The sequence below is a fragment of the Collinsella sp. AM28-11LB genome, from assembly GCF_003469895.1.
Lineage (GTDB): Bacteria > Actinomycetota > Coriobacteriia > Coriobacteriales > Coriobacteriaceae > Collinsella.
The window spans coordinates 113,616-158,438 of sequence record NZ_QSKJ01000007.1; the positions used below are offsets into that span (position 1 = coordinate 113,616).

Sequence of the window (44,823 nt, forward strand, 5' to 3'; positions counted from 1 at the left end):
TCGAGCGGGGCTAGTTGGGCATTGACGACCGACTCGTCGACGTCGGCACACGAGGCGACCCAACGGTCCAGGATAAGGTTGAGCGCACCGCCCTCGGGGCGCGTTTTAGTCGATATATTGCGGATGAGCTCGCGGTAGGTGGCAAGGCCCTGTCCCTGACCGCCCTGGAGACGGCGCTCAGGGGATAGATCGGCATCGGCGACGACGAACCCCTCGCCCATGGCGTGCGTGCGGATGGTTTGGAGTAAAAAGCTCTTGCCGGCGCCGTAGCGACCGACCAGAAAGCGGAAGCTCGCGCCACCGTCGGCGATGAGGCTCAGATCGGTGAGCAGGGCGCGGATCTCGACCTCGCGTCCTACGGTGATGTAGGGAAGGCCGATGCGCGGGACCACGCCGCCCTTGAGCGAGTTGAGAATGACGGCGGCGACGCGCTTGGGCACGCGGGGTGCTGCGGATGCGGTATCACTCATGGTCTAGGTATCCTCTCACGTCTGCTTCGTAGTCCTCAATAATCTGCGGTCCTGCCGCGCTAAATTCAATTACGGTGTCGCCCACCAGATCAAAGAGCGTCTCGTTGATGGTATCGACGAGCATGTCCTCGCTCTGCTCCGATTGCGCTACCGCCGATTCCGCCTGTACTGCATTGTGCTCGAGCAGCGCGCGGAGATAGGCGTCTGCAGCAGGCGCGAGTTCGTTCGTGGCGTCAACGGGCGCAGCAGCTGTGAACGCGGGCGTCGGCACAAGAAGCGGCGCCACAACACCAAACTGTTCGGTGGAAATGGTTGGCCCGTCGGCCTCGTCCTGCCGAATGGGTGCCGCGACCGCCTCGACCGTCGCGTCTGCCACGGGCTCGGCTTTCGACCGTTCGGAGCCTGCCGTATCGACCTCTGCGAGCATACCGTCCTCGCGCTCCTCGTCGATCAAAAGCGCCTCGCGCGTTTGCGCGGCGGCGCTCCGAATGTGCCCCAGCTGACTCAGATCGATATCGATCTTGACGGGCTGGTGTGCGGCGTCCCATGAAAGCCATGCCACAATCTCGTCATCGATAATCTTGGCCAGATATTTGGGGACCTTTTCTTCCTTAAGGGGATGGGCGGGGTCCAGCGCCAGGCGCAGGCGTTGGTCGCAGGCGCGCATCATTTCACCGAGCTTGCTGCTCTTTTGCCTACTACCGTGGATACGCATGCATTCCCAAAAGCCGTTTTGGCAACGGTAGATATGGATAGGATCTAGGCGATATTCGCAGTCCTCGTGGCGCTCGGGCGCAAAGAATACGGCCGAGGCAAACATGGTGTAGGGCATGGCCGTCTCCTCCCCAAATAAACTCGCCACGATGCCGGTCTTTCGGTGCGTGTCATAGTAGCGCGCCATGCGGACATACACGGCGCACGCCACGTGGCGCAGATCGCGGTGGTGGCTGCGGTCGAGCCGCGAGTTACTTAGGTTATACGTGGAGAGGGCATTGATAGCGGCCATGAGTCGCTCCTCGCGCACCTCATCGGGCGGAAGGGGGAGCGTGGGCTCGGAGGTTTTGCGACGCTTGGGGGGCTGGCCGGACGGTGCCGGTGCTGGTACAAGGTCTCGTGCCGCGCGCCGCAGCTCGATAAGGGCGTTATCGAACATGACGGTTTTAGAGTCACGAAGCAGCTTGGGGTCGAGCCTGTGAAACACGGCGTAGTCCTGCAGCCACACGCGCGCAAACCGGTCGATGCCGGGCTCGAAGGCGCGATAGACATCCCAAAAAGCCTCGATCTTGTTAAAACCATCGAGCGGGTCATCTACGCCAATGCCGCAAATCAACTCATAGAGATACAGAAAGGCAAACGAGGTCGATGTCTCCTCAATATTCCCGCGGCGCACTTGGGCGCGCCAGGTAAAGTAGCCGCGCAACTGCCGGTCGCTCATGGCGTTGTAGGTGGGAAAGTACGACTTAAAGGTGCCGTTGTAGGGACAGTCGTCCTCAAAGTCGGCCATCAGCAGGCCTTGGCGGTAGAAAAGCTCGGCTTCCGAAAGCCAACGGCCCGCCCCGCCCTTTGGGTCTTCTTGCCAACGCGATATCTCACGCATCTTGCGGTATTGGTCGGGGAGGAAGTTCTGCATCTGTCGGCCGGTCTTGAGAATCGGCTCGTCTGCGTAGATTTCGTTTGAGAAGCGGGCGGACTGATGGGTCCGGGCCTCGGCCATAATGCGCTCGATGAGCATCTTGATGTCCTGGTCGGCCACCGCTCCTCCTCTCGAACACAGCTACGGTGACCTCATATCATAGCACAGCATCAAACAGATGTTCGAGATACCGCTGCGTAGATAGATTTAGAACAGGAGGGCGTAGATGACGGCGATGATGACGGAGGGAAGCATATTGGCAGTGCGGAAGGTCTGAGGACGGATGAGGTTGACGCCGACGCAGAAGATGAGCATGGAGCCTACGAGCGAAAGGCTGTCGAGGGCTGCCGTGGTCATGATGGGGGAGAGTGCACCGGCAAACAGCGTGATCGTCCCCTGGAACACGGCGACGGGCAGGGCGGAAAAGATGCAGCCGCGGCCAAGTGAGGCCGTCATGGTGCAGACGATGATGCAGTCCAGTGCGCCTTTGAGGGCAAGCGTTGACCAGTCGCCGAGCAGGCCGTCCTGGATCGATCCCACAATGGCCATGGCGCCGATACACACGGTGAGTGAAGTCGAGACAAAAGCGTTGGTGAACTCGTTATCGCCCTCGCTGCCGGTTTTGCGCTTGAGCCATTCGCCAAGGTTCTCAATGGCGGCCTCCAAGTTGACGGCCTCGCCGATGAGCGAGCCGAGGGCGAACGAGACAATGAGCATGGTGGTACCAGTGGTCGCCAGCGCCTTCCCATCGATAAGGAGCATCTTTTGCATGGTGCCGCCAAGGCCGATAAACAGGACGCACAGCCCCGACGCTTTCATGAGCGTGTCTTGGATACGCGGTGTGATAAAGCGACCGCCCGCTAATCCCAAAAGACCGCCCGCAACTAAAAGGACAACGTTGATGATTGTTCCCAAGCCCGGCATGAGCCCTCCTGTATTGATGCCAACGTGGCAATCGTAGCAGAATAGAATGCGAGGCACATCGCGACTCATCTAATACGTTATATAAGTGGTATTAGGAATGATGCGCAGTATTTAAGCCTCAGGTGGTTGTCGGGACATAGGGATAGTAGTCAAAGCGCAGTGTCATAAGCCGCTGTGGGGATTCAATAGCCGCGGCGATGATATTGGCATCGCGGGCACGATCAAACCCTTCGAGTTCGATCTGATACGAGACGTCTTGCATAATGTCCAGACGTCGCCAGGCTAGGAGTGTGTCGCCATCGAATTCCAAGGTCTTGCCTCCGTCTGGGGCAACGGCGTATAGGCGCAGTTTAGCGGTGGTTGCAGGGTCGACAACCGTGACCTTTTTAATTTCGTTTCGAGTATTCTTGGCGCCCAACAAGGTGAGCAGTGTTGGGGCCACGACCTCGCCCGATGGCAAAAAGACGACTTCGATGGATTCAGGAAATGCGATGATGGCCGACTTGCGGACGGGCTGATTGGCGGCGGCAACTTCGATGTTCGCAGCGTCGATGACCTCCGTGTGGTCGAGCGCGGCAAGCACGCAGCAGTTACCTTCATCGATCTCTTGAGGATCAGTAAGCCCCAGACTGTCCGCGAGCTCGGGATCGTTTTGATCGGTAGCGGGCTCATTCGGTGCTTCGAAAGAAGCTGGGACGCTGTTTGTCGGCGACGGCGTGTCGCCCGCACCCGCTTCCTTGTCCGCGCTCTCTTCTTGTATGGTTGCGTTGATGGGTTCGTCGTTTGAGGAGAGCGTCTTGGCGTCAAGCGCGGAGGGGAGAATTCCGATGGCTCCGGATCCGTTCCACTCCATTTCGAGAAGCGCCGGGTCGGCAAGAATGCGTTGCCTGCTTTGCGCGTGGGCATCGATTTCAATAGGGCCTGCTTCTATCCCTCGTGTAAGGCTGAGTGATCCGGCTGGCTTCTCGAAATGAGCATCTGTGTCTTTGGTGCTGACGGCGTAGAACAGCAGGGACGCTTCTCCCGCCGCGATGGCATCGGTGCCGGCTTTGGTCAGCCGCAACGATGCCGTGAATGAGAGGGTGGGCTGCGTGTCGTCTGCATTCGCGGCGGCGCAGCCCAGACATATGCCGCCTCCTTTCTCGAAAAACGCACCGTCGAAGGCGACCTTCGCTCCGTTCGCCGAGTCATCGACCGAAGCGATGTCGATGCGCAGCTCTAAATTGCATGGATCGCCATCTGCATCGAGCACAACCGAGCGCCACGTGCAGACGGCGCACCCCGCCTGGGAGCCGTTTGCCTTGTTCGAACGATTGATATCCACGACTATCGAGCCGTCCGTATTACGGCGAAGGCATCCCGAGGTTGAGATTGCAGCCTGTGCGAACGAAAAACGCTTGCACGCAATGGCGCTCGACGGATTTGGTGCGGAGCTTAGGGCTGCCGGTAAGAAGTCCGCCATGACGGGGGTCGCCCAGGCGGCGACAGGCGTTCCGGTTGCGAGCGCGCCGCAGAGTGCGACGACGGGCAAAAGGTTCTTCGATGCCATGGGGTCTCCTTAGCTAATTTAGTGCGGCCTGTCCGTGTTTTGTTTCTGGCTGCGTTTGATGTGCAGACCGAGGCCGACGGTCCCCGCGCCTGCTGCTGTGGCGCCTGCTGCCAAGAGCCATCGTCTGTCGCCTGTCTGCGCCAACGGTTCCTCGCGGTCGCCACGGTCGAGCTCCGAGAGGTCGACCGTCACTTGCGTGGCGGCCTGTGCCTGTTCTTGCTGGGCAAAGGCCATGGCTGGCTCAAATGCTAGGATGCTGACGGCGGCGGCCAGGGCGACGGCCTTATGCCGTGTGCGCACCGGGCTCGACCGTCCAGGTGATCGTTGCAACCTGATCGCCTTCGCCGGTTACGCGGAAGATGTCGCGCGTGACGCGGGCGACGTTTCCGCTTGTCTTGAGCTTAATTTTGTCCGTGCCACCGGCAATGCCCTGGTAACCCATGTCGAAGGCTGCATTCTTGGAAAGATCGAGGCCCGTCTCCTGCATTGCGGTGCTAGCGTTCTGGAGTGCGCCGTCGGGGCCGACCTTAAAGTCGATGGAGTTCTGCGCGGTTCCGGCCTTGGCGTCGGCGGCAATGGTCCAGGTGTTCATGGCGTCGATCTTCATGTTGGTGACATGGATGCCGTAGGCCGAATGATTGTCGATGGTGGTCGCGTCTTCTGAGGGGCCCTGAAGCGTGCCGTCGGGCTTGGCGACGAAGGGAATAACCGTCGGAACTTTGAACTCAACGTTGTCGATCTCGGTCCTGACCATTACCTTCGTGGTTCCAACGCGCCCGGCTGCCATAGCTGGCGTCGGGGCGGCGCCCATTGCGAGCGCGAGCGCGAGCCCTGCGCCCACGACGAGCGCTCTGGCTCCGTTCATGTTCCTGGTGATGTCCATGGTCGTTCCTTTCTATTCGCCGCGGGCCGTCCCCGCGATGATTGGACAAATGCCGGTGAATTGCGTGCGGTGCCGCGTCGGCCGGAAAGCTAGTTCTCGGCTTGCTCAACCCGTACCTTGACACGTGTCGGATTGCCGTGGCTGTCGAGGGTCTTTGCATCGAGTGCCTGGATCTCGATGTATGCTTCGCCTTCTTTGATGTTGCCGGCGGGGCATGTCTCGATTGTCTTGCCGGTCTCGACCACACCGGATTCGTACATGGTCTCGTCGTTTTGGATGACGCGGAATCGCTGGGGAAATTTATTGTCTTGGACGTTTTGCACGTTGATGCGCAGCTTGCCGTTCTCCTGCAGCTGAGCGACCGGCGCGACCGAGATCGTCATCATGTTGTCGCGGACGATGGCATCGAGCTCATCTTGGATTTCTTGGCGCGATTTACCCTCTGCCGTCGTGACTGAGGCACCCGCTTCGGGCACGGGTTGCGACTGCCAAGCGTATAGCCCTACGGCGATGAGGGCGCAGACGATAGCCAGGCAGACAACGACGAGTTTCTTGCGACGTCCCAGTCCTGCGAGGCGGGGCGGCTTCTTCGCACTCATGCGGCATCCTTGGTGGTGTAGACACGTGCGAATGTGGACGGGTCCGCTCCAAAGAGCATGTGAAGCATCAGGCGGCGCGAGTAGATGAGCTCGTCGAAGTCGTGAGGGAGCTCGATGTCGTGGATACGCGCGATGTGGTGGGCGAGCGCCGAGAACGACTCGGGGTCGCAGATAACATCGGTGGTGACATGGTAGACCGCCGTATCGGGGAACGCCTCTTCGTCGAAAGGCAGGAGATAGGGATCGTCGTCGACCTCGATGGCGACGCCGTACTGGGGCCAGTAATATGCCATGGGAACCTCCCTGCTCTTGGGCCAAAACTTCTATCGGTTTTGGCTGTCGACGCCGACCCTATCAGTCGCAACTTGACCAATTTCTGACCAAATGCTTGACGGATTGGTGTCTCCGCAGGTAAAAGGCAGCAAAAATTACTTCAACTTTTTTCGAGCGACAATCGAGCGATCGGCGACGGCGTGGCCATATGTGTTAAAAGCATCGTCTGTCGAGGAAGACTTGCCGTTCGCCGAATTGCACGAACGTAAAAAACGCCAATTATGGAGACGGTCTCGAACACGTCGACGAAACGATGCGGTAACATCTCCCTGCAAACACTGTAGTTAGCTAAAGGGGGAGTTCGCGTGTCTGCAACCATCAAACTCTTCACCGACGAGTTCGAAGAGTATGGCCGCGATGAGTCTCGCACATCGGGCGAGGCCTCAAGCATCTCGTTTCCGACAACGGAGAACGAGGTCCGCGCCATTTTGAAAAAGCTCCATGCCGAGCGTGTCTCGGTGACGGTTCAGGGCGCCCGGACCGGTCTTGCCGCCGGCGCTGTGCCTCATGGCGGTCACATTCTCAATACTTCCCGCATGAATCGCTACTTGTGCCTTCGCCGCGATGAACAAGGCCGCTTTCTGCTGCGCGTGGAGCCGGGCGTTGTGCTTTCGGAACTGCGCAAGCAGCTGGGCAAGAAGGTACTGCCGGCCGATGGCTGGGACCAGGCATCGCTTAAGGCCTACGATGAGTTTCAAGAGGCCCGCGAGCAGTTCTTTCCCACCGATCCCACCGAGGCATCTGCCTGTCTGGGCGGCATGGCGGCATGCAACGCCTCCGGCGCCCGCAGCTACGCTTACGGCCCCATGCGCCCGCATATCACGGGACTCCACGTCGCGCTGGCTGATGGCGATTTGCTTGAGCTTCAGCGCGGCGAGGCTTTTGCCCAGGGCCGCCACCTGTCGCTCGTGACGGCAGAGGGCCACACACTCGAGCTCGATCTTCCTGGCTACACCATGCCCAAGACCAAAAATGCCTCGGGTTATTTTGTTGCGGACGATATGGACGCCATCGACCTCTTTATCGGCGCTTGCGGCACGCTCGGCGTTATCACCGAGCTCGAGATTGCCCTGCAAGCGGCACCTGCGGTCGTTTGGGGTGTGAGCTGCTTTTTCGATAGCGAAGACAAGGCCGTGTCCTTTACCGATTCCGTGCGCCCTGTCCTGTCCCATGCGGTTGCCATCGAGTACTTCGATGCTAGCGCCCTGGATATTCTGCGTCGCCAGCGCGAGCAGTCGACGGCGTTTGCCTCGCTGCCGGTGCTCGACAAAGAGGCCAAGGTCTGTGTCTACGTGGAGCTCGACTGCGATGACGAGGCCCAGGCGACCGAGGAGCTGTACCACCTGGGGTGGGTGCTGGAGCTTGCGGGCGGCCGCGACGATGCGACATGGGTCGCGCGCACCGAGGTTGATCGCGAGTGCCAGCGGTTCTTCCGCCATGCGGTCCCCGAGAGCGTCAACATGCTTATCGACGAGCGCCGCCGCATGGATCCTACCATCACCAAGCTGGGCTCGGACATGTCGGTGCCCAATGCACGCTTGGCCGATGTCATCGCTCTTTATCGTCGCACGTTGGCCGAAAGTGGGCTTGAATCTGCCGCCTGGGGTCACATCGGTAACAACCATCTGCATGTGAACATCCTGCCGCGCGATGCGCAAGACTACCGTCGCGGTGGAGAACTCTTTGCCCAGTGGGCTTCCGAGGTCACGGCCATGGGCGGTGCCGTTTCTGCCGAGCACGGCGTCGGCAAGATCAAGGCGGGCTTCTTGGAGACGATGTACGGCCACGAGGCCATGGTCGAGTCGGCGCGTCTCAAACTCCAGCTCGATCCTGCCGGCCAGCTGGGTCGCGGCAACCTGTTTGCGGAGAAGTTCTTGGATGGACTCGTCCAGAAGGGGGGCGCGTGAAGATGAGTGATTTCCATATGGTGGTGTGCGTCAAGGCGGTGCCCGGAAGCACCGAGGTCAAGATGGACCCCAAAACCAATACTATCGTGCGTGATGGCAAGCAGGCGGTCATTAACCCGTTCGATGCAAGCGCTCTGGAATGCGCGCTGGCGCTGAAGGACGACTTTATCGGCTTTGGCATGGACGTGCGTGTGACGGTGGTGTCGATGGGCATCCCCGCGACCGAATCGCTGCTGCGCGACTGCATCGCCCGCGGTGCCGACGACGCGCTGCTGCTGACCGACCGAGCCTTTGCGGGTGCCGATACCCTAGCCACCACCTATGCCCTCAAATGCGGTATCGAGGCACTCGATGAGGACTTTGACCTGCTCATCTGCGGCAAGATGGCAGTGGACGGCGATACGGCCCAGATCGGCCCCGAGCTGGCCGGCGCCTTTGAGATCCCCTGCGTGACCGACGTGAGCTGTGTGCAGAGCGCGGGATTTACGACGTGTGGCTCGCTGGCGCTCGTCCACGGCTGCGATGCCGGCGAGGAGACGGTGTACCTGGAGATGCCGTGTGCGATGACGACCGCCAAGGAGATTGGCCAGCTGCGCATGCCGAGTATTGCCGGTATTCGCGCGGCCGAGGATGCAGACGTGCGCGTGGCTAGCGCTGCCGACGTAAACGCCGATCCCTCGCGTTGCGGCCTTGCCGGATCACCGACGCAGGTCGTGCGTTCGTTTGTGCCCGACCGTGACCAAACGTGCGAGGCCGTTGAGGGAACGGCGTCCGAGCAGGCGGTAAAACTTGCCAAGATTATCGAGGAGATGGCATAGATGAGCGGACTGATAATCGATAGCGAGGCCTGCGTTGGCTGTGGCCGCTGCGTTCGCGCCTGCGCCTCGGGTGGCATTGTGGTGGAGGGCGAGCGCCCCAACCGTTGCGCCCGCGTAACCGACGGCTGCATCCTGTGCGGCGGGTGCGTCGACGCCTGCCCCGTCAGCGCTATCTCGATTGAGCGCGACGAGGCCGCTGGCGCGGTGGACCTTGATGCATATCGAGACATTTGGGTCTTCGTGCAGACTGACGAACACGACGCCGTGGCTCCTGTGGCCTACGAGCTCATGGGTAAGGGCCGCGAGCTTGCCGATGCTCGCGGCTGCCGTCTGGTCGCACTGGTCGGTATGGGCCCCGAGGGTTCTCTCGGTGACCTGGAGCATCTGGTTTACGCCGGTGCAGACGAGGTCCTGGTCTGTCGCGACGAGCGTCTGCGCCAGAACGACGCGGAGGTTTACGCCCGCCTGATCTGCGATTTGGTGGCAGAGCGCAAGCCCGAGGCCATTCTGTACGGTGCGACCGCCTTTGGCCGCGAGCTGGCGCCTGGCGTTGCCGTGCGTTTGCAGACGGGCCTTACGGCCGACTGCACCGTGCTTTCGATGGATGCGGAGACGGGCTTGCTGCAGCAGACGCGCCCGGCGTTTGGCGGCAACTTGATGGCCACCATCATTTGCCCCAACCACCGTCCGCAGATGGCAACGGTGCGCCCCGGCATCTTTAAGGCTCCCGACTTCGACTACGGCCGTTCCGGCACGATTGCCCAGGTGATGCTTGCGGAGGACGTTAAGGCCCGTGTCGAGATCTCGATTCCCGCCGAGGAGTGGGGACAGCAGGCCTCAATTGCCGATGCCGAGCGTCTGGTCGTGGTGGGCCGCGGCATTGGCTCCAAGAAAAACCTACCGCTGATGCGAAAGCTTGCCGAGGCTCTGGGTGCCGAGCTTGGCTGCACGCGCCCCGTGGTGGAGGCCGGCTGGCTGGAGTATCGCCATCAAATTGGCCAGACGGGTGTATCGGTCTCGCCCAAGCTCCTCGTGAGCATCGGCGTCTCGGGTGCTATCCAGCATCTCGCCGGCATCGGTGGGGCGGAGTGCATTATCGCCATCAATGAGGACCCGGATGCCCCCATCTTTGGCGCCGCCCAGTACAAGGTTGTTGGAAACGCCGTCGAGGTCGTTGAGGAGTTGCTGGCTCAGCTCGAGTGCTAAGCGCTTGCCAGCCAGCGGCGCAGCTCGTCCTTAAGGCGGCTCCAGGTTGCCTGCGTGGTGGGGTCGATAAAGGGTCGCGTAATGCCAAAGGGCGCGTCGAGCAGGCGATAGATATCGCCTTGCTCGCGCGCCAGCGCACGGCTTGTCGGATAGACGAGCTCAAACATAAAGCAGATGAGTCCCACCAGGTAGTCTGCGGGCTCGTTGCGTTCATCGCGTGCGACGCAGCGGTGCTCGTCAAAGGCGGCAAGCGTCGGTGCCGAGAAGCGACTGGCTACAAACGCGTCCTCATCCACTTTGAGGATAGTGTCGACGGTGCTGTCGGCGATGGTGCGCATAATGTCGATCTTGTCGCCATCGCGCACGATATCGCAGAAGCTCCGCGTGCGCTCGTCGAGCTGCGCGGGTAGACGGAAATCACTGTGATAGGTAATGCTCGCTCGGATGAGCTCATCTTCTGCCGGGTCATCGATAAAGTCGCGGATGCTCGTTACGGCGGGTGCATCGGCGGGATTCTCGCCAAAGAGGACCTCGATGCCCAGCGCTGCATGGCTCATGCTCTCGGCGTCCTTAAAGGTGTCCCAGCGCCGCAGCTGTTCAAAACGACCCATATCGTGCAGCAGTCCGCACAGCCACGCCAGGTCAATGTCCTGCGGTGACCAACCCTGTTTACGTGCCACGGCATCGCATGCCTCGGCAACATGGTACGTATGCTCGATTTTGAGTGCGATACGTGGATTGGCGGCATCGTAGGCATCGGTATAGGTCTTAAAGGCCGCAGCTGCCCGCACACGATCGATAGCTGTCATAATGACTTCCTAAAAAGTTGTGTCTTTCTGTATATTTCGATCCGGTGGCAATTGTAGGTGATGTCGGTTGCTGCCGGGCGATGATTCTGCCGTGTCGTTGAATGCGGCTCGGACAGCTTGTCGGGACGAGGAACGTTATGGTGCTCAAGATCTTAAAAACCGTCTGGCCGGTGATGCTTACCTATGTTGCGATAGGTGCGCCGTGCGGAATGATTATGGCGCAGGCGGGGATGGAACCATGGATGGTTTTTGCCCTGAGCAGCACGTTTGTGACGGGCTGCGGACAGTTTATGGTCTGCAACCTGTGGCTGGCGGGCGTGCCTGCGGCATCGATCGTCGCTAGCGTCGCCGCAATCTCCTCGCGCTTTGCACTTTACTCGGCATCGATCGCACCGCATCTGGCGGGCGCCTCGAAGCGTCAGACGCTGGCCGTTGCCGCGACGCTCACCGAGGAGGCATATGGCATCTCGCTTGCCAAGTTGATTGAGGGGCAAGATTGGGGTCCGCGCGAGTCCTTTGCGCTCAACGTGATTCTCATCGCAACATGGGGCGTCTCGTGCACAATGGGCGCCGTTGTCGGTGCCGTTGTCGATGTCCCCACCGCTCTTGCAAGTTTTGTCTGCACATCGCTCTTTATCTGCCTGCTCTTTTCGCAGCGACTGTCGCGTGGCAATGCCGTAGCTGCCGTTTTGGCTGCGGCATCCGTCGCCGTATGCAAGTTCTTGGGGTGGACGAATGTTGCCGTGCCGGTAAGCGTACTCGTCGGCGTTGCCGCGGCGCTCGTGTGCGATGCCCTCGCCGAAGGAAGGGGTGCTCGCGATGCCCGTTAACGAGTTTTTGGTCCTGTGGCTTTCGTCGTGGGCGGCCATCGCGTTTTTCCGCATTGCCCCGGCGTTTGCTTTGCGTGGGAGAACGCTTTCACCCCGCGTTACCGAGGCCTTGGGCTATATTCCGCCCGCTGCCTTTGCGGCGCTAGTCGCTAACGACCTGATAAGCCCCGGCGCTTTCGATGCCGGCTTGTGGCAGGGCTTGATTCCCTGGATCGCATCTGCCGGCGTCGTGGCGGTGGCAATCAAGACAAAGTCGATGCTGTGGTGCTGCGTCTCGGGCATCGTGCTCTATATCGTTTTGAGCCTCGTATAAGAGCAGGGCGCGTTTACCGTCTCGACTTTGCGAATCGAATTTCTCACCGAGCCTGTCTGCTTCTTCTGGTACCATGGTCAAACTTTACTGTAGCAAAGTATGACGTGGGCTTTTGTGTCCCGTCAACGGAAATGGGGGTTTCATGGCACAGGAAGCGACCGCCAACGAGCAAAAGAAATTCAAAGTACCGCGAATCCCGGGCGACATCATGATCTACCCGATGATCGTCGGCCTTTTGCTCAATACCTTCTGCCCGCAGGTCTTCGAGATCGGTGGCTTCTTTACCGCCGCCTGTCGCGGCGGTTCCAATACCATCGTCGCCGCGATCCTGCTCTTCGTGGGTGCCGGCATCAGCTTTAAGTCCACGCCGGGCGCTATCAAGACCGGCGTCGTCGTACTGATCCCTAAGCTTGTGGTGGCAGCCGCGCTGGGCCTGGGCGTTGCGTATTTCTTTAACGACAACTTTTTGGGCCTGAGCTCGGTCTCCATTATCGGCGGCATCACCTTCTGCAACATGGCGCTCTATACGGGCATCATGGGCGAGTTTGGCGATGAGTCCGAGCAGGGCGCCGTGGGCATCCTGTTCTTTACGGCCGGCCCTGCCGTCACCATGATCATCCTGGGCGTTTCTGGTCTTGCTAACATCCCGCTGGGCACCATCGTCGGCTCCATCCTGCCGCTTGTCATCGGTATGGTTTTGGGCAACCTCTTCCCGTTCATAAAGAACCTGCTGGTTCCCGGCACCAATCCCGCGATTGCCGTCATCGGATTTCAACTCGGCGCGTCCATGAGCCTGTCGAGCTTTGTCACCGGCGGCATTTCCGGCATCTTGCTGGGCCTTGTCACGCTGTTTGTCGTCGGCCCCATCACCTTTGCGTTCGAGCGCCTGTGCGGCGGTAACGGCAAGGCCGCCGTGGCTTGCTCCACCATCGCCGGCACGGCTATGACCACGCCGGTTGCTCTTGCCGAGGTGGCGCCGCGCTATGCCGAGCTTGCTTCCACCGCGTACGCCCAGATCGCCACCGCCGTTATCATCACGGCGATCATGGCTCCGATTCTTACTGGCTGGGTCGACAAGAAGTTCTGTCAGGGCAAGGAGGATCTGTCGCCCGCCGGTGTCGAGGCCATCGAGGAAGCCGTCGCGACCGACATCTATGGCGAGTAGCAATCATCATTCATCAATGATGCCGGCGCGCAATTCGCGCCGCTCGAGCGTCCGAACGGAAGCTGTCTTGCAGTAATGTTCGGACGCTCTGCTATGACTCCCTTTACCCCTACGGAATAGGGGTGTTTATTTCCCAGGCACGATTCGGGCGATTCTGACCACTTGGATATTGAAGGGATGGCGTCTAGTGGTCAAGGCACTCAAGATTGAGATATTCGTGCTCTGCATGATTGTTCTTATCGGGCTTGCCGTGCGAAGTCGTCGCTCCCTGTTCTCGAGCACCCAGCAGCTCTTGTTTAGCATGCTTGGCTATACCTCTGCGGCGTACGTATTATTCGATATGATCTGGACGCTTTCGGACGGTGCGGATGGCATGTTGGGCATTGCTGCCAACTGGATTTCCAACGCGGTTTCGTTTTCGCTCTTTGCCATCGCGTGCTTCATTTGGTTTATCTATTCCGAGACGGTGCAGGGCTCTCGCCTTTTGACCGCGCGCTATAAGGTGGCGCTCGTAACGTTGCCTACGGTGCTGGTGGTCGTGCTGGCGTTTACGAGCTGCTGGACGCACGCCCTGTTCTATATCGATGCGCAGGGCGTGTATCATCGCTGCTTTGCCTATATGATCCAGCCCATCGTCAGCTACTGCTACGTTATTCATACGTCCCTGCACGCGTTTGTGCAATCGCGCAGGGTCGAGAGTCTACAAAAGAAGGCCATCTATCGAACCTTGGCATTTTTCGCCATTCCGGCCCTGGTGGGCGGCACCTTTCAGGTCGTGTTTTCGGTGCCCGGGCTTTGTGTCGGCATAATGATTAGCATGCTGCTGCTCTACATCGTCTGCCAGGAGCAGCTGATCTCGACCGATCCGTTGACTGGCCTCAACAATCGAAACCGTTTTGAGACCTATATGCTGTCGCTCTTCTCGAATGCGGATCATACGGGCGATGTGTATCTGCTCATGATGGACGCTGATGGCTTTAAGCAGATTAATGATCGCTACGGACATGTGGAGGGTGACCGCGCTCTTCAGCTCATCTCCACCGCGCCCAAAGATGTCTGCTCGGCGTCTGGTGGCTTTATCGCACGTTATGGCGGCGATGAGTTCGTAGTGCTCCAAAAGGCGATAGCAGAGCAGGACATCATGCGCCTGTGCGAGGCAATCAACGACGAGCTCGCGCGTACCGAGGTGCCGTATCTGTTGCGGATGTCTATCGGCTACGCACGGATGGGTGATGGTGTCGATACCTGGTAAGATTTGCTTCGCGCTGCCGATGCGGAGCTCTACCGCGTAAAGCACGAGAAGAAAAAAGCCGGCGTCCAGATACGCTAGAAAAAAGCGACCACGCGAATGTCCGCTGCAGGTGCGGCATATGCAAGGGCCTGGCTTGTTAGGCCTGTTTAGGTTTGTTGACAATGATGATGCCGCCGCAGACCAGGAGCAGGGCCACAATGACGGTAACGGGGCTTGTGCCAGCGCCCTCGCCGAGCAGCAGCGCGCTTAGCGCTACGCCAAAGACCGGGTTCATAAAGCCAAAGACCGAAACGCGGCTGACGGGGTTGACGGCGAGCAGGCGAGACCACAGCGAGTATGCGACGGCGGAAATGAGTGCCATATATATGATGAGCGCGATGGCGGGGACGACTTTGGTGGGGGATAGCGCGCCGCCCATCAAAAGCCCGATGGCGGTAAGGACCAGACCGCCGACTAAAAACTGCCAGCCGGCGAGTAAAACGCCGTCATGCTCGCGCGAGAAAATGCCAATGAGGCAGGTCGACAGGGCGCCCGCAACGGTGGAAGCCAGGATAAAGCCCTCGCCGTCGAGCGCAAAGCCAAAGGTGCCATCCGCGCCCGAAAGGTTGACGAGCGCTACACCGGCAAAGCCCAACACGCAGCCAAGCACCTTGGCTGTATCGAGCTTCTCGGTGTGAAACGCCAGAGCGGCAAAGAGGATTGCGAGGAAGTTGGCGCTGGCCTCAATGATGGAGCTCGACATGGCGCTGGCGCGCGAGAGTCCCAGGTAGAAAAAGAAGTACTGACCGATCGTCTGGAAAAGCGACAAGACAAAGATGGGCTTGATGTCGCGAGCCTGCGGGATGAGTGGGCGGCGCTTCGCCGCGCTCATCCCAACGATGACCAGGGCGCCGGCAAGCGTGAAGCGCAAGCCTGCAAAGAGCAGCTGCGAGGCACTATCGTGTGCGGGGATGCCAAAGAGCTCGTAACCGATCTTGATGCAGGGGAAAGCCGATCCCCAGAGCGCACAGCAGATAAGGCAGCCCAGAATGAGTCCGGGCAGGGTGGCGGCATGCGGCTTGCGGCTTTCCATGATGTCCTTCCTGTATGCGCGAAGCAAAAAAGAACCCGCCACCGGAGGTGCCGGCGGCGGGTGTTGTTACCCGAAGGGATTGTACCCGATGGGAACGTCTTTAGGCGAAGTAGGCTACGCCGCTCTCAAAGATCGGCATGAACTTATCGCCGGGGACATGCTCGGGAACGTTGCGGTACAGGTTGTCGCCGCGACGCTCGGCATGGCCCATCTTGCCCAGGACGCGGCCGTCGGGGCTCGTGATGCCCTCGATGGCGAGTGCGGAGCCGTTGGGGTTGACGGAAAGATCCATGCTGGGCTTGCCGTCCTCGTCCACGTATTGCGTGGCGACCTGACCGTTGGCGATCAGCTGGGCGAGCACCTCGTCATTGGCGACAAAGCGGCCCTCGCCGTGGCTGATGGCGACGGTGTAGGGGTCGTCCAGGCTGCATTGCGACAACCACGGGGACAGGTTGGACGAGATGCGGGTGCGCACCAGACGGCTCTGGTGGCGACCGATGGTGTTGAACGTCAGCGTAGGCGCATCGGGCGTGGCGTCGACGATGTCACCGTAGGGCACCAGGCCGAGCTTGACCAGGGCCTGGAAGCCGTTGCAGATGCCCAGCATCAGGCCGTCGCGGGCCTTGAGCAGGTCGCGAACTGCCTCGGTGACCTCGGGAGCGCGGAAGAACGCCGTGATGAACTTGGCGGAGCCGTCGGGCTCGTCGCCGCCCGAGAAACCGCCGGGGATCATGACGATCTGGCTTGCACGGATGCGACGGGCAAGCTCGTGGGTGCTCTCGGCGACGGCCTCGGGCGTGAGATTGTTGATCACGAAGGTGTCGGCCTCGGCACCGGCGGCACGGAAGGCGCGGGCACTGTCGTACTCGCAGTTGTTGCCGGGGAACACGGGGATGATCACGCGCGGGCGGGCGATTTTGGCGCCGCCGTACACGTGGATATCCTTGGTGCGATAGTCGATGGTCTCGACCTCGGGCTGCTCGTCGGTGCTGCGGTAGGCAAAGACACCCTCGATGCCGCTCTCCCAGGCCTCTTGGAGCTCGGAGAGCTCGATGACCTCGGAGCCGGTGTCGATGACATAGCTCTCGACGGTGGTGCCCAGGGGCTCGACGACAACGCCGTCGGCGACCTCGGGCAACTCGGCATCCTCTGCGAGCTCGACGATAAAGCTGCCGTAGAGCGGGGTGAAGAAGCTCTCCACGTCCACGTCCTCGGCAAGCTCGATGCCGATCTGGTTGCCGACGCACATCTTAAAGAGGCTCTCGGCACCGCAGCCGTAGCCGGGCGTGGAGATGGCCAGGGCGTCGCCGGTGGCGGTGAGCGCCTCGACGGCGTCAAACGCGGCGAGCAGCTGCTGGGCATCGGGGCGGTAGTCTTCGCCATAGGTGGCGGGGGCGATGCGGACGACGCGGTGCGTCAGGCCCTTGAACTCGGGCGATGTGGCGCGGGCGGCGCGACCCACGGCCACGGCGAAGCTGATGAGGGTCGGCGGAACGTTGAGCTCGCCGGCCTCGTCCTCAAACGAGCCGCTCATGGAGTCCTTGCCGCCGATGGCGCCGGCACCCAGATCGACCTGGGCCATAAGAGCACCCAGAACGGCTGCCATGGGCTTGCCCCAGCGCTCGGCCTCGGTGCGCAGGCGCTCGAAGTACTCCTGGAAGGAGAGGTAGGCGCGCTTGTGCTCAAAGCCGGCGGCAACGAGCTTGGCGATGGACTCGACTACGGACAGGTAGGCGCCCGCAAACTGGTCGGCCTCCATCAGGTAGGGGTTGAAGCCCCATGCCATGGCGCTCGCCGTGGTGGTCTCGCCGTCCACGGGGAACTTGGCGACCATGGCAGAGCTCGGGGTGAGCTGCGTCTTGCCGCCAAAGGGCATGAGCACGGTGGCGGCGCCGATGGTGGAGTCGAAGCGCTCGGAAAGACCCTTGTTGGAGGCGACGTTAAGATCGGTGACGAGCGAGGTCATACGCTCGGCAAGCGTGGTGCCGGCCCAGCTGGGCTGCCACACGCTGCGGGCGCAGACGTGGGCGACCTGGTGCTTGGGCGCACCGTTGGAGTTGAGGAACTCGCGGGACAGGTCGACGATGGCGACGCCGTTCCAGGCCATGCGCATGCGCGGCTCGGCGGTAACCTCGGCGATAACGGTCGCTTCCAGGTTCTCCTCGGCGGCGTAGCCCATGAACTCCTCGACGTCACCGTCGGCGACGGCGCAAGCCATGCGCTCCTGGGACTCGGAAATGGCGAGCTCGGTGCCGTCCAGGCCGTCGTACTTCTTGGTCACGGTATCGAGGTCGACATACAGGCCGTCGGCAAGCTCGCCCACGGCGACCGAGACGCCGCCGGCGCCAAAGTCGTTGCAGCGCTTGATCAAGCGACAGGCGTCGCCGCGTCGGAACAGGCGCTGCAGCTTGCGCTCGACCGGGGCGTTGCCCTTCTGGACCTCGGCACCCGAAGTCTCGATGGACTCGGTGTTCTGGGTCTTGGAGGAGCCGGTGGCGCCGCCGATGCCGTCACGGCCGGTGCGGCCGCCCAGCAGGATGATCTTGTCGGTGGGGGCGGGGCACTCGCGACGCACGTGGTTTGCCGGGGTAGCGCCCACGACGGCACCGACCTCCATGCGCTTGGCCACGTAGCCGGGGTGATAGAGTTCGTTGACCTGACCGGTGGCAAGGCCGATCTGGTTGCCGTAGCTGGAGTAGCCGGCGGCGGCGGTGGTCACGAGCTTGCGCTGCGGGAGCTTGCCCTCGAGCGTCTCGGAAACCGGGACGGTGGGGTCGCCGGCGCCGGTGACGCGCATGGCCTGGTACACATAGCTGCGGCCCGAGAGCGGGTCACGGATGGCGCCGCCCACGCAGGTGGCGGCACCGCCGAAGGGCTCGATTTCGGTCGGGTGGTTGTGGGTCTCGTTCTTAAAGAGGAACAGCCAGTCCTGGTCCTCACCATCAACATCGACCTTTACCTTGACGGTGCAGGCGTTGATCTCCTCGGACTCGTCGACATCGGTCATGACGCCGGTCTTCTTGAGATACTTGGCGCCGATGGTGCCCATATCCATGAGGCAGACGGGCTTGGCGTCGCGACCGAGCTCGTGGCGCATTTCCATGTAGCGGTCGAAGGCCTGCTGCACCACGGCGTCGTCGATCGTCACGTCATCCAGGACGGTACCGAAGGTGGTGTGGCGGCAGTGGTCGGACCAATAGGTGTCGATCACGCGGATCTCGGTGATGGTGGGGTCGCGATCTTCATCGCGGAAGTACTGCTGGCAGAAGGCGATGTCCGCCTCGTCCATGGCAAGACCGCGCTCGGAGATAAAGGCGGCAAGACCGGCTTCGTCGAGCTCGCGGAAGCCGTCAAGCACCTCGACGGGCGCAGGCTCGGGGGTCTCCATGTGCAGCGTCTCGGGTAGGTCGAGTGAGGCAATGCGGGCCTCGACGGGGTTCACCACGTAGTGCTTAATGGCATCGATGGCGGCCTCGTCCAGGGCGCCCGAGATCATATAGACCTTGGCGGAGCGCACGGCGGGGCGCTCGCCCTGGCTGATGAGCTGCACGCACTCGCTGGCGGAGTCGGCGCGCTGGTCAAACTGGCCAGGCAGGAATTCGACGGCAAAGACGGCGCCATCGCTTGCGGGGAGCTCGTTGTAGGTCACATCGACCTGGGGCTCGCTAAAGACGGTCGGCACGCAGGAGCGGAACAGCTCCTCATCGATGCCCTCGACGTCGTAGCGGTTGATGATCCTCAGAGCCTCGATGCCCTTGATGCCGAGAATCTCGCTCAGCTCGCCCTTGAGCTGCTGAGCCTCGACGTCGAACCCGGGTTTCTTCTCCACGTAGATACGAGAGACCATTGGTTCCTGCCTTCCTGATCGGTTGGGCGTACGGTGCGGTATGCGGCAGCGGTCGGTTTGCGGGGCAAGCCTCGCGATCGCCTTGAGCCACATACTTTTAAACCTCACTATGATACGACAGCTCGTGGCGCGTTGAGGACGGCGAGGGTGCTACAGTGGAGCGCAAACAAGAGAAAGGCATCACATGGCATTTGTTTCGCTCGCCATCATCGCACTCGTGGCCTTTGCAAGTCCCTTCATCGCCTCGGCGATTCCCGGAAAACCCGTTCCCGAGACGGTCTTTTTGCTCGTGTTTGGCGCGGTGCTGGGACCTCATATGCTCGGCATTATCCATGTGGATGCCGAGGTCTCGCTCGTGTCCGAGCTCGGCCTGGCCTTTTTGTTCCTGCTTGCCGGCTTTGAGATCGATCCCAAGAACATCACGGGCATCGAGGGGCGTTACGGCATGGCGACGTGGGTCGTCACGTTTGGTATAGCCTGGCTTGCCGTGCGCTTTACCCCGTGGTTTTCGGTCAGTCATTTTGATGGCATCGCCGTGACGCTGGCGTTGACCTCGACGGCGCTTGGGGCGCTCATGCCCATCTTGCGCGAGCGGTCGCTTTCTGGGACGCGCGTCGGCGATTCGATTCTTGCCTATGGTACGTGGGGCGAGCTCGGGCCCGTGCTCGCCATGTCGGTGCTGCTGTCTGCCCGTACGGGTGTCGAGACGCTGTTGATCTTGGGGCTGTTCGCCGTGGTGTGCGTGCTGCTTGCCGTGGTCCCCAGCCGCTCCAAGCGTATTGGCAGCCGCTTCTTTGCCTTTATTCAGGAGCGCGCCGATACGACTTCTCAGACGTTCGTGCGCCTCACAGTGCTCATCCTGGTCACGCTCGTGGCGTTTTCCGCTATTTTTAGCCTCGATATCGTACTGGGCGCTTTTGCCGCGGGCTTCGTCCTGCGCTACATCATCCCCGAGGGCAACCATACGCTCGAGCTTAAACTCGATGGCCTTGCCTATGGCTTTTTGATCCCGGTGTTCTTTACCGTTTCGGGCGCCAAGATCGACCTGACGGCTGTAGCATCGCGCCCTGGCCTGCTCGTGGGCTTTATCGTGGCGTTGCTGGTTATCCGTGCCGTGCCCATCGTTGTCTCCATGGGCATCTGCCCTAAGACGCGCGATGTTTCTGCCTACGGTCGCATCACCGTGGCGCTCTACTGTACCACGGCACTGCCGATCATCGTCGCCGTGACGAGCGTCGCCGTCAATGCCGGCGCATTATCGCAAGGCGTCGCTTCGGTTATGGTGGCAGCCGGCGCCATCACGGTGTTCCTGATGCCACTGCTCGCGCAGCTCTTCTACCGCGTGGTCGATGCGGCGCCGGTCGCCGCCGTGGCGGAGGTTGCCGAGCATCCCGCCGATGCGCTCAATATCCTGCGTGCCCATCACGACCTGGCAAGTCTTCTCGCCCGCGAGCACGAGCTATTGACGTCGCATGGACATGGTCGCGTATTCGAAGGCTTGCCTACACTCGACACGATTGCCGAGCGCCTTTCTGATCGGGCGGCGAGCGAACGCATCGATGCGCGCATTGTGGATGCGGCGCATCTGCTTGCCGATAAGACCTATGGCGACGAGATAGATCCGTCCGAGCTCACCCCGCGTGAGCGTCGCCGCCTAGAGCGCGCCAAGCTCGCCGTGCACGAGTACCGCCGTCGCATGCTGGAGCTTTATGCGCACGAAGAAGCCGACGAGGACGACGGCAAGTAGCCGACGCTGATGCGGGGGCGGCATTCCCGTTTGAGGACGGACGCGAAACGGGACACAGTTTCCCTTCAAACAGAAGAAGACGCGCTGTCTGCGGTTGATGTGGACAGCGCGCCTTCTTTGGTTGAGCTATGTTGAGGCCAGGGGCCAAAGCTCGTGGTCCCTTAGGAGCGGGCGGCTCCATCGACGGGGAGCACGGCGCCTGTGACGTAGGCGGACATGTCGCTCGCCAGGAAGACGAAGGCGTTGGCGACATCCTCGGGCTCGCCCATGCGGCCCAGCGGAATGGTGGTGATGATAGGCTTGATGACCTCTTCGGGCAGGTTGGCGACCATATCGGTCTTGGTCACGCCGGGTGCGACGGCATTGACGCGAATGCCCATGGGGGCGAGCTCGCGCGAGAGCGACTGGACCATGCCGTTGACGGCAAACTTGGACGTGGGATAGCCAACGCCGGAGGGCTGACCGTACTTAGCGACCATCGAGCTCGTGGTGGTGATGGTGCCGCCGTGGCCGGCCTCGGTCATGATCTTGGCGGCAGCCTGGTGGCCGTTAAAGACGGCGACGACGTTGAGGTCCATGACCTTGGCAAACTCCTCGGCCGTGTAGTCCAAAAGGGGCGAGCGCTGGGAGATGCCGGCATTGTTGACGACCGTGTCCAAGCCGCCCATATCGGCGGCAGCCTGGGTAAAGGCCTCAGTTACGGCCTCGAGCGAGGTGAGGTCGCAGGAACGGCCCCAAACCTTGGCCTCGGGATAGGCGGCTGCCAGTTTCTCAACGGCTGCGTCGGCAGTCTCCTGGCGCGAGCCAAAGACCGTGACGGCGGCGCCTTCCTCGATAAAACGGCAGGCGATGGCATAGCCGATTCCGCGCGTGCCTCCGGTGATGATTGCTTTCTTGCCCTTGAGCAGCATATCGCTTCCTCTCTTATGTGCATGGATACTTGCAGCACAGCATAGTGGCGGCAAAAAACAGCTGACGCCGCATATCGGTAAACGGTATCCACGGTTGTTGACGAACGGTCAAGTTGCTCAAACGTTAGTCGACCACTTCGTGCAAAAGATGTAACTAAAAGGGGCTCCCATCCAATCGGATGGGAGCCCCTCATGCGTTATTTGATTTGCCGAGAATCGGGCTAGTTGGCCATGACGCCTTCGGTCCAGGCCTCGACGTCCTCGATGCGCAGGACGTTGGCGATCTCGGCCACGCAGTCGACGCTGGCAAGCTCGGCGGCGGCAGCCTGGACGTCCTTCTCGAGCGCGCGGTGCGTCAGGAAGATGACCGAGCAGGTATCGCTGACGCCCGACTTGCCGTCCTCGACCTGGTTGATGAGCGAGATCGAGATGTTGTGCTTGGCAAAGATGTCGACCGTCTCGGACAGGGCGCCCACGCGGTCGGCGACCTTCAGACGCACATAGTACTTGGTCTGGAGCTCGTCCATGGGCTTAAAAGCGAGGTTGTGACCATAGGGCTCAATCTCGGGCAGCGGAGCAACGCCGCGGCTGATTTGCTCGGAGAGCGACAGGATATCGCCCACGACGGCGCTCGCGGTGGGGAAGGAGCCTGCGCCGGCACCGTAGAACATGGTCTCGCCCACGGCGTCGCCTACCACGTAGACAGCGTTCATGGCACCGTTGACCTTGGCGAGCATGTGGTCGGCGGGGATCAGCGTGGGATGCACGCGGACGTCGACGCCGGCGTCGGTGTTGCGGGCGATGCCGAGCAGTTTAATGGTGTAGCCGAGCTCGCGGGCCTGGGCGATGTCCTCGGCGCCGATGGTACGGATACCCTGCTGGTACACATCGTCGGTGGTAACGCGAGTGCCAAAACCGATGGAGGCGAGGATGGCCGTCTTGCTGGCGGCGTCGAAGCCGTCGACATCGGCGGACGGGTCGGCCTCGGCATAGCCCTTGGCCTGCGCGTCGGCAAGCACGTCAGCGTAATCGGCGCCCTCGGCGTCCATGCGCGACAGGATGTAGTTGGTGGTGCCGTTGAGGATGCCGGCGATGGTCAGGATCTTGTTACCCACCAGGTCGTGCTCGAGCGTGCTGACGATGGGGATGCCGCCACCGCAGCTGGCCTCGCACTTAATCTGCACGCCGCACGCGCGCGCCTTCTCGGCAAGTGTCTCGACGTGACGGCCCAGCAGAGCCTTGTTGGCAGAGACGACATGCTTGCCGTGCTCAAAGGCGGTGGTGAAGATCTCAGTTGCGGGATGCTCGCCGCCGATCAGCTCGACGACGATGTCGATGGCGGGGTCGGTGACGACGTCGTGCCAGTCGCTTGTAAAGGCCTCGCGCTCAATGCCGGCTGCCTCGGCCTGCTCCCAAGCAAGCGCGCAGGCGCGGGTCAGCTTAAGGTCGATGCCGTAGGCTGCCAGGTACTCATCGTGGTGGCTCTTGATCAAACGGGCCACGCCGCCGCCGACGGTTCCCAGACCGATCAGACCGACGTTCACGGTGCGCAGGGGTTCGCTCATAGATAGCTCCTTCGTGCATCTTGTGGATGGATTAACCGCTTATAGGTTGAGTGCATTCTAGCGTGAAGTGCGGGCGCGTGCTTGCCAGGCAGCCGGAGCTGCACAAAACGCTACCCCCGAAACGCTGCGGAAATATTGGAAACACACTCGTCACAAACGAACTTCCGTAACAAACTGTCAACGTTTGCACCATAAGGTTTGCCCCGTACCGCAAGACGGCCGCACTACGGCCAGCGAAAAAGGGGGACACCATGTTTAATATCAATAACGCACTGAGCCGCAGGAGTTTCTTGACAGGAGCCGCGGCGCTTGGAAGCACCGTTGCGCTTGCCGGTTGCTCTTCGGGCGGCGCGGACGGTGGGTCGGCCGATGACGGCAAGACCTTCAAGATCGGCGTTATCGGCCCCCTGACCGGCGCCGCGGCTACCTATGGCGTCTCTGCCGAGAAGGGCGCTAAGCTCGCGGCCAAGGATTTCTCGACCAAGGACCTCAAGCTCTCGCTTAAGTCCGAGGACGATGTCGCCGACGGTGAGAAGGCCATCAACGCCTTCAACACCTTGTGCGACTGGGGCATGCAGGCGCTTGTCGGCCCCGTTACCACCGGTGCTGCCGTCGCCGTCTCGGGCGAGATTGCCGACGACATGCTCATGGTCACGCCTTCGGCCTCGTCGCTCGATGTCACCAAGGGAAAGACCACGGTCTTCCAGGTTTGCTTCACCGACCCCACCATGGGCACCAGCGCCGCGAAGTTCTTGGCCCAGAAGTACGCGGACGCCAAGATCGCCCTGTTCTACAACTCCGGCGATACGTACAGCTCGGGCGTTGCCGACGCCTTTGCCGAGCAGGCCAAGGCGTCCAAGCTCGATGTCGTCGATACCGAGACCTTTAAGGACGACTCCTCTACGAGCTTTACCAACCAGCTGACCACGGCCAAGGAGGCCGGTGCCACGCTCATCTTCGCGCCGATCTACTACACCCCGGCCTCGGTCCTGCTCAAGAACGCCAAGGACATGGGATACGAGATGACGCTCATGGGCACCGACGGCATGGACGGTCTGCTCTCTGTCGAGGGCTTCGACACCTCTCTTGCCGAGGGCGTGCTGCTCATGACCCCGTTCTCCGCCGACGACGAGAAGAACGCCGACTTTGTCAAGGCATATAAGGACGAGTACGACGAGACACCTAACCAGTTTGCCGCCGATGCATATGACTGCGTCCATGCGATTGTCGAGGCCATCGACAAGGCTGGCATCGATACGACGGCCGACGGTGCCGACATTGCCGCCGAACTTGCCAAGGCCATGCGTAAGATCAAGATCGATGGCCTGACCGGCGAGCTCACCTGGAACGACGAAGGCCAGGTCGAAAAGCCCGCTACGGCCTATGTGATTCAGGACGGCAAGTACATCGCCGCCTAAGAGCGTATAAAACGCAACCGGTGAGGCTCTTTTATTCAGGGCGAGGATGCTTGTAACAGAATGGAAACATTACTTTTACACAATAAAGTGGCAGATATGCATAAAGCGGCAAAAATACGCAGAAATATGGATAAAAATCTGAGGTAAAAGAAAAGTTGAAATAATCGCCACTTTTCCTAACTAAAGCGTCTACTATTTTGCGAACGCCGAACACGGCGAAGGATGGCCTGTCGGGTAACCGAAACCCGACGAGATTTGAGAGGAGAGCCGCATGTCGAGCCTCACCGGTAAGTCATTGAACCCTGTTATGAATCGCAGGAGCGTTATCGCGAGCGCAGCAGGTCTGGGGGCGATGTCTATTCTAGCTGGCTGCTCCTCCAACGGCGGCGATAGCGGTTCCGCTTCGAGCGACGCCTCGTTTAAGATCGGCACCATCGGCCCGCTGACCGGTGCTGCCGCGTCCTACGGCAAGTCCGTTACCCAGGGCGTCGAGCTTGGCTGCAAGGATTTCTCGACCAAGGAGCTGCCACTTGTCAGCAAGGCCGAGGACGACCAGGCCGACGGCGAGAAGGCCGTCAACGCCTTCAATACCCTGCTCGACTGGGGCATGCAGGCCCTCGTCGGCCCGACCACCACGGGTGCGTCGGTTGCCGTTGCCGCCGAGTGCGGTAACGACCCCAAGACGTTCATGATCACCCCGTCCGCGTCCTCCGAGGACGTTACCGACGGCAAGGATTGCGTCTTCCAGGTTTGCTTCACCGACCCCAACCAGGGCGTCAACGCTGCCAAGTTCCTGGCCCAGAAGTATGCGGACGAGAAGTTCGTTCTGTTCTATAACTCCGGCGACGCCTATTCTTCGGGTATCGCGGATTCCTTTAAGGCTCAGGCCGCTGAGTCCAAGCTCGAGATCGTTGACGAGGAGACCTTTAAGGACGACTCCGCAACGAGCTTTACCAACCAGCTGACCAAGGCCAAGCAGGCCGGCGCCACCATGATCTTCGCGCCGATCTACTACACGCCGGCGTCCGTCCTGCTCAAGAACGCCAAGGACATGGGCTACGACGTCAAGATGATGGGCTGCGACGGCATGGACGGCATCCTGGGCGTGGAGGGCTTCGACACCTCCCTTGCCGAGGGCCTGCTGCTCATGACCCCGTTCTCCGCCGACGACGAGAAGAACGCCGACTTCGTTAACGCCTACAAGGATAAGTACGGCGATACCCCCGACCAGTTTGCCGCCGACGCCTACGACGGCGTGCACGCTGTGGTCGAGGCTCTTAAGGAGGCCGGCTTGGGCGTCGACGCCGACCCCACCGAGGTCGCCGAGAAGCTGCCCGAGGCTATGCTCAAGATCACCGTTGACGGTCTGACCGGCAAGCTTTCCTGGAATGACAAGGGCCAGGTCCAGAAGGACCCCACGGCGTACGTCATCACCGACGGCAAGTACGTACAGGCCTAATAGACCGCCTTACATAGAGCGGTTTTGATCCCAAGCAGGGGAGGTTTTGGCCTTCCCTGCTTGCTTGGTATCTAGGGACGATGTAACGTCCCTGTTTCATACATCAACTGGAAACCTATTCGAAAGGGGGATGTGGAACATGACGGTCTTTATCCAATACCTGGTCAACGGCCTGTCCATGGGCAGCGTCTACGCCATCATCGCGTTGGGCTACACCATGGTCTACGGTATCGCCAAGATGCTGAACTTCGCTCACGGCGACGTCATCATGGTCGGTGCCTATGTCTCGTTCTGCGCCACGTCGTATCTCGGCCTCCCGGGCTGGGCTTCTGTAATTCTCTCTTGTGCGGTCTGCACGGTTCTCGGTGTTCTCATCGAGGGCCTGGCCTATAAGCCGCTGCGCCAGGCAGGCCCGCTGGCCGTTCTGATCACGGCTATCGGCGTGTCCTATTTCTTGCAGAATGCCGCCCAGCTTCTGTGGGGCGCCACGCCCAAGAACTTTACTTCGCTCGTCACCTTCCCGGTGCCGGAGTTCTTGGCCAAGTATAACGTGAGCGCTGTCTCGCTCGTCACCATCGTCGCTTGCCTGATTATCATGGCCGGCCTGGTGTTCTTTACGGGCAAGACCAAGATGGGCAAGGCCATGCGCGCCGTGTCCGAGGACAAGGCCGCCGCTCAGCTCATGGGCATCAATGTCAACCGCACCATCTCGATGACGTTTGCCATCGGCTCTGCCCTTGCCGCCATCGCCGGCGTGCTGCTGTGCTCCTACTCGCCGGTGCTGCAGCCCACGACGGGCGCCATGCCTGGCATCAAAGCCTTCGACGCCGCCGTCTTCGGTGGCATCGGCTCCATCCCCGGCGCCTTTGTCGGCGGCATTCTTATCGGCATCATCGAGGCAATGGCACAGGCCTACATTTCCACGAGCCTTGCCAACTCCATCGTCTTTGGCGTTCTGATCATCGTCCTGCTCGTCAAGCCTGCCGGCCTCTTGGGCAAGTACGTCCCCGAGAAGGTGTAGGTGAGCGTTATGAAGTTCCTTAAAGACAAGCAGACGCGTCACGACTTTGTCACGTACGCCATGTGCATCGTGGCATTCGCCATCGTGTTCTTTATGCAGTCCAACCATATGATCCCGCGCATGATCGCCGGTCAGCTGGTTCCCATCACGGCCTATATCGTCATGGCCATCTCGCTTAACCTCGTCGTCGGCATCGCGGGCGATCTTTCGCTGGGCCATGCGGGCTTTATGAGTGTCGGCGCCTATACGGGTATCGTCACCGCCGTTGCCCTCGAGAGCGCCGTTCCCTCCGATCCGGTGCGTCTTATCATCAGCATCGTGGTCGGCGCTGTCGCTGCTGCCATTATGGGCTTCCTGATCGGTATCCCGGTTCTTCGCCTGAGCGGCGACTACCTGGCCATCGTGACCCTGGCCTTCGGCGAAATCATCAAAGAGATCGTCACCTGCCTTATCGTGGGCGTCGATTCCCGCGGCCTTCACGTGATCTTTAACATCACGGGCAACTCCACGATCGACGACCTTCATCTGCTCGAGGACGGCACCGCCATCATCAAGGGCGCCCAGGGCGCGTCGGGCGTGTCGACCTACTCGACCTTCCTTGCCGGTGCCATCCTGGTCATGATCGCGCTCGTGATCGTGCTCAATCTGGTCCGTAGCCGTACCGGCCGTGCCATCATGGCCGTGCGCGACAACAAGATCGCTGCCGAGTCCGTAGGCATCTCCGTCACCCAGTACCGCATGATCGCCTTCGTGGTTTCTGCCGCCCTCGCCGGTGCTGCAGGCGCCCTGTTCGGCGGTAACTTCTCGCAGCTCTCCGCCACCAAGTTTGACTTCAACACGTCCATCCTCATTCTGGTGTTCGTGGTCTTGGGCGGCCTGGGCAACATGCGCGGTTCTGTCATCGCGGCGGCGCTGCTCACGGTGCTTCCCGAACTGCTCCGTCAGTTCTCGGACTATCGCATGCTCATCTATGCCATCGTTTTGATCCTGGTCATGGTCTTTACCAACAACCCGCAGCTCAAGGCGTTCTTCGGTCGCGTTAAGGACCGCTTTGCTCCCAAGAAGGAGGTGGCAGCCGATGCCCAGTAAGTTTGAGTTCAACAAGGGCAAGATGGTCCCGTATCCTTCTGGCGCCATCGTTCCCGACCGCGACCTGGGCCAGCGCCCGGCGCTCGAGTGCATCCACTTGGGCATTGAGTTTGGCGGCCTTAAGGCGGTCGACGACTTTAGCCTGACCATTGGCAAGACCGAGATCGCCGGTCTGATCGGCCCCAACGGCGCCGGTAAGACCACGGTCTTCAACTTGCTTACCAAGGTGTACCAGCCCACGCACGGCACCATCCTGCTCGACGGCGAGGATACCTCGGGTAAGTCCGTCTACCAGGTCAACCGCATGGGCATCGCCCGTACCTTCCAGAACATCCGCCTGTTCAACACCATGACGGTGGAGGACAACGTTAAGGTCGGCCTGCACAACCAGGAGCGCTACTCCGGTTTTGAGGGCGTGCTGCGCCTGCCGACGTATTGGAAGCATGAGAAGGCCGCCCATGAGCGCGCTATGGAGCTGCTGTCCATTTTTGATATGGAGCACCTTGCAAACGAGCAGGCTGGCTCGCTGCCTTATGGCGCCCAGCGTCGTCTGGAGATCGTTCGCGCGCTTGCTACCAACCCTAAGCTGCTGCTGCTCGACGAGCCTGCCGCCGGCATGAACCCGTCCGAGACCGCGGAGCTCATGGCGAATATCGTCAAGATCCGTGACACCTTCGGCATCGCCATCATGCTCATCGAGCACGATATGTCGCTCGTCATGAACATCTGCGAGGGCATCTGCGTGCTCAACTTTGGTAAGGTCATCGCCAAGGGCACGGCCGAGGAAATCCAGAACAACGACGCCGTTATCGAGGCGTATCTGGGCAAGCAGGATAAGGGGGAGAACTAAATGGCAGAGCCGATGCTTTCCGTCTACAACATCAACGTCTGGTACGGCGCCATCCACGCCATCAAGGACATCTCCTTTAACGTCAACGAGGGCGAGATCGTGGCCCTGATCGGCGCCAACGGCGCCGGCAAGTCCACGACGCTTAAGACCGTCTCGGGCCTGCTGCGCTCCAAGACCGGTTCCATCAAGTTTATGGGCGAGGACATTACCCACGCGCCCGCCGACAAGCTGGTGAGCAAGGGCCTGGCCCAGGTGCCCGAAGGCCGTCGCGCCTTTTTGCAGATGACGGTCGAGGAGAACCTGGAGATGGGCGCCTACACGCAGCCCAAGTCCACGGTTGCTCCGGGCCTTGAGCGCGTCTACGAGCAGTTCCCTCGCCTTAAGGAGCGCCGTCGCCAAGTCGCCGGCACCCTTTCGGGCGGCGAGCAGCAGATGCTCGTTATGGGCCGCGCCCTTATGAGTAACCCCAAGCTGCTCATGCTTGACGAGCCTTCCATGGGCTTGGCGCCGATTCTGATTGAGCAGATCTTTCAGATTGTCGAGGACCTGCACAAGGCCGGCACCACGGTGCTTCTGGTCGAGCAGAACGCGCAGATGGCGCTCTCGATCGCCACGCGCGGCTACGTGCTCGAGACCGGCAAGATCACCATGACCGGCACCGGCCAAGAGCTCCTGCACGACGATAACGTGCGCAAGGCCTATCTGGGCGGCTAGGAGGTCCCGCCGTTCTGCCGAACGGCGGGCCAGCCGACGCTGCGCGGGCGCCAGAGCGACAACCTGTCATTCAAAGAGGGCGGCATGACCAGAAGGTCTATGCCGTCCTCTTTTCATGCCAACTTGTTCGCCCTGGACGTCGCTCGCTGTCCGTCCTCTACCTGCGCCGTTGTCTTGTTCCGGGGGTGGCAGTTAGGGACGTTCCTTTTCTGCCGGCAGTTTGGGACACTCCTTGTCAAGATAGTCGTTGGGGACGTTCTTGAATGACTAGTCGTTTAAGAACGTCCCAACGACTACTCCCTTTATGTTGCGGTGGAATAGGGACTAAATGGGAGTCTCAGAGGCCAAAAGAGTCCCTATTCCACCGCAACTTCATGGGGGCGTGCGACAATACCCGTCGGAAAACATCTGCTGTCTTTGGGGGTCTATCTATGCTGTACGAGTTTTGTGCCGAGAACTTTGAGCGGGTGCCGGCGGCTATCGACGCCGGTGCAAAGCGCATCGAGCTGTGCGACAACCTCGCCGCCGGTGGTACCACGCCTTCCGCCGGCGTTATCAGCGCCACGGTCAACTACGCTCACGAGCACGATGCGCGAGTGATGTGCATGATTCGTCCGCGTGGCGGCGACTTTCATTACAACCAGGACGAGCTGCACATGATGGAGATGGACCTGGGCCTTGCTGTGAGCGCCGGCGTCGACGGTCTGGTCTTTGGCTGCTGCAAGGCCTGTGCCGGCGGCTGGGCGCTCGACGAACTCACCCTCGGCGCCCTCGTTATGGCTGCGGGCTGCGCGACCGAGGAATGCAAGCGTGAGTCCATCGACATCACCTTCCACATGGCATTTGACCAGCTCTCGCCCGAGGCTCAGCTCGATGCGATTGATACACTTGCCGACTGCGGCGTTACGTGCATCCTCACGCATGGCGGCGCTGCCGGTACGTCGATCGAGGATAATTTCGATCACCTGGCTCGTTTAATCGAGTATGCGGGCGATCGTTTGACCATCCTTCCCGGCGGCGGCATCACTACGGCAAATCGCGACGCGGTCGCGGCAACGCTCGGCGTCTCCGAGCTCCATGGCACCAAGATCGTGCCGCTGGAGGTATAACCCGTGGCGCTGGTATTTGACGTTCAGCAGGCGAGCGGCAAGCCCGACGATAATCGTCGCCCTGGCACCGCGTGCCCCTTTTGCGACACGGAGGGACTCGCCAACATCATCCAGCGCGATGGTGACTGCATCTGGCTCGAGAATAAGTTCAAGACCTTGCAGGCCACACGTCAGACCGTATTGATCGAGTCTGCCAATCACGACGCCGACCTGGTGACCTATGAACCGGATGAGCTGCATCATGTGATGCGGTTTGCCCTGGACTGTTGGCAGCAGATGATCGATTCCCAACAGTACCGCAGTGTGCTTATGTACAAGAACAAAGGCCCGCTTTCGGGCGGCAGCCTGGTCCATCCGCACATGCAGATTGTGGGTTTGGAACAGGAGGACGGCTATGCTTCGTTGACTTCCGCCAATTTCGAAGGCATCAATGTCTGGCAGCAGGGGAGAATCTCGGTCAACATCTCAACCGAACCGATCATGGGGTTCTTTGAGGTCAATGTTTCAGCCCCGCAGGGAATCGCCGCCAGCGACGACGCCCACGACCAAGCCGAAGCGGACCTGTTTGCCGATGCGATTCAGGTGGCCCTGCGCTATATTCTGCACGAGCACCACGGCGGTCGCGCGGAGTCGTACAACTTGTTCTTCTACCACCTGGGCGGCCGGACCATTGCAAAGGCGCTGCCGCGTTGGGTGGTATCGCCCTACTTTGTGGGCTATCGTCTGGCCCAGGTCAATGCCGAGACCACGCTCGATATCGATGCAGAGCGCCTGTGTGCGCATCTGGAAACGCTCGTGTAGCAAGGCGAGCGCCTGCGAAAAGCGTGCTGTCTAGCGTGTCATCGCGTCGCGGCCGGCCTTGACCCGCTTGCGCTGTTTGGCGCGCTCCTCGCCGGTTAGGCGCTCAAAGAGGTGCCCGATAATTGAGGCTAACACCTGCTGAAACAGCGTGCCGCACATGACGGGGAATACCACTTCGCCGGGAAAATACTGCGTGGCGATGACGGCACCCGAGGAGATGTTGCGCATGCCGCAGGTAAAGCACATGGTAGTCGTCTCGCTATATGGCAGATGCAGTGCACGGGCGACCAGAAAACCGACGACAAAGCCGCTGATGGCGAAGGTCAAAATAAAGAGGGCGACTTCTATGCGCACCGCGTTCATGTGCAGCACGTACTCGCTCATGGCGGTGGAGTTGGACGCGATAACGCCCATCATCATGAACTTGCAGGCGGGTGAGAGCGCGGGGGAGAGCTTCTCGTGTCCCCATCCACGCGTGAGCTCGTTGATCACGATGCCGAGCACGGCGGGGATGGCGATCATAAAGGCCATGTCTTGCATCATGCTCGGCACATCGATCGAGACGGTGGCACCCAGCAAGAGCTTCAGCGTGAGCGGAATCGTCACAGGTGAGATGACCGAGGACGTCAGGATGATGGTGAGCGCGAGCGGGCCGTTGCCGCCGAACATGCTAATCCACATAAAGGCAGTGACTGCCACGGGCACGCTGTACTCGAGCACGATGCCGCAGACAAGGTTGGGGTTGGAACCAAAGAACAGTGAGCCCACGGCATACGCCGCGATGGGGATGAGCACAGCCGAGACAAATAACGCCAAAATCAAATGTAGCGGACGGCGGAACACCTCGGTTACCTGGTGGAAGGTGTTGCTGAGCGCACCCTGAAACGTCATAAAGGCAAACAGGGCGGGAACGATGGGCTTGAGCACGCCGATCTGCTGGGGAAAGAGCACGCCGAGCGCCACGCAAATCGGAACGATGATTTGCATGTGCCCCGCGAGAAATTTGCCCAGTCCAACCCACTGCTTCATATGCGCTTGCGACTCCCTTTGCTCGTGAATCCGTTTTGAATGGATATGCTAGACGCTCGCATGCGTCCGTGCGTCAGAAACGCTTGATTATTTCGAGGATATTGCCGGCATCGTTTATCGAAACCGCGGCGTGCTGCGGCGATTGGCGTCCGCACTGCACGGTATAATAAATCCGTTCAACAGATCTGCCTGCCGAAGCGGGCATACACAGAGGACTCATCGCTATGAACCGTGAGAGGTATCGCGGCGACCTGCCCCTATCGGGGGTGGGTGCCTATGTCATCGCTTAAGACGACGCATCGCTGGGCGGTCGCTCAGCAAAACCCCGAGCTCGAAAAGGAGCTTTCGGCTGGCCTGGGCATACCCGGGTTGGTGGCGCGCATTATGGTTGCGCACGGCATTACATCCATCGAAGAAGGTCAGCTGTTTTTGACGCCTTCGCTCGATCGCGACTGGGCCGATCCACTTATTATCCCGGGCATGTCGGTCGTTGCCGACCGCGTCGAGCGTGCTATTCGTAACCACGAGCGCATCGCGGTCTTTGGCGATTTTGACGTTGACGGTATTACGTCGACCTGCCTGTTGACCGAGGCACTCCGCACGTTTGGCGCCAATGTCACACCATTCATCCCGCACCGCTTTGACGAGGGATATGGCCTTTCGCGCGCGGCGCTCGACCGCGTCAACGAGCTCGCCCAACCCAATCTGATCGTGACCGTTGATAACGGTATCGCGGCGAAGGAGGAGGTCTCCTATCTGGAGAGCCTGGGAATCGACCTGGTGGTCACGGACCATCACGAGCCCTCCGATCAGGTGCCGCAGGGCGTGCCCCTGACCGACCCTAAGCTTGAGAACGAGGGCCCCTCGCGCGAGCTTGCCGGTGCCGGTGTGGCGCTCAAGCTGGTGCAGGTTTTGGGCGAGCGTCTGGGCAAGCCGTCGTATTGGCGTTCGTTGATTGAGGTCGCGGCGCTGGGTACCGTGTCCGACATGATGCCGTTGACGTCCGAGAACCGCGCGCTGGTCGCCGAGGGCATCCAGCAGATGCGCGTGACGGCTCGTCCCGGCTACATCGCGCTGGCGGCGCTCGCCAAGGCCGACCTCTCTAGCATTACGGCCGATGGCCTGTCGTTTTCGCTCATCCCTCGCCTGAATGCTGCCGGCCGCATGGCTGATCCCAAGCTGGCGCTCGACCTGCTGCTTGCCCGCGACCCCATCGAAGCGAGTGCGCTTGCCGCCGAGCTCGAGGAAATCAATCGCCAACGCCGCGAGATCGAGGCGGAGCTCACACGCGATGCCATGGCGAAGGTCGAGGAGACTTATGACGGCGGACGCGCAATCGTCGTGGGCGGCGAAGGCTGGCACGAGGGCGTCAAGGGCATCGTGGCAAGCCGTCTGACCAACCGCTATCACGTGCCGGCGCTGCTGTTCTCGATCGAGGACGGTATCGCGCGCGGCTCTGGTCGCTCGGTGGGCAAAGTTAACCTGTTTGACGCCGTCGAGCGCTGTTCCGACCTGCTAATTCGTCGCGGCGGACATGCCGGTGCGGTGGGTGTGACCATCGAGGCATCCAAGCTCGATGAGTTCCGCCGCCGCCTTTCCGCTGTGCTATCGGAGCTTCCCGCCGAGGACTTTGAAGACACCGACGAGGTCGCCGCCATCGTCGACCTCTCCGAGCTAAATATCGAGACTATCGAGCAGATCTCCCGTCTTGAGCCGTTTGGCCAGGGCAACAAGGTGCCGCTGCTGGCTGCCGAGGGCGTGACGATGTGCGACCGCGCCGTGGTGGGCAAAACCGGCGAGCACATGCGCTTTGTGGCGACCGATGGCGCCGCGAGTGTGCCGGCCATTATGTTCCGCGTGCCGCAAATCGATAAGCTCATCAACTGCGATAGCGCTGTCGACTTGGTGTTCGAGGCCGTTGCCGAGCATTGGCAGGGGCGTGTGAAGCCCAAGCTCATGATCAAGGATGTTCTGGTCCGCGATACCACGCTGCCCAGCGTCGACGATCCGGCATGCGAGCTTCGTCGTGGCGTGCAGCCGGCGGACTGTGGCCTGCACCTGGAGTCGCGTAAGCGCGAGACGCTCGCCCAACTGTCTTATACCGAGCTCACGCGCTCGCTTATCCATAGCTTTATCGGATCGAACCAGCCGCACCGCGCGCAGGTTGAGGCGCTCGATGCCTTGGCCGACCACCAGAGCGTCTTGGCCGTTATGGGAACGGGCCGCGGCAAGTCTCTCATCTTCCATGTACATGCTGCGCGCGAGGCTGTCCTTTGCGGACGTGCGAGTATCTTTGTCTATCCGCTGCGTGCGCTCGTTGCCGACCAGGCCTATCACCTTTCCTCGACGATGGCCGCGCTTGGCATTGGCGTTGGCGTGCTGACGGGCGAGACCGTGGAGGCCGCACGCGATGACGTGTTCGCCGGTCTTGTTTCGGGTCGCACCGGCATTGTTCTCACGACGCCGGAGTTCCTGTCTATCCATCGCGATTGCTTCGCGCATTCTGGACGTATCGGCTTTGTCGTTATCGATGAGGCACATCATGCCGGTCTTGCCAAAGGTGGCGACCGGAGCGCGTACCTCGACATGCCCGATATTCTCAAAGCGCTAGGCGATCCCGTTGTCATGGCGGCAACGGCTACCGCGACGGCTCCGGTCGTGGCAGAGCTCGCTCGCGTATTGCCGATTACCAGCACGGTGGTTGACGAGACCGTGCGCGAGAACCTGCAGCTCGAGGACGATCGCGACCTCGCAAGCCGCGAAAATCGCCTGGTGTCGATTGTGGCGACGGGGGAGAAGACCGTCATCTACGTCAACTCGCGCGACCAGTCCGTGGCGCTTGCTAAGACGCTGCGCAAGCGGGTACCCGATTGCGCGACCCGCATCGCGTTCTATAACGCGGGGCTTGCGCGCTCCGATCGTCGCCGTGTCGAGGAAGCGTTTCGTGACGGAAGCCTCAGTTGCATCGTTTCGACCTCTGCCTTTGGCGAGGGTGTCAATCTGCCCGATATCCGCCATGTCGTGCTGTACCACATGCCGTTTGGCGCCATTGAGTTCAACCAGATGAGTGGGCGAGCCGGTCGCGACGGACAGCCCGCCGTGATCCACCTGCTCTATTCGTCGCGTGACGCTCGCATTAACGAGCGCCTGCTCGATTGTTACGCGCCCGAGCGCGATGAGCTTGTCACGCTCTATCGAGCGCTGCAGACCATGTGGCGCTCCAACCGTGGCAAGACGGGGGACGATTCATTCTGCGCAAGCGATATCGACATTGCGCAGATGTGCCTTGCAATCGACGCGCGCACGCCGGTCGATGAGCGCTCGGTGGCAAGCGGCTTGGGAATCTTCGAAGAACTCGGTTTCTGCCGCGTTTCGGGGTTTGACGATACGCGTCGCATCGCGATGGCAGAAAACCCCGGCCGCGTGCAATTAAGCAGGTCAATTCGCTATTTGGAGGGCTTGCGCTCGCGCATGGAGTTCTCGGCTTTCCGGAGTTGGGCGCTCGATTCGTGCGCTTCTGATATGCTAGCCAAAGTTAACCGCCCGATCGTACCGCGGGCCTAGGGGAAGGGGACCTCGATGGATGCCGCAGCCCGTACCGCCCATGATTCCACCCTCCAGCCGTTCTCGGAGATGGAGCACTATAAGCATGCCGATGAGCTGCCGCCCGAGATTATGGCGGACAGCTACGACAAGCTGGAGCGCTTGTGCCTCAAATATATGAATGATGATGACTTCTCCAAGGTGGAGCAGGCCTACTGCTTTGCCGCCGAGAAGCACTGCAACCAAAAGCGCCGCTCGGGCGAGATGTACATTAACCATCCCGTCGAGGTTGCCATCATTTTGGCTGATCTTAAGATGGACTGCGATGTGGTGTGCGCCGCGCTGCTGCACGATACCGTCGAGGATACCGAGACCTCGCTTACCGATGTTTCCGGCCTGTTTGGCGAAACCGTGGCAGAACTCGTCGACGGCGTGACCAAGCTCACCAACATCGAAGTCGACAGCATGGACGAGAAGCAGGCCCTCACGCTGCGCAAGATGTTCCTTGCCATGTCCAAGGACATTCGCGTCATCATCGTCAAGCTCGCCGACCGCCTGCATAACATGCGCACGTTGGCGGCCCTTCGCGAGGACCGCCGTCTGTTTAAGGCGCGCGAGACCATGGACGTATACGCGCCTCTTGCCGACCGCCTGGGCATGAGCTCTATCAAGTGGGAGCTCGAGGACCTGTCCTTCTTCTACTTGGAGCCCGATGCCTACCAGCGCATCGCGCGCATGGTAGCCGAGTCGCGCGAGGTTCGCGAGCGCTATCTGGCCGAGACCATCAAGACGCTCACTGACGAGCTCAATCGCATTGGTCTTGAGGGCTTTCAGATCAACGGTCGTTCCAAGCACTATTGGTCCATCTATCAAAAGATGAAGCGCAAGGGTAAGGAGTTCTCCGAGATTTACGACCTGGTGGCGCTGCGCGTCATCACTCATTCGGTGCGCGATTGCTATTCCACGCTTGGTGCCGTACATACCTTGTGGCATCCCATGCCCGGTCGTTTTAAAGATTATATCGCCATGCCCAAGGTCAATAACTACCAATCGCTTCACACGACGGTTATCGGCCCCACGGCCCGTCCGCTCGAGATTCAGATTCGAACCTACGAGATGCACGAGCAGGCAGAGTACGGCATCGCCGCCCACTGGCTGTACAAGAAGTCGGGCGGATCGTCTGCCTCCAAGACCAACGACGCGCAGCGTCTGGACGACCAGATTAACTGGCTCAAACATTCGCTCGATTGGGCTGCGTCTGATGAGATCACCGACGCCAAGGAATACCTGCATTCGCTGAAGGTCGACTTGTTTGACCAGGAGATTTTTGTCTTTACGCCCAAGGGAGAGGTCATGGCGCTTCGCGCCGGCTCAACACCGCTCGACTTTGCCTACGCCGTTCATACCGAGGTCGGCAACCACTGCGTCGGCGCTAAGATCAACGGTGCGGTGGCGCCGCTCACGCACGAAATCAAGACGGGCGACCGCGTTGAAATCCTGACCAACAAGAGTTCCAAGCCGTCGCGTGATTGGCTCAAGATCGTTAAGACACCTTCCGCCAAGTCAAAGATCCGCCGCTATTTTGCCGCCGCGACCAAGGACGACGACGCTGCCGCCGGCCGCGATATACTGGCCAAGGACCTGCGCAAGCGCGGGTATGGCATCTCTACGCCACGATCCACGCGTGCGCTCAACGCCGTGGCGGAGCAGTTTAACTACAAGCAGCTCGAGGACCTGTTTGCCGCCGTCGGCGCGGGCAAAGTCGCCCCGCGCGCTGTGGGTAACAAGGTCGAGCAAATCTTGGACCCCAAGCCCGAGGAGCAGCTCACCAAGGCCGAGGCCATTGCCGAGGTCGTCAAGCAGCCTGCCCGCGGCTCCAACCGCAAGCCGCAAAAGCGCGGCAAGAGCGCCAGCAACGGCATTATCGTCAAGGGCGAGAGCAACAGCGGTCTGCTGGTCCGTTTGGCGCATTGCTGCAATCCGGTGACGGGCGACGACATCGTCGGCTTCATCACGCGCGGCCGAGGCGTCTCGGTGCATCGCGCCAACTGCCCCAACGTCAAGGGCCTTATGGAGCACCCCGAGCGCATGATTGACGTAGAGTGGAACGGCGCTGCCGACACCCTCTTCCAGGTCGAGATCGTGGTCGAGTGTCTGGACCGCATGGGCCTGCTCAAGGATGTCACCATTGCCATTGGCGATGCGGGCGGCAATATCCTTTCTGCTGCCACGTCGACCAACCGCGAGGGTATTGCAACCCTGCGCTTTATGGTCGAGATCTCGGACGCGAGTGGTCTGGATCCGCTGCTGGCATCGATTAGCAGCGTCGACTCGGTCTACGATGCACGTCGTTTGATGCCTGGCGAGGGTGGAGCTCAGCTCAAGCGCCGCGTTTAGTCGCGACGAACGTGCCACATTATCGATATTCGCTACACTCGAGGCATCGTTTGATGCCTCGAGTTCTATAGAGAGGAGAGGGATATGAGCGCTGCGTCCTTGGATTTAACTCCCAAAGGATCGGTCGAGATCGAGACGCTCGTAAACGGTCCCATTCAGACCAACAGCTATGCTGTTATTTCGGACAATGAGTGCGTGATTATCGACCCCGCATGGGAAGGCGAGCGCCTGGTGGAGCATATTCGAGCCGAGCATCCCGGTGTACGCGTGCTTGGCGCCGTATGCACTCATGGCCATGCCGATCATGTTGGTGGTGTTGCCGGCGTACGAACCGCCGTTGGCGAGGGCTGCCAGTATGAGCTGTGTGCTAAGGATGTGGCGGTGCCGTATGCGAATATCGAGGAACAGCGAGCTATGTGGGGCATTGAGACGCCCGACCCCGGGGAGCCGACGCGCCTGCTCGCCGAGGGCGATGCTATTGAGGTGGGCGATATCTGCCTGCAGGTGATCGAGACGCCCGGGCACACACCGGGTGGCATTGTTTTGTTCGCCGCCACCGAGCAGGGAAGCATCGCCTTTGTTGGCGACACGCTATTCCCGGGCAGCCACGGCCGTACCGACCTTTCCGGCGGAGACGAGGCTGCGATTCTGCGCTCGCTCTCCAAGCTCGCCCGGCTGCTTCCGGCCGATACCGTTTGCCTGACGGGTCATGGTGATTCGACCACCATGGCGCGCGAGCTCATGCAGAACCCGTTCATGCAGATATAGCTTTATCGTCAGCTTTGTAAGCACGAGAAGTGTCCAAACGTCAAGTTATTTTCCCCAACGGGTCGATTCCGTTGGGCAAACGGTCAAAAAAAGTCCATTCGGGCGATATTCGTGAACAAACGAACGTTTCTGCGCGGGCATGCCGTGGTAAAATCTCAGGCGTTATCGGAGCAACCTTACAGGAGGTTTCTTTTATGCTCGTCAACGCAGCAGACATGCTCAAGAAGGCCGAGGCCGGCAAGTACGCTCTCGGTGCCTTCAACACCAACAACCTCGAGTGGACCCTGGCCATTCTCCAGGCCGCCGAGGAGGCCAAGTCTCCGCTGATCCTTCAGTGCACCGCTGGTGCCGCTAAGTGGATGGGCGGTTTCAAGGTCTGCGCCGACATGGTCAAGGCTGCCGTCGAGGCCACGGGCGTTACCGTTCCCGTCGCCCTTCACCTCGATCACGGTTCTTACGAGGACTGCTTCAAGTGCATCGAGGCCGGCTTCACGTCCATCATGTATGACGGCTCTCACGAGGAGACCTTCCAGCTTAACCTCGACCGCACCAAGGAGCTCGTTGAGCTTGCCCACTCCAAGGGCATGTCCATCGAGGCCGAGGTTGGCGGCATCGGCGGCACCGAGGACGGCGTGACCTCCAACGGCGAGCTCGCTGACCCCGCTGAGTGCAAGCAGATTGCCGACCTGGGCGTTGACTTCCTCGCCTGCGGCATCGGCAACATCCACGGCGTGTATCCCGCCGACTGGGCTGGCCTGTCCTTCGAGCGTCTGGGCGAGATCAAGGCCCAGACCGGTGACCTGCCCCTCGTTCTGCACGGTGGTACCGGCATCCCCGAGGATCAGATCAAGAAGGCCATCTCCCTGGGCATCTCCAAGATCAACGTCAACACCGACCTGCAGCTCGTCTTCGCCAAGGGCGTCCGCGAGTACATCGAGGCTGGCAAGGATCAGCAGGGCAAGGGCTTTGACCCCCGCAAGCTCCTCAAGCCTGGTCGCGACAACATCGTTGCTCGCACCAGGGAGCTCATGGAGGAGTTTGGCTCCGTCAACAAGGCGTAAGTAGCGGTTTAACTTTTCCGCCGGAGGCCCCGTTCGCCCTACGCTTTTCCCTTGCGCTCGCCTGGCTTTGCCAGAAGTCGCGCAATGGGAAAAGCTCCGGGCGAACGGGGCCTCCTTCGTTAACTCGCTACAGGGTTACTGGGCTGAGATAATTGAATTGATACCGTTTATCGGTGTTGAGGGCTCCTTGGTTGGGGGCTTTGTTTTTATGTCGGTACAATGGGCTCAGGTTGTCGTACTACTTGGGAGTGGTTATGGCTGTTATTGATATTTTGCCTGCTGACGGGAAGGTTGTTGCCGAGGGTCCCGTTGGGTGCTCTGTTGAGGTTTGCGACGATGATTTCCGTCATCTTGATATCGGATTGCCGCCTGAGATTCTTCGTCTCAAGGATGCTGGATATCTGACACAGGCGGTTGCGGCTTGCGATCGTCTTTTGAAGCAGAATCCTGATCCCTCGTTTGCCGCCTGCGTTCGTGCCGAGCGGTATTGCATGATCGAGACGCCGCTTCATTTTTCGGTGTCGCGTGATCGGGCTATTGAGATGATCCGCGAGGAATGGCCCGAGTTTACCGATAAGCAGTTTGACGACCTGATTGACCGCAAGCGTATCGATTGGCGTTTTATCGATGGCGAGCTATTCGTCCTCGACAATTTCCTTGATTCCTTGCGCGTGTATCCCAAGGAGGTTCCGGGCCTGCGCCCCGATCCTACGGATAGCATTGCGCTGCGTAACCAGATGCTCGAGGAGATGGAAACGCAGGGCGGGCTGTCTCGTACCATTACGCTTAAGGCGTGCGTGTCTGTCCCCGGGGCTTTGGAAGGAGAGGCCGTTCGCGCGTGGCTTCCCGTTGCCGCTGCCTGCCGCCAGCAGTCTCAGATCGAGATTCTTGATATGACGCCGGAGGGGGTCATTGCCCCTGCGAACGCCTTGGCGCGTACCGCTTCGTGGGTCTCCTCGACCGATCGCTCGTTCTCGGTGATCTATCGTTATCAAATCGATGCCGCTTATCACGATATCTATGGGGGTGCGCTTCCGGCGCATCCGTGTATGGACACATCGCTGCCCGAGGACATTTCCGAGGACCGTCCACACATTGCGTTCACGCCGTATCTGCAGCAGCTGACTGAGCGTGTCGTTGACGGGCTCGAGGACCAGCTCGATCGAGCTCGGGCTATCTATGATTACTTGACGCTGCATATCGACTATCGCTATCAGCCGCCGTATCTGCTTTTGGGCTCCATCGCCGATGACTGTGCGCATTCGCTTCGCGGTGATTGTGGCGTTATGGCGCTCACGTTTATCACCATGTGCCGCATTGCCGGTGTGCCCGCCCGCTGGCAGAGCGGCCTGTACGTTGCGCCCGACTCGGTGGGGCCGCATGACTGGGCGGAGTTTTATACGCCGCAGACTGGCTGGCTCAACGCCGATGTCTCGTTTGGTTCCTCGGCGCGTAGGATGGGGGAGGAATGGCGCCGCCGCCACTATTTTGGTAACCTCGATCCGTGGCGCATGGTGGCAAATTCCCGGTTCCAGGCAGGGTTTGAACCCGTCTTCGACGGTATGCGCGAGGATCCCTATGACAACCAGATGGGGGAGGTCTCGGTCGACGGTCGTGGATGCCGTCGGCGCGAGATGCTCCGTTCGGTCGAGCTCATCGAAATGCTCGAAGTTCCATTTTCGGACTAATCAACAGAAAGCTGTGATAAACTAACTCACGCATTACGTGCCCGAGTGGCGGAATTGGCAGACGCAGTGGACTCAAAATCCACCGTTGGCAACAACGTGCGAGTTCGAGTCTCGCCTCGGGCACCATACATGCAGCTGAGCGTTCAAGGGGGTCAAGGCCCCCTTTTTCGTGCCGAACTCGCGTGAGCGCGCGAAACGTTAAGCAAACAGGCCGGCGGACTGTTTGTAGCGGAGCGTGGCGAGGGCGCTATGCGCCCGAAGCCCGGGGTTTCGCAAAGCGGAAGCCCTTCGAGTCTCGCCTCGGGCACCATGCATGCACCTGCGCTTCAAGGGGGCCGCGAACCCCTTTTTCGTGTACGTAATGTGATAACGCGCTGTACGTGTTATTATCGCCAAGGCGTTGTTCCCGCAATGTCCTAAAGAGGAACCCGAGGGTCCCCACCTTTTGGCGCCAATGAGCAGCTGACTGGTTATACAACTTAGATTTACTTCCTCAAATGGAGGACGTCTATGTGTATGACCTGGTTGCAAAGAAGCGCCGGGTTATTTTTTTATGAATGGAGGTAGGGAAAATAGCTAAGTCTGATGACACCCGCATCAACGACGAGATCACTGCATCTTCGTGCCGTTTGATTGGCGTCGATGGCTCTCAGCTCGGCCTGTTCGCCATCCGCGATGCCCAGCGCGTCGCTGACGATCAGGGTCTCGACCTAGTCGAGATCGCTCCCAACGCGGAGCCGCCGGTCTGCAAGGTCATGGACTACGGTAAGTTCAAGTACCAGCAGGCCATGAAGGCCAAGGCTGCTCGTAAGAACCAGTCTAAGGTCGAGGTCAAGGAAATGAAGTTCCGACCCAAGATCGATGTTGGCGACTACGAGACCAAGAAGGGCCACGTTCTGCGTTTCCTCAAGAAGGGCGCACGCGTTAAGATCACCATCATGTTCCGCGGCCGTGAGATGGCTCACCCGGAGCAGGGCCTTAACGTTCTCGAGCGTCTCGCCGAGGATCTCAAGCCTTACGCTACGGTCGAGTCCAAGCCTAAGATGGAAGGCCGTAACATGCTTATGCTGCTCGCCCCGATTAAGGGCGCTTTCGATGAGGAAAAAGCGGCAAACGATACTAAGTAACTAGTGTTCTGTAACCGATTAAGGAGTATTTCATGCCTAAGATGAAGTCCCACAGCGGCACCAAGAAGCGTTTCCGCAAGACTGGTACCGGCAAGCTCATGCGCGCCAAGGCTTTCAAGAGCCACATCCTGAGCAAGAAGTCCACCAAGCGTAAGCGTGGCTTCCGCAAGGAGACCGAGATCGCCGCTGCCGACCGCAAGGTCATTAAGTCGCGTCTCGCCTAAGTTCGCGTTCCCTTTTTTCGTTTTACCGTCTAGGAGTTGATAGAACATGGCACGTATTAAGCGCGCTGTTGCCGCCAAGAAGAAGCGCCGTACCGTTATGCACCGTGCGAAGGGTTACTACGGTGCCGCTTCGCGTACTTACAAGCATGCTAAAGAGCAGGTCCAGCACTCCCTGCAGTATCAGTATCGTGATCGCCGCAACAAGAAGCGCGAGATCCGTTCTCTCTGGATCACCCGTATCAACGCTGCCGCTCGCCTGAACGACATTTCTTATTCTCAGTTCATGCACGGCTTGAAGGTTGCCGGCATTGAGCTCGACCGCAAGGTCCTGGCTCAGATGGCTTACGAGGACATCGAGTCCTTCAACGAATTGGCTACCATCGCCAAGAAGGCTCTCGAGGCCTAATAGATTCTCTTGAATCGCTAGGGGAGTGTCGCGTTGTGCGCGGCGCTCCCTCTTTTTATCTGAAGCGCGGTTTACATTGCTAAAAGCGCGGGTAGATAGACACCTACAGGTGACCGATCTCTATATATTCCTGAACCAAAGGGTCATCATCTGATACGTGCGGAAGATTCGCACCAGTCTTTCTATTAGCTATAGAAGGCGATATATTGTGTAGGACTTGTGAAGAGTGGAATTGACGTTCCACAGGCCCCTCCGGTCTGGCAATATATCTCCTTGCCGCGCGGCC

The 44,823-nt window shown here is 60.3% G+C and carries 38 protein-coding genes and 1 tRNA gene (1 of these 39 cut by a window edge); 26 read left to right on the forward strand and 13 right to left on the reverse strand.

Going from position 1 to position 44,823, the window contains the following annotated elements; genetic code table 11:
* The 4 genes from DW732_RS06465 to DW732_RS06480 form a co-directional block, all read right to left on the reverse strand.
* Positions 1-470: the beginning of an ATP-binding protein gene (locus DW732_RS06465; RefSeq protein ID WP_118099099.1), read on the reverse strand. The gene continues 826 nt to the left of window position 1, outside the view; the window shows 470 of its 1,296 coding nt (coding positions 1-470); its start codon is at positions 468-470; the stop codon falls past the left edge of the window.
* The gene (locus DW732_RS06470) at positions 463-2,223 is read right to left on the reverse strand and encodes a TerB N-terminal domain-containing protein (RefSeq protein ID WP_233539385.1); all 1,761 of its coding nucleotides are present in this window, start codon (positions 2,221-2,223) and stop codon (positions 463-465) included. The genes DW732_RS06465 and DW732_RS06470 overlap by 8 nt, the downstream gene beginning before the upstream one ends.
* Before the next feature lie 87 nt (positions 2,224-2,310).
* Entirely contained in the window at positions 2,311-3,027 is a 717-nt protein-coding gene (locus tag DW732_RS06475) for a DUF554 domain-containing protein (RefSeq protein ID WP_199407129.1), read from the reverse strand.
* A gap of 118 nt (positions 3,028-3,145) precedes the next feature.
* Positions 3,146-4,576 (reverse strand): hypothetical protein, encoded by a 1,431-nt coding sequence (locus DW732_RS06480; RefSeq protein ID WP_117743408.1) that lies wholly within the window; start codon positions 4,574-4,576, stop codon positions 3,146-3,148.
* Positions 4,577-4,615: 39 nt separating this feature from the next.
* On the opposite strand from DW732_RS06480, the gene DW732_RS09795 reads away from it, so the two are divergent.
* The gene (locus tag DW732_RS09795) at positions 4,616-4,828 is read left to right on the forward strand and encodes a hypothetical protein (protein ID WP_147352251.1); all 213 of its coding nucleotides are present in this window, start codon (positions 4,616-4,618) and stop codon (positions 4,826-4,828) included.
* 31 nt (positions 4,829-4,859) lie between these two features.
* On the opposite strand, the gene DW732_RS06490 is transcribed toward DW732_RS09795, so the two are convergent.
* From DW732_RS06490 to DW732_RS06500, 3 genes are all read right to left on the reverse strand, one after another.
* Complete coding sequence (locus DW732_RS06490) at positions 4,860-5,459, reverse strand: hypothetical protein (protein WP_117734519.1); 600 nt, start codon at positions 5,457-5,459, stop codon at positions 4,860-4,862.
* Positions 5,460-5,548: 89 nt separating this feature from the next.
* Positions 5,549-6,058, reverse strand: coding sequence for a hypothetical protein (locus DW732_RS06495; RefSeq protein WP_117734518.1), 510 nt, complete (start codon positions 6,056-6,058; stop codon positions 5,549-5,551).
* Positions 6,055-6,351: a hypothetical protein gene (locus DW732_RS06500; protein WP_089573322.1), complete on the reverse strand. Its 297-nt coding sequence runs from the start codon at positions 6,349-6,351 to the stop codon at positions 6,055-6,057. The genes DW732_RS06495 and DW732_RS06500 overlap by 4 nt, the downstream gene beginning before the upstream one ends.
* Positions 6,352-6,696: 345 nt before the next feature.
* On the opposite strand from DW732_RS06500, the gene DW732_RS06505 reads away from it, so the two are divergent.
* Genes DW732_RS06505 through DW732_RS06515 form a run of 3 tightly spaced genes read left to right on the forward strand, consistent with a single transcriptional unit; the run spans position 6,697 to position 10,322 of the window.
* Complete coding sequence (locus tag DW732_RS06505) at positions 6,697-8,298, forward strand: FAD-binding oxidoreductase (RefSeq protein WP_233539386.1); 1,602 nt, start codon at positions 6,697-6,699, stop codon at positions 8,296-8,298.
* 2 nt (positions 8,299-8,300) lie between these two features.
* Positions 8,301-9,116 carry an electron transfer flavoprotein subunit beta/FixA family protein gene (locus DW732_RS06510; RefSeq protein WP_117794384.1) on the forward strand — a complete coding sequence of 272 codons (816 nt, stop codon included), beginning with the start codon at positions 8,301-8,303 and terminating at the stop codon, positions 9,114-9,116.
* Positions 9,117-10,322: an electron transfer flavoprotein subunit alpha gene (locus DW732_RS06515; RefSeq protein WP_117763716.1), complete on the forward strand. Its 1,206-nt coding sequence runs from the start codon at positions 9,117-9,119 to the stop codon at positions 10,320-10,322.
* Here the strand turns inward: DW732_RS06515 and DW732_RS06520 are convergent.
* On the reverse strand, positions 10,319-11,131 hold the full coding sequence (locus tag DW732_RS06520; protein WP_118099101.1) for an HD domain-containing protein: 813 nt from the start codon (positions 11,129-11,131) through the stop codon (positions 10,319-10,321). The two genes, DW732_RS06515 and DW732_RS06520, sit on opposite strands and share 4 nt — an antisense overlap.
* Before the next feature lie 173 nt (positions 11,132-11,304).
* Between DW732_RS06520 and DW732_RS06525 the strand changes: the two genes are divergently transcribed.
* The 4 genes from DW732_RS06525 (at position 11,305) to DW732_RS06540 (ending at position 14,691) form a co-directional block, all read left to right on the forward strand.
* Complete coding sequence (locus DW732_RS06525; protein WP_255412953.1) at positions 11,305-11,961, forward strand: AzlC family ABC transporter permease; 657 nt, start codon at positions 11,305-11,307, stop codon at positions 11,959-11,961.
* Entirely contained in the window at positions 11,951-12,274 is a 324-nt protein-coding gene (locus tag DW732_RS06530) for an AzlD domain-containing protein (RefSeq protein WP_117734514.1), read from the forward strand. Before DW732_RS06525 ends, DW732_RS06530 begins: the two co-directional genes overlap by 11 nt.
* Positions 12,275-12,416: 142 nt before the next feature.
* A complete protein-coding gene (locus tag DW732_RS06535) occupies positions 12,417-13,439 on the forward strand; it encodes a 2-keto-3-deoxygluconate permease (protein WP_118099102.1) in 1,023 nt (340 codons plus the stop codon).
* A 187-nt stretch (positions 13,440-13,626) separates the two neighbouring features.
* Positions 13,627-14,691, forward strand: a complete 1,065-nt coding sequence (locus DW732_RS06540) for a diguanylate cyclase (RefSeq protein ID WP_118099103.1) — start codon at positions 13,627-13,629, stop codon at positions 14,689-14,691.
* A gap of 136 nt (positions 14,692-14,827) precedes the next feature.
* Here DW732_RS06540 and DW732_RS06545 read toward each other — a convergent pair whose 3' ends face one another.
* Both DW732_RS06545 and DW732_RS06550 read right to left on the reverse strand, forming a co-directional pair.
* Complete coding sequence (locus DW732_RS06545; protein WP_118099104.1) at positions 14,828-15,763, reverse strand: DMT family transporter; 936 nt, start codon at positions 15,761-15,763, stop codon at positions 14,828-14,830.
* 100 nt (positions 15,764-15,863) lie between these two features.
* Positions 15,864-19,610, reverse strand: coding sequence for a phosphoribosylformylglycinamidine synthase (locus DW732_RS06550; RefSeq protein WP_118099105.1), 3,747 nt, complete (start codon positions 19,608-19,610; stop codon positions 15,864-15,866).
* 184 nt (positions 19,611-19,794) lie between these two features.
* Between DW732_RS06550 and DW732_RS06555 the strand changes: the two genes are divergently transcribed.
* Positions 19,795-21,357 (forward strand): cation:proton antiporter, encoded by a 1,563-nt coding sequence (locus DW732_RS06555; RefSeq protein WP_117734509.1) that lies wholly within the window; start codon positions 19,795-19,797, stop codon positions 21,355-21,357.
* A gap of 161 nt (positions 21,358-21,518) precedes the next feature.
* Here the strand turns inward: DW732_RS06555 and DW732_RS06560 are convergent, their stop codons facing one another.
* Both DW732_RS06560 and DW732_RS06565 read right to left on the reverse strand, forming a co-directional pair.
* Positions 21,519-22,268, reverse strand: coding sequence for an SDR family NAD(P)-dependent oxidoreductase (locus tag DW732_RS06560; RefSeq protein ID WP_117734508.1), 750 nt, complete (start codon positions 22,266-22,268; stop codon positions 21,519-21,521).
* A 221-nt stretch (positions 22,269-22,489) separates the two neighbouring features.
* Entirely contained in the window at positions 22,490-23,833 is a 1,344-nt protein-coding gene (locus DW732_RS06565; RefSeq protein WP_118099106.1) for a homoserine dehydrogenase, read from the reverse strand.
* Positions 23,834-24,084: 251 nt separating this feature from the next.
* Here DW732_RS06565 and DW732_RS06570 point away from each other — a divergent pair, with 251 nt between their 5' ends.
* The 8 genes from DW732_RS06570 (at position 24,085) to DW732_RS06610 (ending at position 32,294) form a co-directional block, all read left to right on the forward strand.
* Entirely contained in the window at positions 24,085-25,251 is a 1,167-nt protein-coding gene (locus tag DW732_RS06570) for an ABC transporter substrate-binding protein (RefSeq protein WP_118099107.1), read from the forward strand.
* A gap of 271 nt (positions 25,252-25,522) precedes the next feature.
* Positions 25,523-26,710, forward strand: a complete 1,188-nt coding sequence (locus DW732_RS06575) for an ABC transporter substrate-binding protein (RefSeq protein WP_117734505.1) — start codon at positions 25,523-25,525, stop codon at positions 26,708-26,710.
* A gap of 139 nt (positions 26,711-26,849) precedes the next feature.
* Positions 26,850-27,731: a branched-chain amino acid ABC transporter permease gene (locus DW732_RS06580; RefSeq protein WP_117734504.1), complete on the forward strand. Its 882-nt coding sequence runs from the start codon at positions 26,850-26,852 to the stop codon at positions 27,729-27,731.
* 9 nt (positions 27,732-27,740) lie between these two features.
* Positions 27,741-28,820 (forward strand): branched-chain amino acid ABC transporter permease, encoded by a 1,080-nt coding sequence (locus DW732_RS06585; protein ID WP_117734503.1) that lies wholly within the window; start codon positions 27,741-27,743, stop codon positions 28,818-28,820.
* A complete protein-coding gene (locus DW732_RS06590; protein ID WP_006234439.1) occupies positions 28,810-29,670 on the forward strand; it encodes an ABC transporter ATP-binding protein in 861 nt (286 codons plus the stop codon). Before DW732_RS06585 ends, DW732_RS06590 begins: the two co-directional genes overlap by 11 nt.
* Before the next feature lie 12 nt (positions 29,671-29,682).
* Positions 29,683-30,384: an ABC transporter ATP-binding protein gene (locus DW732_RS06595; protein ID WP_117807975.1), complete on the forward strand. Its 702-nt coding sequence runs from the start codon at positions 29,683-29,685 to the stop codon at positions 30,382-30,384.
* Positions 30,385-30,815: 431 nt separating this feature from the next.
* Positions 30,816-31,493, forward strand: a complete 678-nt coding sequence (locus DW732_RS06605) for a copper homeostasis protein CutC (protein ID WP_118099109.1) — start codon at positions 30,816-30,818, stop codon at positions 31,491-31,493.
* Positions 31,494-31,496: 3 nt separating this feature from the next.
* Positions 31,497-32,294 (forward strand): DUF4931 domain-containing protein, encoded by a 798-nt coding sequence (locus DW732_RS06610; RefSeq protein ID WP_118099110.1) that lies wholly within the window; start codon positions 31,497-31,499, stop codon positions 32,292-32,294.
* Positions 32,295-32,324: 30 nt separating this feature from the next.
* On the opposite strand, the gene DW732_RS06615 is transcribed toward DW732_RS06610, so the two are convergent.
* Positions 32,325-33,323, reverse strand: coding sequence for a bile acid:sodium symporter family protein (locus DW732_RS06615; protein WP_118099111.1), 999 nt, complete (start codon positions 33,321-33,323; stop codon positions 32,325-32,327).
* Between the two features lie 276 nt (positions 33,324-33,599).
* Here DW732_RS06615 and recJ point away from each other — a divergent pair, with 276 nt between their 5' ends.
* From recJ to rplT, 9 genes are all read left to right on the forward strand, one after another.
* Positions 33,600-36,887: a single-stranded-DNA-specific exonuclease RecJ gene (gene recJ / locus DW732_RS06620; protein WP_118099112.1), complete on the forward strand. Its 3,288-nt coding sequence runs from the start codon at positions 33,600-33,602 to the stop codon at positions 36,885-36,887.
* A 15-nt stretch (positions 36,888-36,902) separates the two neighbouring features.
* Positions 36,903-39,263 (forward strand): bifunctional (p)ppGpp synthetase/guanosine-3',5'-bis(diphosphate) 3'-pyrophosphohydrolase, encoded by a 2,361-nt coding sequence (locus DW732_RS06625; RefSeq protein ID WP_118099113.1) that lies wholly within the window; start codon positions 36,903-36,905, stop codon positions 39,261-39,263.
* A gap of 84 nt (positions 39,264-39,347) precedes the next feature.
* On the forward strand, positions 39,348-40,031 hold the full coding sequence (locus tag DW732_RS06630) for an MBL fold metallo-hydrolase (protein ID WP_118099114.1): 684 nt from the start codon (positions 39,348-39,350) through the stop codon (positions 40,029-40,031).
* A 194-nt stretch (positions 40,032-40,225) separates the two neighbouring features.
* On the forward strand, positions 40,226-41,092 hold the full coding sequence (gene fba / locus DW732_RS06635) for a class II fructose-1,6-bisphosphate aldolase (protein ID WP_117743995.1): 867 nt from the start codon (positions 40,226-40,228) through the stop codon (positions 41,090-41,092).
* Between the two features lie 254 nt (positions 41,093-41,346).
* Complete coding sequence (locus DW732_RS06640; protein ID WP_118099115.1) at positions 41,347-42,780, forward strand: transglutaminase-like domain-containing protein; 1,434 nt, start codon at positions 41,347-41,349, stop codon at positions 42,778-42,780.
* Between the two features lie 39 nt (positions 42,781-42,819).
* Positions 42,820-42,906, forward strand: a tRNA-Leu gene (locus DW732_RS06645).
* 431 nt (positions 42,907-43,337) lie between these two features.
* Positions 43,338-43,907, forward strand: a complete 570-nt coding sequence (infC, locus tag DW732_RS06650) for a translation initiation factor IF-3 (RefSeq protein ID WP_117734493.1) — start codon at positions 43,338-43,340, stop codon at positions 43,905-43,907.
* A 32-nt stretch (positions 43,908-43,939) separates the two neighbouring features.
* Positions 43,940-44,131 carry a 50S ribosomal protein L35 gene (rpmI, locus tag DW732_RS06655; RefSeq protein ID WP_117734492.1) on the forward strand — a complete coding sequence of 64 codons (192 nt, stop codon included), beginning with the start codon at positions 43,940-43,942 and terminating at the stop codon, positions 44,129-44,131.
* 46 nt (positions 44,132-44,177) lie between these two features.
* Positions 44,178-44,537 carry a 50S ribosomal protein L20 gene (gene rplT, locus DW732_RS06660; RefSeq protein ID WP_006234421.1) on the forward strand — a complete coding sequence of 120 codons (360 nt, stop codon included), beginning with the start codon at positions 44,178-44,180 and terminating at the stop codon, positions 44,535-44,537.
* The last annotated feature ends 286 nt before the right edge of the window (positions 44,538-44,823 follow it).

Bases quoted from the DNA above. Each gene is read 5' to 3' on its own strand.
- DW732_RS06475 (WP_199407129.1), bottom strand. From the start codon at position 3,027: ATGCCGGGCTTGGGAACAATCATCAACGTTGTCCTTTTAGTTGCGGGC.
- DW732_RS06480 (WP_117743408.1), bottom strand. From the start codon at position 4,576: ATGGCATCGAAGAACCTTTTGCCCGTCGTCGCACTCTGCGGCGCGCTC.
- DW732_RS06490 (WP_117734519.1), bottom strand. From the start codon at position 5,459: ATGGACATCACCAGGAACATGAACGGAGCCAGAGCGCTCGTCGTGGGC.
- DW732_RS06495 (WP_117734518.1), bottom strand. From the start codon at position 6,058: ATGAGTGCGAAGAAGCCGCCCCGCCTCGCAGGACTGGGACGTCGCAAG.
- DW732_RS06500 (WP_089573322.1), bottom strand. From the start codon at position 6,351: ATGGCATATTACTGGCCCCAGTACGGCGTCGCCATCGAGGTCGACGAC.
- DW732_RS06510 (WP_117794384.1), top strand. From the start codon at position 8,301: ATGAGTGATTTCCATATGGTGGTGTGCGTCAAGGCGGTGCCCGGAAGC.
- DW732_RS06515 (WP_117763716.1), top strand. From the start codon at position 9,117: ATGAGCGGACTGATAATCGATAGCGAGGCCTGCGTTGGCTGTGGCCGC.
- DW732_RS06520 (WP_118099101.1), bottom strand. From the start codon at position 11,131: ATGACAGCTATCGATCGTGTGCGGGCAGCTGCGGCCTTTAAGACCTAT.
- DW732_RS06525 (WP_255412953.1), top strand. From the start codon at position 11,305: ATGCTTACCTATGTTGCGATAGGTGCGCCGTGCGGAATGATTATGGCG.
- DW732_RS06530 (WP_117734514.1), top strand. From the start codon at position 11,951: ATGCCCGTTAACGAGTTTTTGGTCCTGTGGCTTTCGTCGTGGGCGGCC.
- DW732_RS06535 (WP_118099102.1), top strand. From the start codon at position 12,417: ATGGCACAGGAAGCGACCGCCAACGAGCAAAAGAAATTCAAAGTACCG.
- DW732_RS06545 (WP_118099104.1), bottom strand. From the start codon at position 15,763: ATGGAAAGCCGCAAGCCGCATGCCGCCACCCTGCCCGGACTCATTCTG.
- DW732_RS06550 (WP_118099105.1), bottom strand. From the start codon at position 19,610: ATGGTCTCTCGTATCTACGTGGAGAAGAAACCCGGGTTCGACGTCGAG.
- DW732_RS06555 (WP_117734509.1), top strand. From the start codon at position 19,795: ATGGCATTTGTTTCGCTCGCCATCATCGCACTCGTGGCCTTTGCAAGT.
- DW732_RS06560 (WP_117734508.1), bottom strand. From the start codon at position 22,268: ATGCTGCTCAAGGGCAAGAAAGCAATCATCACCGGAGGCACGCGCGGA.
- DW732_RS06565 (WP_118099106.1), bottom strand. From the start codon at position 23,833: ATGAGCGAACCCCTGCGCACCGTGAACGTCGGTCTGATCGGTCTGGGA.
- DW732_RS06570 (WP_118099107.1), top strand. From the start codon at position 24,085: ATGTTTAATATCAATAACGCACTGAGCCGCAGGAGTTTCTTGACAGGA.
- DW732_RS06575 (WP_117734505.1), top strand. From the start codon at position 25,523: ATGTCGAGCCTCACCGGTAAGTCATTGAACCCTGTTATGAATCGCAGG.
- DW732_RS06580 (WP_117734504.1), top strand. From the start codon at position 26,850: ATGACGGTCTTTATCCAATACCTGGTCAACGGCCTGTCCATGGGCAGC.
- DW732_RS06585 (WP_117734503.1), top strand. From the start codon at position 27,741: ATGAAGTTCCTTAAAGACAAGCAGACGCGTCACGACTTTGTCACGTAC.
- DW732_RS06590 (WP_006234439.1), top strand. From the start codon at position 28,810: ATGCCCAGTAAGTTTGAGTTCAACAAGGGCAAGATGGTCCCGTATCCT.
- DW732_RS06595 (WP_117807975.1), top strand. From the start codon at position 29,683: ATGCTTTCCGTCTACAACATCAACGTCTGGTACGGCGCCATCCACGCC.
- DW732_RS06605 (WP_118099109.1), top strand. From the start codon at position 30,816: ATGCTGTACGAGTTTTGTGCCGAGAACTTTGAGCGGGTGCCGGCGGCT.
- DW732_RS06615 (WP_118099111.1), bottom strand. From the start codon at position 33,323: ATGAAGCAGTGGGTTGGACTGGGCAAATTTCTCGCGGGGCACATGCAA.
- recJ (WP_118099112.1), top strand. From the start codon at position 33,600: ATGTCATCGCTTAAGACGACGCATCGCTGGGCGGTCGCTCAGCAAAAC.
- DW732_RS06625 (WP_118099113.1), top strand. From the start codon at position 36,903: ATGGATGCCGCAGCCCGTACCGCCCATGATTCCACCCTCCAGCCGTTC.
- DW732_RS06630 (WP_118099114.1), top strand. From the start codon at position 39,348: ATGAGCGCTGCGTCCTTGGATTTAACTCCCAAAGGATCGGTCGAGATC.
- fba (WP_117743995.1), top strand. From the start codon at position 40,226: ATGCTCGTCAACGCAGCAGACATGCTCAAGAAGGCCGAGGCCGGCAAG.
- DW732_RS06640 (WP_118099115.1), top strand. From the start codon at position 41,347: ATGGCTGTTATTGATATTTTGCCTGCTGACGGGAAGGTTGTTGCCGAG.
- infC (WP_117734493.1), top strand. From the start codon at position 43,338: ATGGAGGTAGGGAAAATAGCTAAGTCTGATGACACCCGCATCAACGAC.
- rpmI (WP_117734492.1), top strand. From the start codon at position 43,940: ATGCCTAAGATGAAGTCCCACAGCGGCACCAAGAAGCGTTTCCGCAAG.
- rplT (WP_006234421.1), top strand. From the start codon at position 44,178: ATGGCACGTATTAAGCGCGCTGTTGCCGCCAAGAAGAAGCGCCGTACC.